This is a genomic window from Sporosarcina jiandibaonis (assembly GCF_013184495.1).
Classification (GTDB): Bacteria; Bacillota; Bacilli; order Bacillales_A; family Planococcaceae; genus Sporosarcina; species Sporosarcina jiandibaonis.
On sequence record NZ_JAAOIY010000004.1, the window covers coordinates 173,015 to 230,685 of the forward strand.

48 protein-coding genes and 1 pseudogene (2 of these 49 running past the window's edge) are annotated in these 57,671 nt (G+C 38.1%); 40 read left to right on the forward strand and 9 right to left on the reverse strand.

The features are described from left to right. The 10 genes and pseudogenes from G8782_RS12155 to G8782_RS12200 form a co-directional block, all read left to right on the forward strand. On the forward strand, positions 1-961 hold the 3' portion of the coding sequence (locus G8782_RS12155; RefSeq protein WP_343035059.1) for a CDP-glycerol glycerophosphotransferase family protein. It extends 236 nt beyond the left edge of the window; the window shows 961 of its 1,197 coding nt (coding positions 237-1,197); the start codon falls outside the window, past its left edge; the stop codon is at positions 959-961. Between the two features lie 9 nt (positions 962-970). Beyond that, complete coding sequence (locus G8782_RS12160) at positions 971-1,777, forward strand: ABC transporter permease (RefSeq protein ID WP_172371527.1); 807 nt, start codon at positions 971-973, stop codon at positions 1,775-1,777. 18 nt (positions 1,778-1,795) lie between these two features. Beyond that, entirely contained in the window at positions 1,796-2,617 is an 822-nt protein-coding gene (tagH, locus tag G8782_RS12165) for a teichoic acids export ABC transporter ATP-binding subunit TagH (protein WP_172371528.1), read from the forward strand. Positions 2,618-2,958: 341 nt separating this feature from the next. Then, positions 2,959-3,789: pseudogene (locus tag G8782_RS12170) on the forward strand (ComEC/Rec2 family competence protein); the annotation flags it as partial. 331 nt (positions 3,790-4,120) lie between these two features. Then, the gene (locus G8782_RS12175; protein ID WP_172371530.1) at positions 4,121-4,333 is read left to right on the forward strand and encodes a DUF3006 domain-containing protein; all 213 of its coding nucleotides are present in this window, start codon (positions 4,121-4,123) and stop codon (positions 4,331-4,333) included. A gap of 311 nt (positions 4,334-4,644) precedes the next feature. Continuing rightward, entirely contained in the window at positions 4,645-7,563 is a 2,919-nt protein-coding gene (locus tag G8782_RS12180) for a S8 family serine peptidase (protein ID WP_172371531.1), read from the forward strand. 355 nt (positions 7,564-7,918) lie between these two features. Continuing rightward, complete coding sequence (locus G8782_RS12185) at positions 7,919-9,076, forward strand: CDP-glycerol glycerophosphotransferase family protein (RefSeq protein WP_172371532.1); 1,158 nt, start codon at positions 7,919-7,921, stop codon at positions 9,074-9,076. A 46-nt stretch (positions 9,077-9,122) separates the two neighbouring features. Then, positions 9,123-10,829: a CDP-glycerol glycerophosphotransferase family protein gene (locus G8782_RS12190; RefSeq protein ID WP_172371533.1), complete on the forward strand. Its 1,707-nt coding sequence runs from the start codon at positions 9,123-9,125 to the stop codon at positions 10,827-10,829. A 23-nt stretch (positions 10,830-10,852) separates the two neighbouring features. Further along, positions 10,853-11,542, forward strand: coding sequence for a 2-C-methyl-D-erythritol 4-phosphate cytidylyltransferase (ispD, locus tag G8782_RS12195; protein WP_172371534.1), 690 nt, complete (start codon positions 10,853-10,855; stop codon positions 11,540-11,542). Continuing rightward, positions 11,539-12,243, forward strand: a complete 705-nt coding sequence (locus tag G8782_RS12200; RefSeq protein WP_172371535.1) for an SDR family oxidoreductase — start codon at positions 11,539-11,541, stop codon at positions 12,241-12,243. Before ispD ends, G8782_RS12200 begins: the two co-directional genes overlap by 4 nt. A gap of 151 nt (positions 12,244-12,394) precedes the next feature. Here G8782_RS12200 and G8782_RS12205 read toward each other — a convergent pair whose 3' ends face one another. The 5 genes from G8782_RS12205 to G8782_RS12225 form a co-directional block, all read right to left on the reverse strand. Further along, positions 12,395-13,744, reverse strand: coding sequence for an Ig-like domain-containing protein (locus G8782_RS12205; RefSeq protein ID WP_172371537.1), 1,350 nt, complete (start codon positions 13,742-13,744; stop codon positions 12,395-12,397). A 206-nt stretch (positions 13,745-13,950) separates the two neighbouring features. Then, positions 13,951-14,676: a WecB/TagA/CpsF family glycosyltransferase gene (locus G8782_RS12210; RefSeq protein ID WP_172371539.1), complete on the reverse strand. Its 726-nt coding sequence runs from the start codon at positions 14,674-14,676 to the stop codon at positions 13,951-13,953. Positions 14,677-15,065: 389 nt separating this feature from the next. Then, entirely contained in the window at positions 15,066-15,569 is a 504-nt protein-coding gene (locus G8782_RS12215) for a hypothetical protein (protein ID WP_172371541.1), read from the reverse strand. Between the two features lie 67 nt (positions 15,570-15,636). Then, a complete protein-coding gene (locus G8782_RS12220) occupies positions 15,637-16,398 on the reverse strand; it encodes a hypothetical protein (RefSeq protein ID WP_172371543.1) in 762 nt (253 codons plus the stop codon). Positions 16,399-16,461: 63 nt separating this feature from the next. Continuing rightward, positions 16,462-16,866 carry a hypothetical protein gene (locus G8782_RS12225; protein WP_172371544.1) on the reverse strand — a complete coding sequence of 135 codons (405 nt, stop codon included), beginning with the start codon at positions 16,864-16,866 and terminating at the stop codon, positions 16,462-16,464. Between the two features lie 341 nt (positions 16,867-17,207). On the opposite strand from G8782_RS12225, the gene G8782_RS12230 reads away from it, so the two are divergent. Beyond that, positions 17,208-18,452, forward strand: coding sequence for a S1C family serine protease (locus G8782_RS12230; protein WP_172371546.1), 1,245 nt, complete (start codon positions 17,208-17,210; stop codon positions 18,450-18,452). A gap of 39 nt (positions 18,453-18,491) precedes the next feature. On the opposite strand, the gene G8782_RS12235 is transcribed toward G8782_RS12230, so the two are convergent. After that, positions 18,492-19,559 (reverse strand): C40 family peptidase, encoded by a 1,068-nt coding sequence (locus G8782_RS12235; protein WP_172371548.1) that lies wholly within the window; start codon positions 19,557-19,559, stop codon positions 18,492-18,494. A 746-nt stretch (positions 19,560-20,305) separates the two neighbouring features. Between G8782_RS12235 and G8782_RS12240 the strand changes: the two genes are divergently transcribed. The 5 genes from G8782_RS12240 (at position 20,306) to G8782_RS12260 (ending at position 28,249) form a co-directional block, all read left to right on the forward strand. Then, entirely contained in the window at positions 20,306-23,368 is a 3,063-nt protein-coding gene (locus G8782_RS12240; protein ID WP_172371550.1) for an InlB B-repeat-containing protein, read from the forward strand. A gap of 496 nt (positions 23,369-23,864) precedes the next feature. Next, on the forward strand, positions 23,865-24,716 hold the full coding sequence (locus G8782_RS12245; protein WP_172371552.1) for a MurR/RpiR family transcriptional regulator: 852 nt from the start codon (positions 23,865-23,867) through the stop codon (positions 24,714-24,716). A 124-nt stretch (positions 24,717-24,840) separates the two neighbouring features. Next, on the forward strand, positions 24,841-25,728 hold the full coding sequence (murQ, locus tag G8782_RS12250; protein ID WP_172371554.1) for an N-acetylmuramic acid 6-phosphate etherase: 888 nt from the start codon (positions 24,841-24,843) through the stop codon (positions 25,726-25,728). Positions 25,729-25,749: 21 nt separating this feature from the next. Then, positions 25,750-27,129: a PTS transporter subunit EIIC gene (locus G8782_RS12255; RefSeq protein WP_172371556.1), complete on the forward strand. Its 1,380-nt coding sequence runs from the start codon at positions 25,750-25,752 to the stop codon at positions 27,127-27,129. 52 nt (positions 27,130-27,181) lie between these two features. Next, positions 27,182-28,249 (forward strand): DUF871 domain-containing protein, encoded by a 1,068-nt coding sequence (locus G8782_RS12260; RefSeq protein ID WP_172371558.1) that lies wholly within the window; start codon positions 27,182-27,184, stop codon positions 28,247-28,249. A gap of 102 nt (positions 28,250-28,351) precedes the next feature. On the opposite strand, the gene G8782_RS12265 is transcribed toward G8782_RS12260, so the two are convergent. Further along, the gene (locus tag G8782_RS12265; RefSeq protein WP_172371560.1) at positions 28,352-29,230 is read right to left on the reverse strand and encodes a LysR family transcriptional regulator; all 879 of its coding nucleotides are present in this window, start codon (positions 29,228-29,230) and stop codon (positions 28,352-28,354) included. Between the two features lie 151 nt (positions 29,231-29,381). Between G8782_RS12265 and gltS the strand changes: the two genes are divergently transcribed. Then, positions 29,382-30,575: a sodium/glutamate symporter gene (gene gltS, locus G8782_RS12270; RefSeq protein WP_172371562.1), complete on the forward strand. Its 1,194-nt coding sequence runs from the start codon at positions 29,382-29,384 to the stop codon at positions 30,573-30,575. Between the two features lie 54 nt (positions 30,576-30,629). After that, the gene (locus G8782_RS12275; RefSeq protein WP_172371564.1) at positions 30,630-31,391 is read left to right on the forward strand and encodes a hypothetical protein; all 762 of its coding nucleotides are present in this window, start codon (positions 30,630-30,632) and stop codon (positions 31,389-31,391) included. A 206-nt stretch (positions 31,392-31,597) separates the two neighbouring features. Here the strand turns inward: G8782_RS12275 and tagU are convergent, their stop codons facing one another. Together tagU and G8782_RS12285 are read right to left on the reverse strand one after the other, a co-directional pair. Then, the gene (tagU, locus tag G8782_RS12280; protein WP_172371566.1) at positions 31,598-32,527 is read right to left on the reverse strand and encodes a polyisoprenyl-teichoic acid--peptidoglycan teichoic acid transferase TagU; all 930 of its coding nucleotides are present in this window, start codon (positions 32,525-32,527) and stop codon (positions 31,598-31,600) included. Positions 32,528-32,542: 15 nt separating this feature from the next. After that, complete coding sequence (locus G8782_RS12285) at positions 32,543-33,358, reverse strand: SGNH/GDSL hydrolase family protein (RefSeq protein WP_172371568.1); 816 nt, start codon at positions 33,356-33,358, stop codon at positions 32,543-32,545. Between the two features lie 161 nt (positions 33,359-33,519). On the opposite strand from G8782_RS12285, the gene G8782_RS12290 reads away from it, so the two are divergent. The 22 genes from G8782_RS12290 to ltrA all read left to right on the forward strand — a co-directional run. Next, on the forward strand, positions 33,520-34,248 hold the full coding sequence (locus G8782_RS12290) for a YveK family protein (protein ID WP_172371570.1): 729 nt from the start codon (positions 33,520-33,522) through the stop codon (positions 34,246-34,248). Position 34,249: 1 nt separating this feature from the next. Beyond that, positions 34,250-34,957 (forward strand): CpsD/CapB family tyrosine-protein kinase, encoded by a 708-nt coding sequence (locus G8782_RS12295; RefSeq protein WP_172371572.1) that lies wholly within the window; start codon positions 34,250-34,252, stop codon positions 34,955-34,957. A gap of 61 nt (positions 34,958-35,018) precedes the next feature. Next, positions 35,019-35,786, forward strand: a complete 768-nt coding sequence (locus tag G8782_RS12300) for a tyrosine-protein phosphatase (RefSeq protein ID WP_172371574.1) — start codon at positions 35,019-35,021, stop codon at positions 35,784-35,786. 114 nt (positions 35,787-35,900) lie between these two features. Continuing rightward, positions 35,901-37,727 (forward strand): polysaccharide biosynthesis protein, encoded by a 1,827-nt coding sequence (locus G8782_RS12305; protein WP_172371576.1) that lies wholly within the window; start codon positions 35,901-35,903, stop codon positions 37,725-37,727. Between the two features lie 31 nt (positions 37,728-37,758). Beyond that, the gene (locus G8782_RS12310; RefSeq protein ID WP_172371578.1) at positions 37,759-38,769 is read left to right on the forward strand and encodes a Gfo/Idh/MocA family protein; all 1,011 of its coding nucleotides are present in this window, start codon (positions 37,759-37,761) and stop codon (positions 38,767-38,769) included. A gap of 17 nt (positions 38,770-38,786) precedes the next feature. After that, on the forward strand, positions 38,787-40,127 hold the full coding sequence (locus tag G8782_RS12315; RefSeq protein WP_172371589.1) for a nucleotide sugar dehydrogenase: 1,341 nt from the start codon (positions 38,787-38,789) through the stop codon (positions 40,125-40,127). A gap of 18 nt (positions 40,128-40,145) precedes the next feature. Then, positions 40,146-41,408 carry a lipopolysaccharide biosynthesis protein gene (locus tag G8782_RS12320; protein WP_172371591.1) on the forward strand — a complete coding sequence of 421 codons (1,263 nt, stop codon included), beginning with the start codon at positions 40,146-40,148 and terminating at the stop codon, positions 41,406-41,408. Between the two features lie 76 nt (positions 41,409-41,484). Then, complete coding sequence (locus G8782_RS12325; protein ID WP_172371593.1) at positions 41,485-42,021, forward strand: hypothetical protein; 537 nt, start codon at positions 41,485-41,487, stop codon at positions 42,019-42,021. Between the two features lie 18 nt (positions 42,022-42,039). Beyond that, a complete protein-coding gene (locus tag G8782_RS12330; RefSeq protein WP_172371595.1) occupies positions 42,040-43,086 on the forward strand; it encodes an ATP-grasp domain-containing protein in 1,047 nt (348 codons plus the stop codon). A 9-nt stretch (positions 43,087-43,095) separates the two neighbouring features. Continuing rightward, entirely contained in the window at positions 43,096-44,442 is a 1,347-nt protein-coding gene (locus G8782_RS12335) for a polysaccharide deacetylase family protein (protein WP_172371597.1), read from the forward strand. A gap of 16 nt (positions 44,443-44,458) precedes the next feature. Then, positions 44,459-45,736 carry an O-antigen ligase family protein gene (locus G8782_RS12340; RefSeq protein ID WP_172371599.1) on the forward strand — a complete coding sequence of 426 codons (1,278 nt, stop codon included), beginning with the start codon at positions 44,459-44,461 and terminating at the stop codon, positions 45,734-45,736. Further along, a complete protein-coding gene (locus G8782_RS12345) occupies positions 45,705-46,832 on the forward strand; it encodes a glycosyltransferase (RefSeq protein ID WP_172371601.1) in 1,128 nt (375 codons plus the stop codon). The genes G8782_RS12340 and G8782_RS12345 overlap by 32 nt, the downstream gene beginning before the upstream one ends. Then, positions 46,829-47,935 (forward strand): glycosyltransferase family 4 protein, encoded by a 1,107-nt coding sequence (locus tag G8782_RS12350; RefSeq protein ID WP_172371603.1) that lies wholly within the window; start codon positions 46,829-46,831, stop codon positions 47,933-47,935. The genes G8782_RS12345 and G8782_RS12350 overlap by 4 nt, the downstream gene beginning before the upstream one ends. 12 nt (positions 47,936-47,947) lie before the next feature. Continuing rightward, positions 47,948-49,057 (forward strand): DegT/DnrJ/EryC1/StrS family aminotransferase, encoded by a 1,110-nt coding sequence (locus G8782_RS12355; protein WP_172371605.1) that lies wholly within the window; start codon positions 47,948-47,950, stop codon positions 49,055-49,057. A 72-nt stretch (positions 49,058-49,129) separates the two neighbouring features. Beyond that, positions 49,130-49,831 (forward strand): DapH/DapD/GlmU-related protein, encoded by a 702-nt coding sequence (locus tag G8782_RS12360; protein WP_172371787.1) that lies wholly within the window; start codon positions 49,130-49,132, stop codon positions 49,829-49,831. Between the two features lie 13 nt (positions 49,832-49,844). Then, on the forward strand, positions 49,845-51,098 hold the full coding sequence (locus tag G8782_RS12365) for a glycosyltransferase family 4 protein (RefSeq protein ID WP_172371607.1): 1,254 nt from the start codon (positions 49,845-49,847) through the stop codon (positions 51,096-51,098). A 50-nt stretch (positions 51,099-51,148) separates the two neighbouring features. Next, entirely contained in the window at positions 51,149-51,745 is a 597-nt protein-coding gene (locus G8782_RS12370) for a sugar transferase (RefSeq protein ID WP_172371609.1), read from the forward strand. A gap of 3 nt (positions 51,746-51,748) precedes the next feature. Continuing rightward, the gene (locus tag G8782_RS12375) at positions 51,749-52,399 is read left to right on the forward strand and encodes an acetyltransferase (protein WP_172371611.1); all 651 of its coding nucleotides are present in this window, start codon (positions 51,749-51,751) and stop codon (positions 52,397-52,399) included. Positions 52,400-52,483: 84 nt separating this feature from the next. Then, positions 52,484-53,701: a phenylacetate--CoA ligase family protein gene (locus G8782_RS12380; protein ID WP_172371613.1), complete on the forward strand. Its 1,218-nt coding sequence runs from the start codon at positions 52,484-52,486 to the stop codon at positions 53,699-53,701. A 35-nt stretch (positions 53,702-53,736) separates the two neighbouring features. Further along, a complete protein-coding gene (locus G8782_RS12385) occupies positions 53,737-55,173 on the forward strand; it encodes an APC family permease (protein ID WP_172371615.1) in 1,437 nt (478 codons plus the stop codon). A gap of 49 nt (positions 55,174-55,222) precedes the next feature. Beyond that, positions 55,223-56,335, forward strand: a complete 1,113-nt coding sequence (locus G8782_RS12390; RefSeq protein WP_172371789.1) for a DegT/DnrJ/EryC1/StrS family aminotransferase — start codon at positions 55,223-55,225, stop codon at positions 56,333-56,335. Positions 56,336-57,064: 729 nt separating this feature from the next. Then, a protein-coding gene (gene ltrA, locus G8782_RS12395) for a group II intron reverse transcriptase/maturase (protein WP_246231658.1) crosses the window boundary here: on the forward strand, positions 57,065-57,671 show its 5' portion. The gene runs 275 nt beyond the window's last position; only the first 607 of its 882 coding nucleotides appear in the window; the start codon lies at positions 57,065-57,067; the stop codon falls past the right edge of the window.

Genomic DNA, 57,671 nt, shown 5'->3' on the forward strand with positions numbered 1-57,671 from the left:
TCCATACGTCAAACGCTTTACGCTGAAATGGTTTTTAACAAAACCGAGGGCGAAGTACTGGGTTAACAATGTGCGGTTGCCCATTTGGATGCCGAGACCTAAAGGGACAATATATTTACAAACATGGCATGGAACTCCTTTAAAAAAGTTGGGGCTTGATATTGATGAAGTTCATATTCCAGGCTCAAATAAAAAAACATATAAAGAAGATATACTTAAAGAATCAAAAAATTGGTCATACCTCATTTCTCCTAACAACTATTCTAGTGAAATATTCAGGAGTGCATTTGGCTTTAATGGGGAAGTTATAGAGAGCGGCTATCCACGGAACGATAAACTGTATACTGCTGGTGAAAACGAAATTGCTGACATTAAAGAGAATCTTAACGTTCCAAAGGATAAAAAGATTATTCTCTACGCACCTACTTGGCGGGACGATGATTATTTCAAGGTAGGACAATATAAATTTACATTTCAATTTGAATTGGATAAGATGAAGGAACGTTTTGGAGACGAGTTCGTCCTATTTACTAGAATGCATTATCTCGTGGCCGAAAACTTTGATTTCACGGCATACGGTGATTTTGTGAAAGATGTTTCCTCCTATCCGGATATTGCAGATTTGTATTTAGTTAGTGATATACTAATTACGGATTATTCTTCGGTCTTTTTCGATTATGCAGGTTTGAATCGACCGATTATTTTTTATATGTACGACATCGAAGACTATCGAGATCGTCTAAGAGGTTTTTATTTCGAAATTGAAAAAGATGCACCGGGACCAATTGTTGAAAATGAGAAAGACTTATTTGAAGCGATTGAATATGCGTTGAAAAACGGACATGCTTCACCAGAAGCGTATAAAGCTTTCCGTGACCGTTTCTGTTACCTGGAAGATGGTAAGGCTACAGAGCGAGTCGTTAAACGTTTGTTGCGAGATAAAATGATAAAAGGCAAGTGAGGAAGATATATGAAATCTTCAATCATCGTATTGAAAGAACAAATAAAGAATTTCCATCTACTGAGAAGGCTCTCTTGGTATGAAATAAAAAGCCAAACGAGCGGAAATTATCTAGGCGCGGCGTGGGAGATCATAAACCCAGCCATTCAAATAATGATTTATTGGTTTGTATTTGGTTTTGGGATAAGACAACGAGAACCAATTGGGGATGTTGAATATTTTCAATGGTTATTTGCAGGGATTTTAGTTTGGTTCTTTCTGAACCAAGGGCTAATGAAGGCAACTAGGTCGATTTATCAAAAAATAAGAATGTTATCGAAGATGAATTTTCCAATGAGTGTGATTCCAAACTACATTGTAGTCTCGCAATTTTACCCGCATCTGTTTTTATTGGGGATTGGCATCATTATCTTGCAATTTATGGGGTATCCGATATCTATTTATTATTTGCAATTACCGATTTACACTGCTGCAGCTGTAGCTTTACTATTTAGCTTGTCGCTGATCACATCAACACTTGCAACAATTGTTCGTGACGTTGCGATGATGTTGCAAGCTACGATGAGAATGCTGTTGTATTTATCGCCAATCCTTTGGCCGCCAACCTTGCTTCCTGAAAGTTGGCAACCGTGGTTAAAACTCAATCCCTTCTACTTTATTATTGAAGGGTATAGAAATACGTTATTAGGACAAAGTTGGTATTTCTTAGAGAATCCAATGTACACACTGTACTTTTGTGGATTAGTGCTTGTCTTATTCATAATTGGATCTTATTTGCACGTAAAGTTCAGAAGTCAGTTTATCGACTTTCTGTAAGTATGGAAGTGAATTTAAATGTCAAAATCAGTTGTTGTTAAAGATTTATCGAAAGAATATAAGTTGTTCGCGAACAAGTCAGAGCGTATTCTTGACTTGCTTCTCCCCCATAAAGAATACGGGGAATCTTTCTTCGCATTGAAAGATGTGTCATTTGAAGTTGAAAAAGGCGATATCATCGGTTTTGTCGGAGTTAACGGCTCTGGGAAATCAACCCTTGCAAACCTGATTGCAGGAATCGTTCCTAAAACATCTGGCTCAATAGAAATTGATGGTGATGTTGCATTAATCGCCGTGAATGCGGGGCTAGATAATAAACTTACTGGACGAGAAAATATTGAGTTGAAATTATTGATGCTCGGTTTTTCCAAGAAAGAAATATTGGAAATGGAAGATGAAATTATCGAGTTCGCTGAACTGGAAAAGTTTATTGATCAACCAGTGAAATCCTACTCCAGCGGGATGAAGTCACGACTCGGATTTTCAATATCAGTAAGAGTCAATCCCGATATATTAATTATTGATGAAGCATTATCTGTTGGCGATAAAGCTTTCGCTGAAAAAAGTTTGGCAAAGATGCATGAATTTAAAGAACAAGGAAAAACAATGTTCTTCGTCAGTCATTCAATTGGGCAGATGAAACAGTTTTGTGAAAAGGTCTTATGGCTTGAATACGGCGTATTGAAAGAGTACGGAGATGCAGCAGAAGTCCTTAAAAATTACGATAATTTCCTTAAGGAATACGGAAAGATGAGTAAAAAAGAGAAAAAGAAACACCGTGATGAAGGAATGGCCCGAAGACTCAATAGCAAAGCTGATATTAAATTAGAAACAAAATGAAAAGTGTAAGAGGACTTCCTCTTATGCTTTTTTTGTTTGCTTAATAAAACATGAGTACTTGAACAAACCATTATTCAAGTGCTTGTTTTTTGGTCTAAAATATTTTTCATTTTGATATAAATAAGTATATGGAAACTTTTGGACACGTGCTACAATATACTTGTATCATAGTGAAAATTTGGAGGCCTCTTGTATATTCCATATACTTGTGCCGAGGGAGGCGGTGGAATAAAGTTAGTCGAAATAATCAAGAATCTAGTTGGAGTAGTTTGCTAGTTTTTACCTTTAAAATAAATTAAGAATACAAGCACGGATTATTTTTATCCTAAAGGAGATAAAAAATGAAACATAAGATTGGGATTTTAGGGATTGTTGCCGCGTTATTCATTTCACTGTTATTTGGAACACAAACGACGAGTGCAGCAACAAAGGATTTAGTCGTCCACTATATCGATATTGGACAAGGTGATGCAATTTATATTAAAACGCCTAACGGAAAAAACATCCTAATCGATGCTGGGAACAAAGCCAAAGGTCATGACGTAGTTGCCTATCTGAAAAAGCAAAAGGTGAAAACGATTGATGTCATGATTGCTACACACCCAGATGCTGATCATATCGGAGGTCTCGATGAAGTTCTCGATGCATTCGTGGTGAAAAATGTATATGCTCCAAAAGTTTCGCACACAACAAAAGCATATAAAGATTTCTTATTGGCTGTTAAAAGAGAAAAAGTGAAAATCAAAACGGCTAAAATGGGCGTTAATTTGCCAGTAGGTGACAAATTAATTGCTATGAAATTTCTCGCTCCCGTAAAAAGCTACGCGACTAGTGATTTAAACAATTGGAGCGCCGTTCTGCACTTGAAATACAACAAAAACACTTTCTTATTCACTGGCGATGCTGAAACACGTTCCGAAAATGACATGATTGCTAATAAAGTCTTGTCAAAAGTTGATGTGTTAAAAGTGAGCCACCACGGAGCAAAAAGCTCCACATCTGAAAAGTTTTTAAACGCAGTGAAACCGAAATATGCTGTGATCAGCGTAGGAAAAGGTAATCGATATAAACACCCGACGCCAGAAACTCTGAAACGTCTCAAAAATGCTAAAGCACAGGTGTATCGCACGGATACACAAGGAACGGTTAAAGCTACTTCCAATGGGAAGACAATAAAGTTTCAAACTGCCGCCAAACCGAAAAGTTCAACGGCCTCAGCTGTTTCATATAAGTTGACACCAAGTTTAGATAATAAAACTCCAAAACAAAATGGAACAGTCAATTTAACGGTTAAGGGTCTTCCGACTGGAACTAAGTACACAGCGGTCTTTAATTACAAAAGCACAAAAACGACATACAACGGAACCGTCGGAAAAACGCTACCCGTGAAAATAGGAAGAGCAGCAAAAGGTTATACTGTGAAAGTTGACGTCACCTCAACATATAAAGGAAAAATCTATAAAAGCCAGGTTTCGTTTACACCGAAATAAGGAAGGTGTTTTCATGAAGGGAATCATTGATCGATTCGAAGATAATTGGGCAGTTGTTGAAATTGATGGTGAAACAAAAGATTTTGAGAGAGCCATATTTCCAATAGATGCAGTTGCCGGAGATGTTGTTAGAATTGAAGGTAATGAGGTTACAATTTTAAAAGATGAGACTGAACAATTAAGAAAAGAAATTGAAGAACTAATGGACGATGTATGGGAAGATTAAGATAGAAAATACAGAGACCAACCAGTTAGTTATAATAGCTGGTTGGTCTTTTCCATTTTTATAACCCATCGCATACCCTAGATACGGACCATTACTTGGTCAGAAAGGATACAATCGGTGCGGCGGACGGGGACCCGCACAATTTGTCGAACGATTTATATTCCCATAATTAGGAATAGTTCTTTACTTCAATAGCTTTCGTGAGATAATATTCTAAAGCGTATAGACAAGAGAGGAGAAGGATACGTTACGGAATTGTATTAAGAGTAAAAAAAGATGGCATGTTTTTACAATAATAGGGGGTTGGTTGCGTGATCAAGAAAAAGATTAATAGACTTGTTGTAATGCTTCTTGTATGTACATTATCTTTCAGTTTATTTTTACCCGAAACTGGTTTTACCCGTACTGAAGTAGTTAAAGAATCGTTAGATAACCCTACTTTACTAAATAAAGGAGAAACACTTAATCAAACTTTTGATCAAACGGAAGATGTCCACTGGTATGAAGTCACACCGTCAAATGATGAAATAACTGCAAACACGCATATGAGACTTACAGTGTCCGGTGAAGCAGACCTTGAGGTCAAGATTTACTCGAGCGAGGAAAAGGCGAGCAAGGATGACACATTTGCAAGGTATTATGCATTTAACTCTGGGGAACAACATGCTCAACTGGATTTTCCTTATGCATGGGAGGGCCCTTACTACATCAAGGTAGCGTATATGGGTGAAATGGATCCAGAAGAAAGCCAAGAAGCAACGGATTATCAAATTGGTTATGAGACTCTCAATCTCCCCCCTTCCGGTTACCAGGAGGAGGAGACTTGTCCTGTGATATTAAGTACCTCCCAGAAAAAGTCAGCAGCTGAAATCATAACTGCGCTGCATCAAGTGAGGGACGGATTACTAAAAAAATCGGATAAAGGTAAAGAATTAACCACGCTGTATTACAATGCCGCTCCATATCTAGTTGCCGATATGATTTTTGATAAAAAGACAAAGGATGATGTCTATCAAAATTTGGTTCAATTGAAACCGTTGTTTCAGGACCTTGCAAAAAACGGGGAAAACACATCCTATCGATTAACGAATGAGGATCAGCAAGCGATAAAGAACTTATACGACATTACTATACAAAGTGTCCCTGACACTTTGGAAAATAAGATAAACCAGATTGTTTCAGAAAAAGATCTATCACAGCTAGCAGGAAAAACTTTAAAAAGTATATTGAATGATCGCGGTCTGCTCGATACAGATACAAACAAATTGATTATTAAAATGGAAAAAGGAATAGACATCAAAACGTTATCCAAAAAAGTATCTGCTCAAGGCTTTGGAAAAAAGAGTGTATCAGCTTTAACATCAAGCCCAGAGTTATTTAATGATATATATGTTGCCAATTTAGATAACGAGTCTCACAAGGCTTTGATAGACAAGCTGAAGAAGCTGCCCGAAGTTGAATTTATCGAGCCTGTCAGAAAATATCATGCTTTATCTAATGATGTACAATATCTGCACCAATGGTCATTAAGCAATACAGGACAATATGGCGGCAAGCATGGTGCAGATATTAAACATTCCCCGCTGCAAAAGTTGTTGAAACAACGGGATTTGAAAGAAACTTTGATTGCGGTGGTTGATACAGGTGTAGACAGTTCCCTATCGGACTTAAAAGGAAAAGTCCGGACAGACCTCGGGAAAAACTTCGTCGCACGCAATAATGATGCAAATGACGATGAGGGGCATGGCACGCACGTCACTGGCATTATCGCAGCGAATATGGACAACGGCTACTCGATGGCAGGAATCCATCCCAACGCAAAAATACTGCCAGTTAAAGTGCTCAATGAATTCGGCGAGGGAGAAACAGATCAAGTGGCCTTGGGTATTATTTATGCGGCAGATCAAGGCGCGCAAGTAATCAATCTTAGCCTTGGCGGATACTATAGCCGAACGATTGAGTATGCGTTGCAATATGCAGCAGCTAAAAACGTCACTATCGTAGCAGCCAGCGGGAACAATGGGATGGGGGAAGTGTCTTATCCAGCCTCCTCTAAGTACGCGATAGCAGTAGGTTCAACAAACCGACTCGACCTAGTAGCGGATTACTCTGATTATGGGGAAGAATTGGCATTAGTCGCTCCCGGTTCGGACATTCCAAGCTTACTCCCGGACGGCAATGTCACTTACTTGTCGGGAACATCCATGGCAACACCACATGTAACAGCAGTTGCGGGATTGCTATTGTCGCAAAATCCGAAACTGAAGCCGAAAGAAATCAAGAAAATTTTATTGGACACAGCAAATAATGTGGCTTTTGAAGAAACCGACAATAGATATATGGAATGCTACAACAGTAATTATGAAATCATTCCTTGCAACCAGCAACCTGGGCATGATTTTGTTTCAGGCGGGGGAAGGCTTAATGCCTTCAGCGCAGTCAGTGCCGTTGATTTGCAATTAAAGGTCAATACGTTAAAGGATAATAAAATTACTGTAACTGGTACTGCCAAAAAAGGATCACACATCGAAGTGAAAAAAGGAAATGATGTATTGGGCGAGGCCAAAGCTGATTCCAATGGTAAATTCACTGCAAATATCAAAAAAGTGCAACCCGCCGGCAGCCTACTTCACGTAACTGGATCAGATGTGAAAGAAACAGGTTCAGATGAGGAAGGAACGGCGAAGACGTCGTTAAAAATCATTGTGGAAAAAGGGACACCCCCATCTGCGCCAAAGGTAAATGCTGTAAGCAATAAGTCAACTGTTGTCACAGGGAAAACAGCAGCAGGATTAAAAGTGAAAATAAAAAACAAATCCAAGAAAGTCATCGCTTCTGGGACCGCGAACAGCAAAGGCGACTTCAAAATCAAAATCAAGAAACAAAAAGCCGGCACTACACTATATGTCACAACAACCGACCTGGCGAAGAGAGAAAGCAAAGCCACCAAGATCGTTGTAAAAGACAAAATTCCGCCAAAGGCCCCAAAGGTTAATGCCGTAACAACAAATGATACGGTGATAAAAGGGAAAACTGAAGCGTATGCGACGGTGACTGTCACACGTAAAGGCAAAAAAATCGGTTCAAAAAAGGCGAACAGCAAAGGTGAATTCAAAGTGAAGATTAAGAAACAAAAAGCCAACTCTGTCCTCACGATATCAGCCAAAGACAAAGCCGGAAACAAAAGCAAGATGACAAAAGTGACTGTGAAAAAATATAAAAGAAAATAAGCGTTCCCAAATACAGAGACCAACCAGCTGGTGTAACAACAGCTGGTTGGTCTTTTTCAGGTTCTCCCCGCAATCTCCGATTATGTCCGCTCAATAAAGCATTATGTCCGCTCAATCTCTAATAATGTCCGCCCAAACGGCTAAAACCGCCGCCTATGTCCACTTAATCACGAATGATCTCCGCATTATTAACGGACTCCTCCCAATTCTCTACCCAATGCATGAAAGAAATTTTTTAAAATTGGTTAAACTAACCATAAATTAAAGGAATACCTTATTCACACGTCGAAAGTAATAACTGAAAAAGGGAATTAGATAAAATCTTCAAAAAACAATCACGCGACAGGAGATAAAAGTGAAAAGTAAACTTAAACTACTCATAACGATTATGCTGAAAGTCACATCAATTGTGATTTATCGATTAATGTGTATTTTATTTGCGTTTAAGAAAAATCGGGTGGTCTTTATGACACCGCGCCATTCCGAGTTAAAAGACAATCTCTATTATTTGTATAAGGAAATTGTAGCTGAGAAACCGGACCTTGAATATGTAATTTTAACAACCGAAAACCGCAAATTGGTTAAGCCCATTCGGCAATTAATGAAAGAATACTACTATTTAGCAACATCTAAAATATTTATTCTAGATGATTATTATTTGCCATTATATTTCATTCGTGTGCGAAAAGAGACAAAAGTGGTTCAACTTTGGCATGCATCGGGTCCTTTAAAGCGTGTTGGCTATAGTTTGAGAGGGCATCCCGATGGTCCGAACGAAAGTTATATTAAAGTAGTTCCGATTCACAGCAATTATGACGTAGTTGTCGTTAATTCAGATTCAGAAATCGATTACTATGAAGAAGCTTTTGGGATGGATAGGAAGAAAATTCACGCAATCGGTTCACCAAGAACGGACATCCTTTTTGCAAATGTACACGACATTACAAAAAAACATCAATTTCTGACAAAACATCCGCAGTTCGAAAATAAAGAACTCATTCTTTACGCGCCAACATTTAGAGGGAAAAGTACCGATCCTGCTCCATACATTCCGCAACTAGATATACAAAAACTAGTTCCACATCTTCGAGCAAAAAACAAGGTTTTACTATTAAACCTGCACCCTTATATGAATGAAAACGAAGAATACATGAAAAACATAGACGCAAATACAGTGTTCTGGAACCGCAACGAATACACAATCGAAGAACTTCTCATGATATCTGACGCGCTAATATCGGATTACTCATCCGTCATTTATGATTTTGCAATTCTAGAAAAACCAATCGCGTTGTTTTGCTATGATTACGAGAAATACAACAAACAAAGAGGTTTTTATGTCGACATTAAGCAATTGCTGCCTGCCACTTATTTTGAAAAAGAGAGCGAATTAGTCGATTGGATTATTTCGGATGACAAAGACACAGCCGAAGTAAGGCGATTAAAAGAGAAAAACTTCAAATACCAGGATGGACAATCATCAAAGAGAATCATCCAGTCGATTTTTCAGTAAAATTGACTCAATAATTCTCTGGGTAAATGAAATGGGGGAAAGATTTTTGTTTAATCCAGATTATTATCTTGACACGTCTCAATATCCTTTAAAACTAGTAAGCATTAAATGGGAACGCGTTCAGCTTTACCTGACATTATCACTGGGACAAGCGCCTTCAGACACCTTAGATTTTTACTTATTTCACCCGCAAACGGAAAGAACTGTTTATTTTCGACAAGTTAAGCAGAACGGCGAGTTTGTTCACTTACGCATTAATCTTTCAGTCGCTTGGGAAAATCAAAAACCCGTACCTTCTGGACGATGGGTGATTGTTGTAAAAGATCGATCCACCGAAGACGTATCAATCGCGACAACCGCGACTTCACTCATAGACTTCGTCACGACAGACCGTGATCATAATATGAACCATTACCGAAAAGTCTTCAATCCACATTCCGAAAACTATTATAGTGTTCGTCCGATGGCCAACGATGGGAATAAATTATTCTATCTCGCAATCTATAACAAAGGCGAACATTTAAGAACACCACGTGAAATTTCTCGGGAAATATATCGAAAAAAACGGAATGAACGGAGCTTGAGGTTCCGACAAAAAATATTCGATTTAATCTACAAAATGTCTGGCCGACTTGTGGGAATAAAAAACAGGCAAATCCTTTTCACATCGGATTCAAGAGCAGTAATCGGAGGGAATTTGAAGTTCGTTTACGATAAAATAATCGAACGAAAATTAGATGAAAAGTTCGAAATGAAAATGATGTTTAAAGAAAACATTACGAGGCGACGAAATTTCCTTGATAAGTTCAAGCTACCTTATTATCTTGCTACATCGAAAACTATCCTGTTAGATGATTTTCACCCGATGCTTTATAACGTTGAATTTGATAAGTCGCAAAACATCATCCAGCTATGGCATGCATCGGGACCTTTTAAAACTGTCGGGTATTCACGAGTGGGCAAACCGGGGGGGCCGACTATCAATGCCAACTCTCATAAAATTTACACAAGTGCGATCGTCGCTTCGGAACATTCGATTCCATTTTATGCAGAAGCCTTTGGCATGGCAGAAGCTGATGTCTACCCGACCGGAATACCAAGAATTGATCCTTTCTTCGACGAGGCATATAAAGAGAAGATTAGAAATAAAATGTACAAGGCATTTCCGAAAGCAAAGAACGCTAACGTCATTTTATTCGCACCAACCTTTCGGGGAAGTGGACCAAAAACAGCCTATTATCCGCTGTACCAACTCCATCTTGAAAGTCTTGCGAACTATGCTCGAGAAAATAACTCAGTCATTATCTTCAAACTGCACCCGTTCGTCCGGGAGAAAATTGAAATTCCCGAACAATATGAAGATGTATTCATTGATGCTTTTAATTACCGGGAAATAAATGATATTTTACTAATTTCAGATGTTCTCATTACGGATTATTCATCGGTCGTTTTCGAATACTCATTATTGAATAAACCAATGATTTTCTACGCATTTGATTTCCACCAATATATTTCAAGTCGTGATTTTTATGAAGGGTTTCAAGACTTTGTCCCGGGAAAAATCGTCATGAATTTCAATGAGCTCATGAAAGCATTAGTAGAACAAGATTACGAGATGGATAAAGTACAACAATTTCGGGATAAGTATTTTAAATACCAAGATTCAAATTCGACTGACCGTGTCATTGATTGGTTGATTTTAGACAAGTTTCCGGAAGAAATACCGCGGGGACCTAGACAAAAGCTTCTATAGGGAAAATAAAAAGGGGTGGACATATGATTTCATTAGTTCTGTTATCCAGTGGATCAGGTTCGAGAATGGAAAATAGTGTTCCGAAGCAATATTTAAGCTTGGGCGGCAAACCGATTATTATTCACACATTGGAACGATTAGCCAAGGTGAAAGAAATTAGTGAAGTGGTGATCTGTTGCACGGAAGAGTATATGGAACATATCGCGCGACTAATCAAAAACCATTGCCCGCAGTTGAATTACAAGCTAGTCAAAGGGGGTAAAACACGACAAGAATCGACTTGGAATGGCATACAAGTTTGTGAGAATGGTAGTGTCATGATTCACGAAGCAGCACGACCTTTTGTGAAAATTAATGAATTCGAACGACTAGCACTTGAAGAAAGTGAAAACGCGATTTACGGCGTTGAAATTCCATTTACTGTATTAAAAGGCAATGGCCAAATTGACGAAACATTAGATCGCGAGGAACTCGTGAATGTGCAACTGCCTCAAAAGTTTAATAGAGATAAATTACTAGACGCGTTTGAACAAGCTCATGCTAATAACAAGAAATTTACCGAAGACGCAAGTCTCTTTTTCGAATACTATCCAAATGATGCCGTAAAGATACTAGAAGGCACAGTTCACAATATGAAAATAACGTATCCAATCGACTTAGTGATAGGGGAAACCATTTACCGCGAATACGTATTGGGGAGTGAGACGAATTGACAACAGCTATCGTGACGGGGGCAAGCCGTGGAATTGGTCGAGCTGCGGCAATTGAAATGAGTAACAATCCAGAGGTAGATAATATTGTATTAATCGCTCGAGATGAAGTGAAACTTTCAGAAACGATAGGTTTATTAAATCCACGGGTACGCGCGCGTGCGATTGTCTATGATTTTTCATCACAGGAAGGAATTCCGAGTATGGTGAAAGAAATATACGATGAATTCGGATCAATCGATTGGCTATTAAACATAGCAGGTTATACAGATCCCAAATCACTCCTAGATACAACACTAGATAGCATGGAAATAACCTATAAAATCAACGTCTTTTCATTAGTCGAAATGACGAAAGAATGCGTAAAGTATATGAAGCAAAACGAGCAATCGAAAATATTGAATGTTGCTTCAACAGCAGGCATGACGCCGCGACCCGGTTGGCTTTCTTACGCATCATCCAAATCGGCAGTCATCAGCATATCAGAAACGCTCGCTCAGGAACTATCGGAATATAATATCCTCGTATATTGTATCTCTCCGGGGCGCGCCGCAACCGATTTACGAAAAAAGTTAGCACCCGAAGAAGATCCAACAACCATCATGCAACCGGCGCACGTCGCCAAAGTAATCGGCAACCTCATGCGAATGTCCGAACACTGTCTGGACGGACAGAATATGGTTGTAAGGAAACAAGTGAAATAAACGCAACACGCCCAATGTAAAATTACACATAGGGCGTGTTTTATTTTGCCAAGGAGTTAGTTAAGCGATTCATAAGCTCAGGGAAGACGGTTGAAATCGCCAAAAAGGCCATTTCACCTAGTATAGGGAAACAGCCTTACTGTCTATAAGATTATTTTACTTTCGTAGTAACCTTTTTCGTATTCTTGGCTTTGTCAGAAACAGTTACAGTGATTGTTGTGTTTTTCTTTTGACGCTTGATGGCGATTTTAAAATCACCTTTAGCGTTTGCTGTACCGGAACCAATGGTTGTTTTGCCAACCTTGAAAGTAAGTTTCGCTCCCGCTTCTGTTTTACCTGTAGCAGTTTTGGTAGTGGAGTAGATGTTTTTCAAGGTGAGGCTCGGTGCAGTCTTATCGGCAACAGTGACGGTTGTGGCTTTACTGACATTGCCTGAAGCATCTTTGGCAGTGAATGTCAATTTCGTTCCAGCTTTAACAGATTTGATGGTTAGCTTAAATTTACCTGATTTATCAACTTTAGGCGAACCCAGTGTTTTTTTGCCGTTCTTTACTGTAACGGTGGAATTCGCTTCGGCCTTGCCGGATACTGATTTATCATTGTCATCAACAGCGTTCACTTTCGGTGCGCCTGGTGCAGTCTTATCCTTTACAGTAACGGTTGTGGCTTTACTTACATTACCAGCTTCATCCGTTGCAGTTGCAGTGATCTTGGAACCGGCTTTAATCTTTTTAATAGTCAACTTGAAATTGCCGCTGCTATTTGCTTTTGGCTTGCCTAATACAGTGCTACCGTTTTTGATGGTAACAGTTGAATTTTTCTCCGCTATACCAGAGATAGAAGTATCATTATCATCAATTGCATTAACGGTAGGGGCAGAAGGGGCTTTAGTATCTAGCATCTGTGCCATAAGCAGATAAAGCTCATTGCTTCCAAGCTCATAATAATCCATTGCAAGGATATAGTAATCACCAGGCTTTACAGGCACAATTTGAAAATAGATACCGTTCTCGTCCTCGTATTCATATACTTCCGGCTCAACATAATCCAAGTTGGAATCAAATACGCCATAAGCAAGCCCCATATATGGATACTCGTCAAGTGTTGCGCCAAAAACAACCATGTAATCAGTGGATGTAGCCTTTACCTTATAAAGGTCAATATCTTCTTCCCATTGGAAAGCACCCACCATGCCTTTGTTCATTGGAAGGCTATTCGCTTCCTCTATATAATCATTCGGTTCTGTTTCATAAAGGATATCACTCTCTGCAGTCTTGTTGTAAGAAAAGCCGCTTACTCCGTTTTTATTGAGGGTTTGAGGTATTTGAGGTAGTTTAAAATGATCAGGGTTAAAGTTACGAAAATCCTTACTCGACTCTTCTGTGCCTGGTAATTCAATTTTATTCTTCAATGGATCAAGAGAATTGGCAAAAACACTTCCAGAGAAAGCAGTGGTCATCAATAGGGCAGATGCTACAACACTAATAATTTTCTTTTTCAATTCAAATCTTCCTCTCACTCTTTATTAGGGCATTAAGTAGAATTATATGTTCCAATATATAATGAACATGTCTATCAATAAAAATATTTATAATTCTTCTTTTCCGATTTGCAAACGTTGATGCATAAGCATTTTAAAAACCGCTAATTCATTTGCGAATTAGCGGTCTACTTTTTACTTTAATTTGTATTTTATATCACTAACAATTATTTCGAAAACCTCTCCCTAACCACATTCACTAAAAACAACGGAATTTGCATCATCCGCTTAGCCCTCGTAGGTTGCGTAACCAGGCGATAGAGCCACTCCAAGTTATTGCTTGTCCAGAACTTAGGGGCACGCTTCACATTCCCCGAAAGGACGTCAAAGCTTCCACCGACACCGACCAATACCGATGTTGGGAATAAATCCTTGTACTTCGCAATCCAACGTTCTTGAAGCGGGGCACCCATCGCAACGAAAACAAAATCGGGTTTAGTTTCGGCAATTTCATTTGCAACTAACGGCCCTTTATTCGTATAGCCGTCCATGAAGCCCGCCACTTTCAACCCGCGATATTCAGCCTTCGCATTTTTCGCAGCTTGTTCGGCAACACCCGGTTTGGCTCCGAAAAAGTAGACTGTTTTACCATGCCAATTCGCATACGCTAAGAAATCATGCATCAACTCATATCCGGGCAACTTCTCGCGGAGGGGGACCCCCAGTATCTTCGATGCAATCAAGACGCCAATTCCGTCAGCCAGAACATAATCCGCGGACTTGATCACTTCTTTATAAGAAGTAGAACTTTTGGTCAGCATAATGATTTCGGGATTTGCCGTAACGAAAAACAAGTTCCCTTCAGGTGATTGGAAATGCTCATCTATCCCTTTGAGTAATTCCAATTTATTTATATTTGTAATCGGGATATCCAATATCTTTATTTCATCCATCGTGAAGATCTCCTTTTAAGGAAAGTAATAAGCTCCTTATAGTTATAACATACATATGCCTATTGAATCTAGATAATATAGGAAAGAGAAAAAGTGATAGTAACTATTTTCTAGGATACTTAATACATATCTTATTATCGTGATCTTAACTACATTAGATAGAAGCCTTGATAAAAAGCATCATAATAATAAGGTTAGGCCAATTACTATATAGATTAATAGTTAGGGAATGTTCAACCAGGAGTGGGTTACCGCGAGGGGAATCATGATTTTTTAGAAAGAAACAATAGAAATTATGCAATGCTTTACTTTTTTAGTAAGACGATAAAAAAAGACGTACCCAAAATCGCTATGTGGATACATCTTTCGTATTTTTGAATTAAATCAATCTAATTTTCATTTTCATCTTCAACCCCAGTCGTATCATTCGGTTCTTTATCGGCAGTTGTTGCAAGTTCATTCATTTGTTTGAGCGCTTGTTCATAAATCGCATTCAAAGTGGCAGAAATCTCGGCTTGTTCATCGCTATTATCAAAGCTCATATTCATGAGTAGCTCATCCGCATAACTACGTAACCCCTCAACCCGAAGCTCAATTTCATCCTGCGTAAATTGAGCTAGCTCGTCTTCAGCATGCTGAATTTCCGCTTGCAACCCTTTCTTCAATTCCACCATCAGTAACTCTTTTTCATTTGTAATAGCCTTATCAATTTGGTTAATCGATTCCGTCTTTTTACTATTGAACCAATTAGTCAATAAACTATTGATATCTTGACCGGCAAAAGCAGATTTCACACCACTGCCAATACTAATACTTAAAAATAAGGCCCCAACAACAATCAATATTCTTTTGAACGCAAGCCTTATTTGAAAAATTTTGAGTTTATCTCTCATAGGTATTCCTCCATTTAAAAGAATAAGGACCCCGGAATAGGAGGTCCTTATTTCGCATGAGTGATTGTTAAATTCCATTAACTAAATCTTGCATCGCCTTTTTGGCCTCGCTTTCCAGTTTTTCAGCTAGTTCTTTAATGGCAACACGATGCACACTCACTATTTGCTGCTGGGCTTCACTGAAAGTTATACGAAGTGCATCGATTTTGCTATCAATTTTTAACATAATCTCTTCAGTAGTAGTGGCTGATTTCTGTTGCAATGAAGTTAGTATTTCAGATTTTGCGCCCTCAATTGCATTCTCTAGATCATTAAGTGCACTACTTTTTGAAGCATTAAGTTCATCAGTTAAAGTTTTACGAGCGGTGCTTGCTTCAGCGTTTAATTGCCTTCTCATATATCCATCATTTTTAAATTCAGCAGTGGCCTCGTTTAATCGAGTCTCTGCATCTGATTTAAGCTTCCCGAATTCAGAGTCCATATACCTTTCGATCTCTTTTTTCGTATTACTAATTGAGTCAATATGTTCAGTAGCTGCTGTCTCGATACCGTCTTTAGCTTTTCCAGTTTCACTTATTCCAGTATCCTGAATGGTTGTTACGCCTTCAGATATTAGCCCATTAAATTCATTGTGGAAACTGTCCATTTCATCAGATAAGTACGCTTTAACATCTTTTTCAACAACTACCTTTGTTGGATTAAACTGTGCATCAAACCACGTTCTTAATTTTGCTCCAGCATCTGAAGCACCAAATGCAACCGAAGCCCCCGATACTAATACAAATGCTGCCGCGATTGCGGTTACCTTACTTTTCATTGATTTTAACATTGTAATTTCCCCTTTATGTGCTATATTTTTGAAATTTGCCCGTAAACCTCAAGTCAGTGATATTTAATCGCCTAGAATTTCTACCAACATAGTTGTAACATCCTGCTCGATTTCATCTCCAATATTCCTGCTTTTAACAAACGCATCGAAACCTTCTTTTTCTAAGTCAGTTACGGTTTGATTGACTTGTTCCTTCATTCCTGATACTACTACTTCGATATAGGCTTTTGATTCTTCTAACTGTTTGTTGCGAGACTCTTCAATTGCAGTAGTAGCATCTTGTCTAGTTTCTACAATGAAAACATCTAGCAGCTTAAAGGTTGTCCAAACATCAGTCTCTACAGTTGAACTTATTACTTCATCCTCCTTTTGAGAAGTGTCGTAATACCAATTTGAAAGAGTGGAAGTTGCTTGGACGTTTGCGTAAACAAATCCCAAACATAATATGACAGGGATTAGTAGTGACATACCGAGCCTGTTTTTTATAAAAACCACTCCCTCCGAGGTTCTGTTAGGCTTTTCTACTACTTAAAGTATAAAAGATTTTTAGTTTCATTTCGTCACTCCGAAGTGGCATAGGAAAGTATCTAACGTCTACTTTCCTATGCCACTTTCGTTTACTATTTCCATTTTATTGATGGAAATTAAAGCTCTACATATGAAGATTGTAGAATGCATAACTGTTCTAGTACTTTGTTAAAACATTTCCAAATAGAAATCTGCTATACTATTCATATATATTTACGAAACAAAAAAAGTACCCAAACGTCTGTAAGAATAGGGAATACACGTAGAATCGAGTTGAGAAAATGAACAATAAAAGAACCCTTTTAAAAGGCATCATATTACTATTATTAATCGCGGTTTTAGTCGGCCTTTTGGGTCAAATCGGACAAATTAAAACTGCTTCTGAGCCTGGCTTAAAGCCGGATTCCTTCAGTAAAATAGCTTTAGAAGGCATGGAAATCGATAAAGAATCGATTCCGGAAGAGGAACCGGTTGGAGAAGTAGAGGATGAGGCAGAAGAGGTAGAAGAGGCAGAGAAGATAGAAAAAATAGAAGTCCCGGTTGCCCCTGAACCAGATTTGTCGTCAACCATCGCGAATGCCAAATCTTATGTCTACACGATCGATTCCGATTTACAGCAAGGTTCCGGCTTTCTGTTCAACACAAAAGGCGACATCGTAACAAACGCCCATGTTGCGAAAGATGCAGCATACATAACAGTCACAAATAGCAATGGGCAACAATTTAACGGACAAATCATCGGGATTTCAGACACAATTGACATTGCACTTATCCGAGTTCATGATTTAGCAGGGAAGCAACCGATGGAAATGGAGCTGTCGAGAGTTCCCGTCGGCACGAAAGTCTTTGCGTTGGGCAGTCCCGAAAACATCGCCAACACGTCAACGGAAGGAAAGATTACTAGCTTCGGAAAAAGTTTCTTCGATGACTACGATTACAAAAATCTTTACGAAATGGACGCGACGATTAAACAAGGCTCCAGCGGAGGACCATTAATCGATGCGGGCACAGACCGGATTATCGGCATCAATTCGCTAATCCTTGAAAATAATCCTAGCATTGGCTACGCGATTCCCATATACACGGTCATCGACCAACTAAACAAATGGGCATCCAGCGCGAAGGATGTCGTCGAGGAACAAGAAGACATTACAATCGAAGGCGCCTATTTGGATGATGAATTGCTCAGAAGCTTCATCAACAGTTATTATGAATTAATCCCTTACTCACTCAACGATAAAAAGCTAGAATACTATTGGACATATTTATTGCCAGGAAGTCAGGCTGCAAAAGAAGGCGTTCGACAAGTACAAGAATTATTTAGCGAACATAGAGTCTTTGAAGCAGTAAAATCGACAATCACAAGCGTTGAAATCGGCGAGACTGAAGCAATTGTAAAAGCGAATGCAACATTTACTTTCCACGACAAGGAAATTGATGAAGTCAAAACAATCGACTACGCGGCAACATTTACAGTCGTCATAGACGAGTACGGCGATTACGCAATTAAAAATATTGAACAATAAAAAATGCACAGTCGAGAAAAATCGACTGTGCATTTCTATTTAGAAGCTTCTAAAACTATGGAAGTACTTGCTCCAATAAGGATCGCTCAAACTACGAACGTGTACATTTTTTCCGCCAGAATGAATGAACTGGTTATTTCCGATGTAAATCCCAACATGCGAAATACCTGCGCGGTACGTCCCTGCGAAGAATACTAAATCGCCTGGTTGTGGATTCGAAACTTTTGTTGTTGCTGCAAATTGACCAGTTGTAGCACGTGGAACGCTTTTTCCAGCTTGCTTGAATACATATTGAACATATCCACTGCAGTCAAAACCGCTTGTCGTCGATCCACCATAGCGGTAAGGTATACCACGAAGTTTCATTGCATTTGCAATTAGATCAGATGAAAAACTAGTGTTTGACGCTTTTTTCGTTTTTGTAGCAGTTGTTGTCGCTTTCGCTTTGGTTGTCGCCTTTGCTTTTGCAGTAGATGCTTTCGCCAATAAATCACCGGAAACCCAACCAGTCTTGCCATTTGCGTTTACTCTGTACCAAGTTGTTTTACCAACTTTCTTCTGAGCAGTAGCAGTAACTTTTGTTCCTTTTTTAGCTAGAGTAACAATTTTATTATTTGTTCCCGCATTCGAGCGGATATTTGAATTGTATTTTGTTGTGAATGAACCGCTAGCAGCTTTAGCAGTCGCTTTCGGAGCCGCTTTTTTTGCTGGCGCTTTAGCCGGTGCTTTCTTTGCTACAGTTTTCGCTGGTGTAAGCAGTGTACTTAGAACCCAACCTGATTTTCCGCTAACGCTAACTTTATACCAAGTTTCTTTCCCGACTCTTTTCTGATGAGTCGCCTTAGCAGTCGATCCTTTTTTCGCTGTAATAACAATTTTGTTCTTTGTTCCCGCATCGGTGCGGACATTCGTATTATACTTTAATTTGAAACTACCAGATTTAGCAGTTGCTTTAGTAGATGAAACTTTCGTCACTGTCTCGTATGTGTAAGAAGATTCAGTCTTAATGCTTGCTTGTCCAACATTCTCAGAGGCTTGTGCGTCGATAGTAGCGGTCGTTAATAGAATTGATGCCGCGGTTACTAATGAAATGACAACTTTTCTCATTATTTATCCCCTAACTAAGTTTTTTTATATTCTATATAGTCCTAAACTTACGGTTAATTTTTCCTACTTATCACTTTATAGGTAATTAAACCAAATAACAACGTCATTTCAATTACAGATATATTACAGTTATATTACAAAAGACGATTTTTGGAATAAAGTGCGGAGAGAGTAGTTGAATTAGCCCAACCCCTATGAGTTGTCCGCGCAATTACTTATAATATCCTCCCAATCTCTCAAATCCGTCGATTATGTCAGCTGAATGACAAAAGATATCCTCCCAATTTCGTCGGGCCCCCACGATGTCCGCGCAATCGTTAATTATGTCCTCTTAATCTCCTAAATTCGCCGATTATATTCGCTCAATCACAAAAGATATCCTCCCAATTTCCCCCGGCCTGCATGATGTCCGCGCAATTACTAATTATGTCCTCTCAATCTCTCAAATCCACTAATTATGTCCGCTCAATCACAAAAGATGTCCTCCCAATTTCCCCCGGCTCCCATGCTGTCAACGCTATCCAATAAAATGTCCTTGCAACGGTGGTTTCCGTTATTATTTATAACCAGTTAAAAGGAAAATCACGGCATTCTTATTCATTTTTGAAAGTGATATCTATATAGTTAGAAGAGTTTTAGGAAAACATTAAATTCTTGTGTTATTTAATGCAATGCTAACTTATACTAGTAAATAGAGCTATAAGAGGTTTGACCGAACCCCTACTACTCAAAGAGGAGAATGTATAATGAAAAGTTTATTAATAGGGGCGGCTAATTGCATTTGTGCAATGCTGCTAACTCTAGCTTTAATTCCTAACTTTGTTACAGCAGCAGAAAATGCCGATGATTCGTTTACACAACTTACAGAGGTACCAGCGGGATATGTAGGAATTTACAACCCGTCAGATTTAGATAATATCAGGAATAACTATAGTGGGAAATACATCCTAATGAACGATATTAATCTCTCGGATGCCATTACAGTGGGTGGAGAATTCTATCGGGAAGGTGCTGGATGGAACCCGATTGGTACCGAGAGCCTTCCTTTTAGCGGAGTGTTGGATGGCAATGGTTATAAAATAATCGGTTTGAAGATAGACATATTAACAGAAAGCAAAGTCTATGCTGGATTAATCGGGTATGCCAGAAGTGCTGAAGTGAAGAACCTTGGAATGGTTAATGGGGAAATTAAAGTAGAGAACACCTCAATCGATTCATCCACAGCTGAAGCGGTCGTGGGCGGGATTATTGGCTTTGGCTACAATATTGATATCACAAATTCTTACAATGAAAATCCCGTGTATGCATTTTCAAACATTTCAAGTTACGCGGGGGGAATTGTTGGTTCGATTGATTCCCGATCAGCTACTCCTTCCAAAATATCCAGCAGCCATAATCGTGCTGTGATTAAAGGGAAAACCGCGACTGGGGGAATAGTGGGAAAAGCCTACTATACTAGTATCACTAACTCATTTAATGATGCTGAGATTAATAAAGAGAACGAACATGGTCAGATTTCCGGTGGAATTGCCGGTGCGATTAGCAATTCTTCTATCAATGAAAGCTATAATACAGGAGATATAACATACGGTGCCTCTTCAAAATCGGGAGGTGGAATTGTCGGCACTGCATCCGCGTCAACCCTAAACAATATTTCAAACCGTGGGAGTGTGTCTAGTACTGTTCAGTACGGGATAGGTGGGGGGATTGCTGGTGCAATATCGAGCAATACGAAGATTTTAAAAGCTAATAATTCAGGAGACGTAAGTAACTTGTCCTATGCAGGCGGAATTGCAGGTCATGCTTCTAACTCCATGACAGTTGAAGCATATAATTCAGGAGATATTAATGGAAATACCTCAGGAGGTATCTATGGATATTCATCAACTTCCCATGTCAAAGACAGTTTCAACTTAGGAAAAATAGATGGCAGATACTATACCGGAGGAATCGTTGGCCAAGGAACTGATTCGACAATTCAAACTACCTACAATGCAGGTAGAGTAAACGGCTCACTGACATACGGTTCCCATGGCCAGGTTGTTGGTCTATTTACAGGAACTGTCGCCAATAGTTATTATTGGATCAATTCGGGCACTGCTGTAGGCACAAAATTATCTGATCAAGAAGAAATGAAGCAGCAAGCTAGTTTCGAGGGCTTTGATTTTGGTGCAATTTGGACAATGGATGGTAAAAATTCCTACCCGTTCCCCAAGTTACGGGGCCAGGAAGTTTATACTGGAAAAGAACATAATATAGCAATTAAAATGAAGTCTGACCCCGAAAAAACTGTCTATGCCAGGGGCGAACCAATTGATTTAACTGGAGCTGTAATTACAACTTTAACCAACTGGGGAAATGAAGCTGACGTTGACGTGACGCAGAGCATGATCCCTAGAGATGCTACAAATTATATTGGTAATCCCTCAGTATCTGTCCGTTTTGAAGGGTTGCACACATCATTTCGAATTATTGTGAAAGAACCCTATACGGTCACATTTAAAGATGACAATGGAACAATATTAAAAACTGAGCGAGTATTGAAAGGGGATTCGGCAAACCCACCGTATTCTCCTACTAGGGAAGGCCACATTTTTACCGGTTGGGATAAGGATTTCAGTAACATATCAGCAAACTTAACGGTAACAGCCCAATATAAAGCGCATAGTTATTCCGTGACCTTTCAAACTTATGATGGTAAAACGATTGAAACTAAGTCTGTTTATCATGGGGATTCAGTAGAACCCCCGGAAGCGCCAATTAGAATCGGATATACTTTCTCTGGATGGGATCATCTCCTTCACTATATAACATCAGATATTATCGTGAAAGCAAACTACCATGAATCAAGTTATCGGGTTATTTTTAAGGACTATAACGGTAAGGAATTATCTAACTATCATGTAATGCACGGGTCATCAGCTTTTGCACCTAATCCGCCACCGGTAAGAACAGGTTATACATTTATCGGCTGGGATAAAAATTTCTCATCAGTAACGACCGACCTGATAATTACGGCACAGTATAAAATAAAAACTTACACCGTCACCTATAAAAACGGTTCAACTACTTTGAAATCAGTAAAGGCCAATTACAACACGAAGGTAGCTTCGTACAAACCGAAAAAATCGGGCTACACTTTTATCGGTTGGTATCATGACACTAAACTTACTAAAAAGTTTAGTTCTGATGAAAAAATCAAAGCAAATAAGACCCTGTACGCGAAATTTGTGAAGAACACTGCAACTCCGAAAAGTACCAGCGCTTCTTCGGCTGGCTATAACAAGACCAAGGTATCTTGGACAAAAGTATCTGGCGCAGCTGGATATGAGATTTATCGAGCTACTTCCAAAAGTGGAACTTACACTAAAATCGCAACAATCGCAGGTGGTTCTAAAGTCAGCTATACAAACAGTGGCTTGAGCACCGGAAAAACTTATTATTATAAAATTAGAGCTTACCGAACAGTAGACAAAGTCAAAGTATATAGTTCATACACACCTATTAAAAGTGCGAAACCAGTATTAGCAACACCGAGCAGGAGCGCAATTGCCAAAGTGAGCAGATCATCTGTTAAATTTTCATGGAATAAGGTGGGAGAAGCAAGTGGTTATGAGGTGTATCGAGCAACGTCAAAATCGGGGAAATATACGAAAGTCAAAACTATAACAAGCAATTCTACACTAAGCTACACCAATAAAAGTCTCTCAAGAGGCAAAATTTACTACTACAAAGTACGTGCCTACAGAATCGTGAACGGGACAAAAAGGTACAGTTCTTATTCAACAGTCAGAGGTTTGAAGTTATGATGGAAATGCTGGTATAAGGAATAACAGTAAAAAAATCACAATAAGATTTCGAAGGCTGTCTTGAGTAAATCCAACAAGACTACAAAACTTATATATGAGTTAAGAAGGGATGCCTCGGCATCCCTTTTCCTTATTGCCCTTTTGACAGCACCTAATAATTACAGCGAAACACTAATAGATTATTTCACGCTAATCAACAACTCGATCTCAAATCGAGAATGTCGCGAATTTCTACAACTGAAAAACAAAGATGCTGCCCGTTACGCCATAAAATCGCTTCCTTTGAATAAAACCGGAAATTCCGTAGCGACCAGATACATGTGGCCAAAAAATCTCCCTCTGTAAAATCGATAAAAAACCAAAAGCTAAAGACTAGAAGAAAAGGGATGCCGCTGGCATCCCTTTTCAAGTGCCTTTAAAAGCTAATCACAAAAAACTACCCACCCCAACAATTCCATGCGATAATCATCCTACAACCTTTGAAAGGAGCCACACAATGCCATCCATAATAAAATCAATAAAACAACAACTAGAATCCCTATCCGCCGCCGAAAAACAAATCGCCAAATACGTCATTCAAAACCCAGACCTGATCCCGAACATGACAACAAAAGAACTTTCCACCAAAACCGGCGTATCAGAAGCGAGCATCGTCCGTTTCTGCAAATCGATCGGAATGGGGAGTTTCAAATCGTTCAAACTCGCGCTAGTCAGAGACCTGACAATCGCCGAAATGAATATCACGGACGTCACAAACCTAAAAAAGAACGATTCACCATACGATCTGTTCCAAAAAGTCATCCAAGTTAACAAATTCGCGATCGACTCATGCACCGACTCAATGAACAAAAAAGAACTCGACGCCGCAGTCGCCACAATCAAATCAGCAAAAAAAATCGTCTTCTTCGGAGTAGGTGGATCATCCATCGCAGCAGTAGACGCCCATTACAAATTCACAAGACTCGGCTATCATTCCATCACATCAACAGATTTCCATTACTTGTTGACCGTGATTCCATACCTGCAAAAAGGGGACGTCTTCATCGCCATCAGCACATCAGGTATGACGAAAGATGTCATAGAACTCGCGCAGTTCGCGCAAAAAACAGGCGCAACAGTAATCGCGATAACCAATCTCGATGATAAATCGACTCTACACAGATTAGCGGACATCAACCTCTGTACGCCGAACGTCGAACAAGATTTCAGAATCGGAAGCATCCCATCACGCATGACGCAGCTGACAATAATCGACACCCTATACATGAGTGTTTTCCATCAAATCGGAGCCAAAGTCATCAAACACTACCATGACGCAAGAAAGGAAATGGAACAGTTAAGACGATAATTCGACTAAGTCTTTCTTTCCGCCAAAATGAAATTTAATTTCACGGATAACCAAAACACCATTGACATATAATTTCACAAAGCTACAATAAAACTATAAAGTAGTTTACTAGAGAGGTGATTGAATGCTAGAAAAATTAGCAACCGAAACAAGAAATCCAAACACGATGCAATTAGATGAAATGTCGCCAAAAGAAATTTTGATCGCGATGAACGAAGAAGACAAAACAGTTCCCCAAGCAGTCGAAAATGAAATCGACAGCATCGAAAAAGTAGTGAAAGCAGTCATTAATTCTTTCAACAACGGCGGGCGTTTGATTTATGTAGGCGCAGGAACAAGCGGCCGATTAGGAATCCTCGATGCAGTCGAATGCGTACCAACTTTCGGAGTATCTAAAGACCTCGTCCAAGGTTTTATTGCCGGTGGAATGAAAGCGTTTACAGTCGCCGTGGAAGGCGCCGAAGATAGCGCACCACTAGGCGAGAAAGACATGAAATCAATCAACCTTACAGAAAACGACACGGTCATCGGAATCGCAGCAAGCGGCCGGACGCCTTACGTAATCGGCGCACTAAATTACGCTAAAGAACTAAACGCAACAACAGCAGCCATCTCCTGCAATAAAAACGCAGAAATGAGCAAGCACGCTGACATAGCAATCGAAATCGAAACTGGCTCAGAAGTCTTAACAGGCTCCACAAGACTAAAAGCGGGCACTGCACAAAAACTCGTCCTGAACATGATTTCGACAGCATCCATGATCGGCATCGGAAAAGCGTACGAGAATCTGATGGTGGACGTCCAAGCGACCAATGAAAAATTAATAGAACGCTCCAAACGCATTATCATGGAAGCGACCGGGGTCGACTATGAAACGGCCGCAAGCTATTACGAAAAAGCGCAGCATCATGTAAAAACCGCCATTGTTATGATTCTATTAAAATGTTCATATAATGAAGCAGTCGAAAAACTAACAGAATCAAATGGCTTTGTCCGACAATCAATAAAATAAAATGAAAAGTGGGGGATTGAAGTGAAGAAAGAGGAACGCATGGCCGCCGATATATTCGAACATGTCGGCGGCAAAGAAAACATTCAACGACTATCGCATTGTATGACTCGTCTGCGCTTACTTTTGAAAGACCGTAGTAAAGCGAACATCGACGCACTCAAAAAAGTCGACGGCGTCATGGGCGTCATCGATGACGACACGCTCCAAGTCGTCGTCGGTCCAGGAACAGTCAATAGAGTCGCTGCAGAAATGAGCAAAACGACAGGACTAGCGATTGGCGAAGACGCCGGTCCAGCCGAGGGCGAACTGACATTCAGCGAAAAAGCGGCGCTCGACAACGCGAAACGAAAAGAGAAAAACAAGACGCCATTCAAAATGCTCTTACGCAGAATCGGTAACATCTTCATTCCATTAATCCCAGGTCTTGTCGCATCGGGATTACTGAACGGGGCGGCGAACTTCGCCAAAAACGCGGGCTACGATGCAACAACAACTTGGATGCAAATCCTTCTCGTTCTAGGTAGTGGCGTCTTCATGTACCTGGCCATTTTGGTCGGTTGGAACACGGCGAAAGAATTCGGAGGCACACCGGTACTCGGCGCCATCGCAGGAGCGACATTATTCCATCCGGCGCTCGCAGATATCGTGATTTACGGCGAACCATTAGTCTCCGGTCGCGGCGGATTATTCGGCGTCATTTTCGCAGCATTCCTCATGACCGTAGTCGAAAAACGAGTTCGTAAAGTCATGCCAGCTGCAGTTGACATCATCTTTACACCATTATTAACGCTATTAATCGTCGGATTCTTTTCACTTTATGCAATCATGCCGGTCGCAGGCGTATTATCGGATGCCATCACATCAGGCATCAACTCGATTCTTGACGTAGGCGGAGTCGTCGCGGGTGCAATTCTCGCAGGTTTCTTCTTGCCGCTCGTCATGGCAGGACTTCACCACGGACTAACGCCGATCCATTTGGAATTAATCGAAACGCTAAGTTACACAGCGCTATTACCAATACTAGCAATGGCGGGCGCAGGTCAAGTCGGCGCGGCAATCGCGATCTTCGTGAAAACGAAAAACAAACGCTTACGCAACATCATCAAAGGAGCACTTCCAGTCGGATTCCTCGGAATCGGGGAGCCGCTACTTTACGGGGTAACGCTTCCTCTAGGTCGCCCGTTCATCACAGCTTGTATGGGCGGAGCAGTCGGAGGAGCATTCCAAGCGATGATGAAAGTCGCAGCATCGGGAATCGGCGTATCAGGTATTTCACTAATCCCGCTAATCGCGAACAACCAATACCTGTTCTACTTCATCGGCTTGGTCATCGCGTACACATTCGGATTCATATTCACCTATACGTTTGGGTTCAAGGAAGAAATGTCTGAAGGAATATGAGAGGAGGGGGGCAACCCTCTCTTTTTTAAATTAACAAAGGAGTGACATAAAAATGCTAGGAGTATCAGTATACCTAGGAAACGACATCATAAAAGACTTCGATACATACTTAAACAAAATGCGGGGAGCAGGATTCACATCAATCTTCACATCCCTGCACATCCCAGAAGACGATCCAACAAAATACACAGAACGCTTACGCGCACTAGGGTCAGCCGCCAAACGCAACAACATGGAACTCATGGCCGACATCTCGCCAAAATCCCTCGGCCACCTCGGCTTCACCTGGGAAAACGCCGCCGGACTCCTCGAATGGGGCGTCACAGGACTAAGATTAGACTACGGCATTTCCGAAGAAGCAATGATCAAATTATCCAAGGAAATGAAAATCGCCCTGAACGCCAGCACATTAACAAAAGAAATCCTTGAAAGATTAAAATCAGGCGGTTTGCGAATAAACTCCGTAGAAGCATGGCATAACTTCTACCCGCGACCAGAAACAGGACTCGACAAATCAGAATTCCAAAAAGTAAACAACTGGCTAAAACAAGAAGGGCTAAACGTCATGGCCTTCATCCCGGGAGACGCAGACCTACGAGGACCATTACACAAAGGCTTACCCACACTAGAAGACCATCGACACAGCTCACCATTCGAAGCCTACTTAGACCTAATCACAAATTGCTCAGTCGAAAAAGTCCTAGTCGGAGACCTAAACCTAACCGAAGAAACCCTATCACAATTCACAGCTTACCAAGAAGGGATTCTAAAACTACGAGCAAAACCATTCTCCGCGAATCAACAGCTCTGTGACATACTGTCAACCATCCAAACCAACCGATGGGATGCAGCAAGAGATTGCATCAGATCAATGGAGTCTAGAGAATACGGGTTAATAGGAACTCGCCCAGTGACGCCACTAAATACAGTCGAAAGACCAATTGGATCCATAACAGTTGATAACGAGAAATATGGTCGATACCAAGGCGAGATACAAATCACGAAACGCGATCTCAAAGCAGATGAAAAAGTGAATGTCATCGGCCAAATAATAAAAGAAGACCAACCGCTACTACAATACATACACGGTGGCATGAAATTTCAGATTGAATTTGTTTAATAAAAAAAGGGGTGCCCTAGCATCCCTTTCATTACGATGTCCGCGCAAACCCCAATAATCTACGTCCAATTCCGAAAGATGTCCGCCCAATTCCCACACCCATCAAAAATTCCCCTCAATATCTCCAATCAACTCTCGAATCGCAGCCGGAAAATACCGATGCTTCATATAAGTCAAATATACTGTCCGCGTCAAATTAGAAGAATCCACTTCCTTAATCACAACCCGCGAATCAAGAACATCCTTAGCATAATTCTTTGGAATAAATGCAATCCCCAAATTCTCCTCAACAAGTTTCCACGCCGTTTCAAAACGCTCGATTTCAAACATAATCGTCGGTTCAACGCCCTCAGCTTCAAACGCTTCTAATATGTTAACCCTCGTTTGATAACCCTCTTTAGTGATAATCAAAGGCTCGTCTTTCAAATCTTGAAACGACAAATCCTGCTTCGATGAAAGCTTATTATCCTCATGCATAATCAACAAAAACTTCTCAGTATAAATCGGGATGAATTCGATATCCTCTTCCTCAACGAGTTGATTGGTGATACTTAAATGGGTCTTATAACTTCTAAGTGATTGGATGACATGTTTTTTATTCGTAATTTCTGTAAAACGAATTTTCATCGTCGGATACGACTGTTTAAAGTTTTTAATAACTTTAGGAATCCAATTTTGAGTGGACTCGATAATGCTTAAATGGACCTCGCCTTTACCCGTTGCATTCAACTCGACAATTTCTTTTTCGACAATCGATAATTTTAAAAGTAACTTCTTTGCGCGATCATAAAGAAGTTGACCGCCGTCTGTAATTTGCATAGCACGTGTATTTCGCTCGAAAAGTTGGGTATTTAACTGTTGTTCGAGTGATTTTATGGAAAGACTTAACGTCGGTTGGGAAATATGAAGGATTTTAGCGGCTTTTGTAAAACTATTTTCCTCAACAACCGCCACAAAATATTTCAACTGCTTAAGATCCATGGAAGGACACCTTCTTCTATTTATTAATAAAACCAATGGGTATATAGTTTTTCGATATTAGAAATTATAAATCAAGCTGTTTATAATGTAAAACAACAAGTCATCACACATAAAACGCTTTCAAAGCATTAACATAAAAGGAGGAACAACCATGACAATAGAACTTAACCAAGTTACGACAATATTCTTATCCGTTGCACTTTTCGTCCTAGGAACATTGCTCGTCAAAAGAATAGGACTTTTAAAACGTTTTTGTATTCCGGCTCCAGTAGTAGGGGGGCTATTATTCGCCATTGTCGCGGCAATCCTCAAACAACTGAATTGGGTTGAAGTCACACTGGACACCTCATTACAGGGCATGTTCATGCTCGCATTCTTCACCACGGTTGGAATCGGCGCCAGCTTCAAGTTAGTAAAACTCGGTGGAAAGTTATTAATCATATACTGGCTCGCTTGCGGATTTTTAGCCTTAGCACAAAACGCGATAGCCATTTCACTCGCCAAAGTATTCGACATTCACCCATTACTCGGCGTGATGGCTGGGGCAATTTCTATGGAAGGCGGACACGGAGCAGCAACGGCATTCGGTCAAACAATTGAAGACCTGGGCGTTCCTTCAGCTCTTCCAATCGGGATTGCAGCCGCTACTTTCGGGTTAATCGCTGGTGGACTTATTGGTGGACCAATGGCGAAACATTTAATCACGAAATACAACTTAAAGTCTTCAGAAGACGCTGCTGAACCTACACAAACGGATGAATTAACGAAAAATGAACCAATCAATTCAAATCGCTTTTTCACGCAACTTCTATTAATCACATTCTCGATGGCAGTTGGCTCATACTTAGCGGAACTGTTCTCCACGACAACTGGATTTGTACTACCTAGTTATGTAGGTGCGATGTTTGTCGCAGTGATCGTACGAAACGTCGTAGATAAGATTAACCCTGAAATTGTGGAAATGCGCAGCGTAGAATTAATCGGGGATATCACATTGGGTGTTTTCCTTTCAATGGCGCTTATGAGTATCAAACTCTGGGAACTTACAGGATTGGCGCTTCCGATCTTGGTTATCGTTTTCGTCCAAGCAATCTTCATCGTGCTATTCGGGATTTTCGTTCTCTTCCGTTTGCTCGGAAAATCATTCGACGCGGCAGTTATGGTCGGGGGCTTTGCTGGTCACGGTTTAGGCGCAACGCCAAACGCAATGGCGAATATGGCGGCAATTACAGAGAAATTCGGGCACTCCCGAAAAGCCTATTTAGTCGTACCCATCGTAGGTGCATTCTTAGTCGACGTCTTTGCAATGCCAATCATTATTACGACGATCAATATATTTTCTTAAACTATATAGAATCTCTTATTCCCTCATTAGACGGGGGAGTAGGAGATTTCTTTATTGTTGGCGCTTTTTGAAATAATGTCTTCTCTATCACTCGCAATGTCATCTCAATCCCAGAATGTCGGCGCAATCAACTATAATGTTGTCCCAATCAATAAATTTATCGTCTCTACGACTCATATTCTCGTACAAAATCATGCCCCCTCACACAACTCGAAGTCACCCAGGAAAACTTGGCTTGCCAGGAGAGGCTTTCGCGCTGAAGTTTCCAGCCGTATCATCCTTGCCAATAAAAACGGAGGTGTCAAAACAGCACCGCCAAATTCACCGATAATCTATCTAAAACGGTTATCCATTTTCTTGCGTGAAAATGAAAGAAAACCATCGATATTTTCCGCCAATCAATTAAAAAGTCTTAGCCATGTAATTCAACAACACAGATTGCAATACAATCCGTATCCACTCTGCAACTACTACAAACTAGATCCGAAACTATTAACAAAAGGACAACTCTGTTCAACATGCAACGCCACAATGATTTACTTGAATCACAAAAGCCGCTATTGCAAATGGTGCAAAGAAAAAGAGCCCAACAATTACGGCCAATCAATTCAAGACTGGCTTATGCTAATAGACACCAGCATTTCAAATCGAGAATGCAGAGATTTCCTTCAAATTAACGATAGAAGAGAAGCTCACTACGCACTAAAATCACTAAATCTGATTAAAGAAGGAAAGTCCGTACTACCAGATACTCCTGGCCAAATGGAATCCCCTTTACAATTCGGTAGGGAGGGGATGCCTCGGCATCCCTTTTAATCAGGAAGTCGTCGCAATCTACGAAAATGTTGTCTCAATTAAGCATAATGTCGTTTTAATTCGGGAATGTCGTCTCAATCTATTAAAATGTCAGCGCTATAACCGATAATGTTGTCCCAACCACAAATAACGTCCCAATCCTCGCGGATTCAAAATCTACAAAAAAAGTCCCCATCCGGCAAAGCCGGACGGGGACCACTCACTTATTACAGCTCTAAATGCTCTTTCAACTCACCAGTAATTCCTTGTAATTCCGCATCATTTAAAATGTAATACCAAATACTATCGATAATCTTACCTTGTCCTTTTTCAATATAAAGTTGATCTACTTTACCAGTTGCATCCCGGTAATTCTTCTGAACTTCAATCATCTCATCAAATGTCATATTCGTTTTAACATTATCACCGATTGCACCGAAGATACTCTTATAGTTCAATAAACTACTTACCGATGCGCCTTCACGTAAAACAGCTTGGATGACTTGTTTTTGTCGATCTTGACGTCCAAAGTCACCGCGTGGATCTTCTTTACGCATACGAACAAATGCAAGTGCTTCATTACCATTTAGCGAAATTTGGCCTTTAGAGAATGTGTGGCTTCCGGATTTAAAATCTAGCGTATTGTTGACACTAATACCTCCAACTGCATCGACAATATCTTTAAAGCTTTCCATATTCACTTGAACAACATAATCTATTGGAATATCCAATAGATTCTCTACAGTTGCCATTGACATTTCAATACCACCAAACGCATATGCGTGGTTAATCTTGTCGTTAAAGCCGCGTCCGATAATTTCGGTGTATGTATCACGAGGGATACTGACCATTTTTGTCGATTTTGTTTCAGGGTTAACTGTCATTACGATAATTGTATCTGAACGCCCTCTATCGCCGGCCCGGGCATCAACACCTAGTACGAGCATCGAGAAAGGCTCTTGATTCTTGAATACAACAGGTTCATCACGTTTCTCCGAAATTTCACGGTCAATTGGCTCGTGAATCCCTTTAGCTGTATCTGTTAAACTTTTGAAGACTAAAATTCCATAAACAACCACTACTAAAACAAACACCCCAAGAATTCCTACAATCCATGGCCAAATTCTTTTTTTCTTTCTCTTTTCAATTCTACTCATCTTCTTTGCCCCCATCTATTCTGCTATAAAATAATTTATAAGTGCATTTGCCCAAATTTCAGCGCCGGCACGATTCGGCATACTTTCTTCATCTAAAAAATCAGGTAATTCATCTGAATTTATATCAGGCCACTCGGTCCAATGGTCGATATATGGAATCTTATTATCAATTGCAAATGTCTTTATAGAGTTAACTTCGCCCGGATAATAAATTGCTCGATGGAGAGGTTGTGGAGGATGTAAAACGAGAACTGCATCCTCAACTTCATCTTGTAATCGATTCTTAAACGTTTTTATGTGTTGATGTTGATCTTCAGCGATAATAACGCCATTATTATTCAAAGTGAACGGTTCAAATAGAATAATGTCATAGCCTTTACTGAAATCTATTTCATCATTGAGATTTTCGATGAATAAATCAGAAGATTCATCAAAAGTAACGATAGAAATATTCATAAGATCACTATAGGCGTTTTCAAGGGCTGATTTAAGTTGTTCTGCATACCCCGGATCTCCATGATTCATAACTTCCGAACCTATAATTAAAAAGTCGATCTTTTCTTCAGATTCCAAACGACTCTTAACAACCTCCTGTACTTTTTTATCTGCATTAGCAGATAAGGCTAATAAACGTTCGATATCGTCATCAGGTTCCGACGTTTCTTCGGTTGTTTCGACATTATTTGAAACAGGTGGTGTCGGTGTAGAAACTATTTTTTCAGTATTTCCGCCAACAGAGGAAATTTTTCCTTTCCATTGCATATAGCTACCAACTAATAGTAAAATACAGCCAGTAAGCACTATGAAGGCGAACAGGGTCTTTTTATTCATCATTATCTCCTTTTCTCGCAACTATTAAGTATAATATTAAAGTAGTCCTAATCTATTATCCCATAATTCATAAAAAAATCATATGTCTAATTTAAAAAATTTGTGATATAATGGCGAAGATGTAAAATTAGAGGTAGCTGGTAAAGGAGAACGTATATAGAATGGAAGAAACAATTAGTCTACAAGAGTTATTTAGAACATTGAAGAAACGTTTAGGTCTTATTGCACTGATTACGATTATCGCAGTTACAATTAGTGGTGTCGTAAGTTTTTGGTTACTTACACCAATTTATCAATCATCAACTCAAATCTTAGTCAATCAAACAAAGCAGGAGCAAAACCAATTTAACACACAAGATATCCAAGTGAACTTACAATTAATCAATACATATAATCAGATTATTAAAAGTCCAGCAATCCTAGCTATCGTAAAAGAAGAACTTGATCTTGAACGTTCGGTAAGTGCTTTAAACAATCAAGTAACTGTGAATAGTGCACAGAATTCACAAGTCGTCAATATTTCGGTTCAAGACGAAGATCCGAAAATGGCAGTCGAACTAGCCAATAAAATCGCGACAGTTTTTCAAAGTGAAATTAAAAGATTAATGAATGTCGATAACGTCAACATACTTACGCCAGCAGAACTCGGACCGAACCCGTCACCCGTTAAGCCTGATCCCATGCTAAATATGGCAATTGCAGCTGTAATTGGATTGATGATTGGTGTCGGAATTGCATTCTTACTTGAATATTTGGATACGACTATGAAGACGGAACAAGATATTGAAGATTATTTGGAATTGCCGATATTAGGGCTAATTAGTCCTATTCCAGATGAAGATATTAAAATGTCACAAATAAAAATTACACAAAGAAGACGGAGGGGATAACATGGCTAGAAAAAAACGTGGAAAACAAATAATACAAACAATGGCTCGTAAACTTGTAACGAGTGCTAATCCAAAATCTGTTGTTTCTGAACAATTTCGTACCCTTCGGACGAATATAAACTTTTCGATGCCTGATAAGGAACTGCAAACAATTTTATACACTTCAGCATCACCAGGGGAAGGAAAATCGACAGTTGCAGCGAATACAGCAGTTGTCTTTGCACAAGAAGGCAAACGTGTTCTTTTGATTGATGCTGATATGCGTAAACCGACAGTTCACTATACATTTCATATGACGAATACAATTGGTTTATCAAACCTACTTACGCGTCAAGCAACTTTAGAAGAAGTTATGAAGACAAGTGATATGGAAAACCTGAAAGTTATCACCTGCGGACCGATTCCTCCTAACCCAGCTGAATTGATTGGCTCCCGCACGATGGATAAGGTTATGGAAGAGATGAAGAGTCAGTTCGATATTATAATATTCGATGCACCGCCTGTATTATCAGTGACAGATGGACAAGTGCTCTCCAATAAATGTGAAGGTACCGTGCTAGTAATGAGTGCAGGCCAAACAGAAAAAGAGAGTGTTGTCAAAGCGAAAGAGGCACTTGTTTCTTCGCAGGCGAATATAATAGGTGCTGTATTAAACAACTTTAAATTAGAGAAAGACCATTATTATCAATACTATGGAACAGCTGAGTGAGGGATTGAGTTAGTCTCACTCTTTTTTGTATTTACTATATATTAGGCGGGGGAAAGCCAAAATGCTAGATATGCACACTCATATCATACCGAATGTTGACGATGGGCCGGGTACAATGAATGAATCTATTCAACTTATTGAAATGGCAATTGCTGAAGGGATTACCGATATTATTGCAACATCACATGCATACAGTCCACACTTTAATGTTTCAAAAGAAAAAGTTCTGGAAGGTATAAAACTATTAACGGAAGAAGTTAATATTAGAGAGTTGCCTGTTACTATCCATGCAGGTCAAGAAATTCGTATTCAGGAATTCACGGTTGAAAAACTACGAAATGGTGAAGCTTTGACGTTGGCGGGATCGAAGTACATGTTGCTCGAACTCCCTTCTAGCGGAATACCAGCTTACACAATTAAAATTATCCAAGAAATACTAAATTTAAATAAAGTACCGATTATTGCCCACCCTGAAAGAAATCGAGCAATTGCTGATAAGCCCGCACGTCTCGCAAGACTTATCAATCACGGCGCACTTGCGCAAGTTACTGCGGGAAGTGTCGCAGGACATTTCGGCAAAAACGTGCAGAAATTGTCATTGCAATTGATTGAAGCGAACCTTATTCATACTTATGGTTCAGATGTGCATAATTCGACAACAAGACCATTTTTCTTTGATAAGGGCCTCGATGTTCTGGAAAAGAGAAAACATCATGAAATTGTCGATATTTTACTAGAAAACAATGCGAGAATTTTAACAAATGAAGATTTCATTTTACTTGAGCCTAAAGGACTTGAATATAAGAAGTGGTGGCAATTTATTGGATAATATGGTAAATTAAACTCTGAATTTGACCGTATTGCTTATTTTAAGTTTATGTAATAAGGCATTCATGTTGTCAACTGATTAATTATCTCTCTCTCTCAGAAAGGAGTATACCGGTTGTCAGTGAAAAAAAGAACGACCTATTTAGTTTTCGTCGACTCCTTAATAGTCCTATTCTCTTTATACATAGGCTATTACATGTTACATCCGACCATGAATATATTTATGAGTAAAACGCTACTCTTAAGTGTCGCTACAATTCAAATAGCTCATCATTTCTTTGCATGGCATTACGGACTTTACCGTAAAGCATGGGCGTATGCATCTATTGGAGAATTAAAATCAATCTTCAAGGCGGTAACATTAACCATAGCCGTAGTAGCGGTTGTACAACTTGTTGTCGTGCAAAATATATACATACGTGCATTGGTCTTAACTTGGATGCTACATATTCTTCTTATTGGAGGATCTAGATTATCTTGGCGACTCATGCGTGACACAGTGAACCACCATAACGGCAACGCAACAACAAGAACCATGATTGTCGGAGCTGGAGAAGCAGGTACAATGGTAGCCCGACAATTGCTGAACAATCCTGAATCTGGTATGAAACCTGTCCTTTTCGTCGACGATGACCAAACGAAATGCGGTCTCGAAATATTCGGCATTAAAGTATCTAGCGGGGTTAATAACATACCTGCGTTAGTAGGGGCGAATAATGTTGAAAAAATTGTCATTGCTATTCCATCCTTACCGAAACAAGAGATGGCTGATTTATCGAAGTTATGTATTGAAACAGGAGTTAAAACACAAACAATTCCACGTATCGAAGACTTAATGACGGGAAAAATCTCGGTCAACGATATGCAAGACGTTCAAATCGAGGACTTACTAGGTCGAGACGAAGTACAACTTGATTTAAAAGCCATTGCGGATAAGCTTACGAATAAAACCATCCTTGTCACAGGGGCGGGCGGTTCAATCGGTTCTGAAATCTGTCGTCAAGTAAGTGTATTCCGTCCAAAACGTTTAATTTTATTGGGGCACGGTGAAAGTTCAATCTATACCATAGACATGGAATTACGCCAAAAGGTTTCGAAGGAAACAGAAATCATTCCAATTATTGCAGATGTTAAAGATAGGAATCGTATATATGATATTGTAAGTGAATATAAACCGGATGTTATGTATCACGCTGCGGCGCATAAACACGTTCCTTTAATGGAAGCAAACCCAATGGAAGCTGTGAAAAACAATATTTTCGGTACGAAAAACGTTGCGGAAGCGGCGGATGTATTCGGAGTGCCTTACTTTGTTTTAGTTTCTACAGATAAAGCTGTTAACCCGCCGAACGTTATGGGTGCGACAAAACGTTTTGCAGAGATGATTGTTCAAAATCTAGCGAAGAAAAGTGAAACAAAATTCGCTGCGGTAAGATTTGGTAATGTTTTAGGGTCAAGGGGTAGTGTTGTTCCCTTATTTAAAGAGCAGATTGCCAAGGGGGGTCCGATTACGGTCACCGATCCGGAAATGACCAGGTATTTTATGACGATTCCGGAAGCCTCGCGCCTCGTTATTCAGGCGGGGACGCTTGCAGCCGGCGGGGAAGTTTTTGTGCTTGATATGGGAGAACCGGTGAAGATTGTTGATCTTGCGAAGAACCTTATTAAACTATCAGGGTTTAGTGAGGAAGAGATTGGCATTGAGTATTCGGGGATTCGACCCGGGGAAAAGTTGTTTGAAGAGTTGTTGAATGAGAATGAGAGACAGAGCGAGCATGTGTTTCCTAAGATATTTGTTGGGAAGGCGGAGCCGATTACCAATACTGAAATGAACTACGTACTTGAGAAGTTGCCTGAAATGGATAATGTTGAAGTAAAAGATACGCTTGTAGGATTGGCTAATCGGAAGGTTGTTTTAGGAAAGAATGTTACAACTGCGTAAAAAAATAAAGGAATAGATTAGAGGGTAACGAATGAATTTTGCAATAATTGGATGCGGATTTATCGCAAAAAAACATGCACAAGCCATACAGAATATAGAAGGTGCAAACCTTATAGCTGTCTGTGACCGGGTCCCGGAACTAATGGAACCGTATGTGAATGAATACAGTGCTAAACCCTATACGGATTTAGCTGAAATGCTAAAAGATGAAACTATCGACATTGTTTGTATTTGTACACCAAGTGGAACGCACGCAGTAATCGCTGAGCAAGCTGCTAATGCAGGAAAACATATAGTTCTAGAGAAACCAATTGCAATGACACTAGAAGAAACGGACCGGATTATTAAAGCAACGAAAGAAAATGATGTGAAATTAGGAATTGTTCACCCGAACCGGTTCCGTCCAGTGGCGATGAAGTTAAAAGAAATACTAAATCAAAACCAACTTGGGAAAATCAGTCATGCCCTATGTATTATCAACTGGAACCGTGGCCAAGAGTATTACGATCAAGCAGTTTGGCGGGGAACGAAAGAATATGACGGCGGGGTATTGATGAATCAAGCAATACATAATCTTGATTTGCTGCTTTGGTATATGGGAAATCCGGTAGAAGTATTTAGTATGGAAGCTACCAGACTACGAAACATTGAGGCAGAAGATGTTTCGATGGGCGTTATTCGATTTGAGTCAGGTGCACTAGCAACTGTTCAGGCTTCGACAACTGTATACCCAAAGAATTTCGAAGAGTCGATTACAATCTTTGGGGAAAAAGGTACAGTCAAAATTGGTGGGCAAAATGCATTGAATTTTGAACATCTTATAATAGAAGGTATCGATGAAGAGACTTCTGGAAAATGGATTGGTGATATTAAAGCAGATCCTTGGGGTACACCTGGACATGAACAGATTATCAAAGACATGATCTCAGCAATTAATGAAAATCGTCAACCTGCAGTAACAGGAGAAGATGGAAGAAACGCACTATCGCTTGTCTTATCATTCTACGAATCAGCAAAAATAAATAAGCCAGTTAAACGGTAGTAAAGGAAATGAAAAACATGACAAAAACTAAAAGCATAATCTTGAATCATACAGCAGAACAATTAATAAATAAATTAGAAACAAAAAAAGCCACAGTTGGTGTAGTTGGTCTTGGATATGTTGGGCTGCCTCTAGCGGTCGAGAAGGCAAAAGCTGGTTTCACTGTTATTGGTTTTGATGTACAAGAAGAGAAAGTGCGCATGGTAAATGAGGGGAACAACTATATCGGGGATGTTGTTCAGGAAGATCTCGAATCGCTAGTATTTTCTGAGAAACTTAAAGCGACTGCGGATTATACATTCATCAGAGACGTTGATGCGGTTGCAATTTGTGTTCCAACTCCGTTAGATATTTACAAACAACCGAATATGGAATATGTTAAAGGTTCTGTTGAAGCAATTTCTAAATATATGACTGCTGGAACCCTTATTGTTCTGGAGAGTACAACATATCCAGGTACTACAGAAGAATTAATTAAACCAATTCTTGAAAAGAGTGGCCTTATAGTAGGAGAAGATATTTTTATAGCATATTCTCCAGAACGTATTGATCCGGGAAATAAAGATTTTAATACAAAAAACACGCCAAAAGTAGTCGGCGGGGTGACGGGAATTTGTACGAAAGTTGCTGCTGCTATGTATCGCGCGGTTCTTGACGGTGATGTTCACGAAGTTTCTAGCCCGGCAGTTGCTGAAATGGAAAAATTATTGGAAAACACTTTCCGTAACATTAACATCGGTCTTGCCAATGAAATGGCGATTCTTTGTAATAAAATGGGAATTGACGTTTGGGAGGTTATCGATGCTGCGGCAACTAAGCCTTACGGATTCATGGCATTCTATCCAGGACCGGGGCTCGGTGGACATTGTATTCCAATCGACCCATGGTATTTAACGTGGAAAGCCCGGGAATATAACTATCATACGAAGTTAATTGAAACTGCCGGTGAAATTAATGATAGTATGCCAGATTTTGTAATTCAACGTTGTTCAGAAATATTGAACGAACAGAAAAAAGCAATGAATGGCTCCAAAGTTTTGGTGCTAGGCGTAGCTTACAAAAAAGATATTGATGATTATCGAGAGTCACCAGTACTGCCAATATTAGAACGTTTAACTAAGTATGGAGCTGATTGGGAGGTTTCTGATCCGCATGTGGAAGAATTTAAATTAGAAGGGGAAATGGTTGAGACTGTAATGTTGACGGAAGAGAAATTGGAAGAGGCGGATCTTGTGGTGATTGCTACTAATCATAGTGAGTTTGATTATGAGTTAATTAAGTCAACAGCTAAAGCCATTTTGGATACGCGGAATTCTTATGACAATGCTTATGAAAAATCCGTTTACTATAAACTGTAACGTTGAAAGTAGATTATAATGACAAAAAAACTATTTATAAGTGATTTTAACCGAAATGTATTAACGTTACTTACTGGTACAACAATTGCACAAGCTATTCCTATCGCAATATCCCCAATATTGACTAGGCTATACTCACCCCAAGATTTTGGAGTGCTTGCCTTGTTTGTCGCAATAACAACAATTTTAGCGTCAGTCGCAAACGGACGCTATGAATTAGCAATAGTTTTACCTAAGACTGATAAAGAAGCATTGAGTATCATGATACTTTCACTAATCATCAGTACGACATTGAGCTTAGTGCTCTTAATCTCTATTTTTGTTTTTTACAATCCAATTGTTTCACTTATTAATAATGAGGAATTAGCAAAGTGGCTGTATTTTATTCCTATTGTTGTTTTTCTAGCAGGTCTTTATAATTCCCTGAACTACTACAATACTAGAAAGAAAGCTTATTCAAATATTGCTAAGGCAACTGTTATAAGGTCAGTTGGATTATCGGTGGTTCAAATTTCACTTGGGCTATTAAAGAAAGGTGCAGGAGGCTTAATTACTGGGCAGGTCATTTCTCAAGCACTAGCAAATGGACGTTTAGCTATAACGGTAGTAAAAGACAAGAATCTACTCAAAACCGCGAATAAAACATCAGTATTAAGCGTTGCAAAAAGGTATAATAACTTTCCCAAATTCTCTTTGCCAGCAGTGTTAATGAACACATTGGCAAGTAACATTTTGAATTTCTTTTTACCGATTATGTTTTCAGTAGCTACACTAGGCCAATACGCATTAGTAAACCGAATTTTAGGAGCACCATCTTCAATCATAGGAAATTCATTTGGACAAGTGTTTTTGCAACAGGCAACTAGTGAAAGGCTAGCCACTGGTAAAGCAATTAAAACATTTACATCTACTTTGAAGAAATTATTTATTTTAGCGATTATTCCGTTTACAGTTTTATTCTTTTTTGGAGAAGATATTATTGTTTTTGTATTTGGTTCCGAATGGATAATGGCGGGGCAATTAATATCAATCCTAGCTCCTTATTTTTTTGTAAGATTTATTAGTAGTCCACTAAGTACAACAACTAGTGTCTTTGAAAAGAATCAATACGCTTTAGTAATTCAAAGCACTTATTTAATATTAATAATAATAATTTGTTTAATAGGCGGCATATTAAAAATAAAGTTGACTTTATTTTTAACGTTTTTTTCAGGCATTTTCTCTGCTTTTTATTTAATTCTTATTATGATTTTTTATAGAATCAGTAAAAATGATCGATAGAATGGTGATGAGTATGTTTCTTCTTATACGAGAATTTTGTAATAAATATGTACTTAAAAAGAGGTACATATACTCATTGATGAACACGGAGAAAGTAGATTTAAAGTTGAAGGAAATACAATGCATTGTGTTGAAAGGGGATAGTATTGCGGAACAAAAAGAACTGTTTAAAGACACCGCAATCAAAAATTTGATTATCGAAAGAAGTAGAAACGATCGAGTTTTTTGTTTAGTTTGCTTTGACAAAGATAAAACGATGGCGGGTTACTTCTGGGGAATCGTTCCAACTGAAAGAACTTGGCATGATAGTATACCAATAGATAAGGGCCAGGGGTTTCTTTTTAATGGATATGTTAATCCACAATTTAGAGGTAACAATATTTTCCCTTTTTTAATTAATGAAACTTCCCAATATATAAAACGGCATTATCAAGTAAATGAAATAATTGATGTTGTAGAAAAACAAAACATTGCATCTAATAAGGCCCATAATAAAGTCAATGCAAAAATCTATTCAAAGAACATCTTATTTAAATTTTTAGGAAGAAATCTTATTTCATTGTATCGAAAGAATATTATTCTTCTTTTGGGAAATAAACGAAATAGAATTTGATATGGAGCTGTACTTAAATTGAAGAATATAGTATTTACGGATCATATAAATGCATGGTCGATAAAGAAGGGTTTGAAGAAATTCGGATTGGATCTATTCTCGATTCAAAAAAACACAAAACTTATTCCCTTTATTGATAAAGAAAAAATTAAAGAAGTAGATACACTTTTTTTCACTGAAGAAAATTCTTTAAAAGAGTATGTTAACAACCATAATGACTATAAATTTGAACCTCGGTATTTTAATATTGAACTTCTCGATGATAAATTAGAATTCGCAAATTTTCTTTTAGGAATCGAAGAAAACCCTATACCATCAAGATCATTAAATACGCATGAAAGTGATTATCCATTTTATTTGAAGTGTAAGCACTCATGGAAAGATGGGATGAAACTTCCACGTGGATTTATTGTGAATAATCAAAACGAAGTCAATGATGTTATTGACGAAATAAACGACAATCAATGGGATACAGATTGGTTCTTTCATCAAAAATTGTTAAATTCAAGTATAGAAAACAATATTTCTACATCAGGTTACTTTGACTATAAGAATAATAATAGAAATGCAATTATTATTAGTAAGAAGACTCACGGTAGTACTTCTACTATGGCAACTGGAGCCGTAATCGAAACGATAAAAGATCCGAATAATTTAATTGACCGAACCAATTACATATTAAATGAATTAAAATATCAAGGACCTTTTGAGTTAGAGTTTTTTTATGAGGAAGCCGATGAACAGCATTATGTTTTGGAACTCAATCCCAGGTTTTGGATGCAACATGGAATATTTATAGACCTATACGATAATGCATTGATTAAAAGATACTTGTATAAAGATAAAGTAGATGATTGGTATGAAGATGGTATTGCGCCTTATAAACATATTATTTGGGTGGACAGTACTCATATTATATTTTCACTTTTAAAATTCCGGCTAAAACCAATGCTTATTTTGCTTAAATTAAAGGGCAAAAAAATTTTTTATCCGAGTATTCCAACAGCAACAGGGTTTTGTCTAAGAAAAGTAGCGAAAACCATTGCCAATAAACTTAAGAACTGAGTGATGTAATTGATTATCAAAATCCCACAAAACAATATTTTAGAACGAACCTATATCATCGATATTCTTATAGGTGAGTTCTTAGGCTTGTCGTATTCGATTGAAGTAAACGAAATAACTAATTATCATCTGATATTTGAAGAAAAAGAAGTCATCGTTGAGGATCACTTTTTCAATAATTACCCAGAGAATCTAAGTTATTTGAAAAAGGAGGCCATTCCTGATGACGTTTCATTTGTGGAAAATCAATTTACTTCGGAAACAGATGTTCCAATGTTGTTTGGTAACGATAAGATGATTGTTAATAACAATCAAATTCTATGTGGAAATGATATTTTCGCAGCTTCTTTTTTTATGCTCACCCGCTGGGAAGAGTATGTGAATACATCGCGTGACATTCATAATAGATTTTCCGCGAAAGATAGTGTTGCTTACAAGTTTGGTTTTCTTGACAGACCAATTGTGAACGAGTATGTTGAACTACTTTGGAATATGTTTTCATATTTAGGTTATCAAGAAAATCGAAAAGAACATAGTTTTGAATTTATTTTAACTCATGATGTAGATGATTTGCGGTTTTGGAAAGACAATAAAAAGAATGCTAAAGTTTTACTTGGCGACATTATAAAAAGAAAAAACATTAAATTATTTGCGAAAAATTTCAAAGATATAATGGAAATAAGATTTGGTAAAAAGAAGGATCCGTTTGATACATTTGATGAATTAATGAGTATTTCCGAGCAAAAAAATCTACAATCAAGATTTTATTTTATGAGTGGTGGAACTACGAAATATGATAATCGTTATGATATTAAGGACGATTTAACAATTAAATTAATCCGGAATATTGAAAAAAGAGGTCATTTAATCGGATTTCATCCAAGTTATGATTCCTACAATAACGAAAAACAGTGGAGCAATGAAAAAAAGGCATTGAAAGAAGTGGTAGATAAACCTATATTAGAAGGTCGACAACACTATTTAAGATTTGATATTCCATTTACATGGAGAATTTGGGAAGAAAATAATATGACGATGGATTGTAGTGTTGGATATGCAGACCGCGAAGGATTTAGATGTGGGGTTTGTTTTGGGTATTCTGTTTTTGATTTTTTGAACAGAAAAAAATATAAATTAAAAGAATTTCCTTTGCTTGTAATGGAGGCCAGTCTTATAACATATCAAAACCTGACTCCTGAGATGATGGAAAAAAGAATTAAAAAAATATTAGATATAACGTTAAAATACAAAGGAAGTTTTGTGTTTTTATGGCATAATTCCAGTTTCAATACTGCAACTTGGAAACAGTATAGTGCCGTTTATAAAAAAATAATAAAATATCAAAATAAGGTTTAAGGTCATGAGGGATATTATGAGTAAATACACATCCTTGGAATTTTTTTTAGGGGTCTTATTATTAGTTGGTACTGTATCTTTAATATATCCATATGGTTTCCCTTTGTTTACAATAGTTGCTATTCTATATTTCTTTGTTTTTTTTATTAATAAAAAAGTTAAGATAAAATTCAACTTTGGTTTTGGGATTTTGTATATCATGATTACACTTTATTTTTTAGGGATATTGATTTCCGCTAATAAACTTTATCCTTATAATATAGCTGATATTCAAAGTATAGTTGTATTAATCATTCTTTTCATGCTAATGGGTAATGCAAATTATATCACATTAAAGAAAGTCACTACAATTTATTTGAATTTTTGTTCAATCATTATTCCAATCCTCGCGATTTACTCTTTATATAAGTATGCATTGTTATTAAATGGAGTGAAAATTTCCAAGTTTTTAATAGAAGGCAGAAATTACCCTTGGGGAACTTCTTTAATGCCTGATTATAACATGTTTGCACTGGGAATGTTGATTGGTTTACTTGCAACAATTTCAAAATTAAGTGAATCTGAATCTGTTTATAAACAAGTGTTTTACTTATTTGCGACTGTCTTAATTGTCTTAGCAGTTATCTTTTCGGGTTCACGGCGAGGTTGGATTTTACTGGCTATCTCTAGTGTTTATTTAATATATATTTTACTTCGTAAGATTTTTAGATCTTCTTTAAAGTCAAAGATAACTTTTATCTTAACACTGACCCTAAGTGTGGTTATAGGCATTGTGATATTAAGTAAAAGCTCTTTAGAAATTACCAATCAATATGAATTAGAGAAATTACAGTATAGATATTCTACTTTGGAGAATTTAGGGGAAAGTTTATCGTCACGTACAAGTATGTGGGACTACACATTGGAAATAATACGTGATTATTCAGTTCTAAATTATATTATCGGAGATGGTTTTAACTATATTGAACAGTATGGGAAGAAATTTAATAATCCTAATGGTTACACTTATCCCCATAACATTCTAATATCAACTTTCCATTATTCAGGTGGGGTTGGTGTTATTTTATTGCTTGTATTATTAGTGAAACCATATATTTTATATATTAATAATAAAAGTCTTATACCCTCAAATTTAATATTGATGTATACGTTGTGTTTATTATTTTTATTAGTGTCAGGAAATTCCTTTTTTTCAATAAATATCCTATGGCTAACTGTTACAATAATTATAGTTGGTATTCAAAGGAGGGAGATAGACAAAAATGAAGAAAGTTATATCCATTGTTCTAAATGATTTTGTGAATGATTCAAGAGTTTTAAAAGAAGCAACTTCCTTAGCTTCTTCAGGGTATAAGGTTACTGTAGTTGCTTTACATAACGATGAATTACCCGAAAGAGAAGTTTTGCAAGGAATAGATGTTCATCGGATTAAACTGGTGAGTAGAAATTGGTCTAAAATGACTCCAATCAAGTTACTAAAATATCTTGAGCTGTCTATTAAAATGATAAAAAAATACAAAGAGATAGATATTATTCATTGTAATGATATAGGACCGTTACCAATTGCTTATATTATCAAGACGTTGACAAAAAATAAAGTTAAAATCATTTACGATGCTCATGAATATGAAACCGAAATGAATGGGTTAAAAGGTCTTAGAAAAAAAGTTGTTTCAATTATTGAGCGATTTTTAATTAACAAAGTTGATAAGGTAATTACAGTTAGTAATAGTATCGCAAATGAATACGTCAGACTATACAACATAGAGAAACCGGGTTTAGTTTTAAATTGTCCTCATTATAAAGAAATTTCTGCTCATGATAAATTCAGAGAAAAATTTTTGATTGAAAAAAATGTGAAGATATTTCTTTATCAAGGAAGTTTAACTAAAGGAAGAGGATTAGAACTTATTCTAGAAGTATTTACGACAATTCATAAAGAAGCAGTACTGGTAGTTATGGGCTATGGACCATTGGTTCAAACAGTAGTTAGTTATTCAGAGAAATACAGTAATATTTTTTATCATGAAGCTGTTTCGCCAGACGTGCTCTTACAATATACTTCATCTGCCGATATAGGTATATGTTTAATAGAAGATGTTTGTTTAAGTTATAGATACTCTTTACCAAATAAGTTTTTTGAATATGCTATGGCGGGACTACCTATTATTACCAATAACCTAATTGAGGTTAAGCAAATTGCCGAAAAATATCGGTGCGGCTGGGTGATGAAAGAGGATTCACCTAATATTTTAAAAGGGCTTGTTAATGAGATTGTGGATATGGATCTGGAACCGATTAAAGAGAATGTGAAGAGAATGACAAAAGAGTATAATTGGGAAAACCAAGAAAAGGTATTGTTGAATATTTACGCGGGGGTGCATAAATGAGAATATGTCATTTAACATCAGTTCATTCTCATACAGACACTAGAATATTTGTAAAAGAATGTCAGTCACTTTCGGCAGCAGGATTTGAAGTACATTTAGTAGCCCCAGGAGCTCCCGATTGTAGAATTGAAGGTGTGCAAATTCATGGAATTACTAGAGAAGTTGGAAGTAGATTAAAACGCATGACGAAAACCGTAAATCAGGTTTATAATAAAGCGCTTGAAATAGATGCGGAAGTATATCACTTTCATGACCCAGAGCTGATACCAATCGGATTAAAGTTGAAAAAAAGAGGGAAAAAGGTTGTTTATGATGTACATGAAGATGTTCCCAGACAAATATTAACAAAGAAGTGGATACCTAAATATACAAACAATATGATTTCAAAAATCATAGAAGCATATGAGAATTATGCTTCTAAGAAATTTGATGTAATTATTACAGCAACACCATTTATAAGAGACCGATTTTTAAATATAGATTGTAATGCTGTGGATATAAATAATTATCCCTTGTTAGAAGAATTAAAGGTTCTGGATATTCAATGGTCTGAAAAAGAAAATGCTGTCTGCTATGTAGGAGGGATAGCTTTTATCCGTGGTATCAAAGAGATGGTTAAATCTTTAGAAATGAAAAGTAATATAAGCTTATTATTAGCTGGAAAATTCTTTTCACCTAAAGAGAAAGAAGCTGTAATGAAACTTAATGGTTGGAAAAAGGTGAAGGAGCTTGGCTTTTTAGATCGGGAAGGTGTTAAAGATACTTATAGGAAATCAAAAGCAGGTATCGTAACTTTGCAACCTACCATTAATTATATTGATGCGCTACCAGTAAAAATGTTTGAATACATGGCTGCGGGCATTCCAGTAATTGCTTCTAATTTTCCACTCTGGAAAGATATTCTTAATAAGAATAAGTGTGGACTTATCGTTGATCCAATGAACCCCAAAGAAATTGCAGAAGCAATTAGTTGGGTTCTAGAAAATCCAATAGAAGCAGAACAGATGGGACAGAACGGAAGAAAGGCAGTTGAGACAGAATATAACTGGGAAAAAGAGAGTGAAAAATTAATTAAAGTATATAAGAATTTATTAAGAAAATGAGGAGCGTTCAAAATGAAAATCCCAATGCTAGATTTAACAGAACAATATTTAACAATTAAAGATGAAGTCTTATCAAAATTAGACGAAGTAATGTCTTCTTCACAATTCATTCTTGGAAACCATGTGAAACAGGTTGAAGATGACATCGCTGAAATGAGTAAGACAAGTCACGGAATCGGTGTAGGTAATGGCTCTGACGCGATACATATCGCACTTCAGGCAGCAGGAGTTGGTGAGGGCGACGAAGTAATTACGACATCATTCACTTTCTTTGCTACAGCAGGATCAATTATGCGTGCAAATGGAACACCAGTATTTGTTGATATTGATCCAGTTACATACAATATTGACCCTTCGAAAATTGAGGCTGCGATAACAGAGAAGACGAAGGCGATTATCCCTGTACATTTGTATGGGCAAATGGCAGATATGGATCCAATTATGGAGATTGCGAAGAAGCATAATCTACATGTCATTGAAGATGCCGCACAAGCTATCGGTTCAACATACAAAGGCAAGCAAGTTGGTGAAATGAGTAGTGCTGCTACTTATAGTTTCTTCCCTACCAAAAACCTAGGGGCATATGGCGATGGTGGGATGATTGTTTCAAATGAAGATGAACTCGCTGAACAAGCACGTGTTATTCGTGTTCATGGTAGTAAACCAAAGTATCATCATCATGTGTTAGGATATAACAGCCGTTTGGATGAACTTCAAGCTGCGGTTTTAAGTGTGAAGTTGCCACATTTATCAACTTGGAGCGAAAATCGACGAAAGCATGCAATGTATTATACAGAAAAACTTGAGGGTGTTGTTGGCGATTCTGTTATAACACCAATTGAAGTTGAAGGTAATTATCATGTGTTCCATCAGTATACGCTTCGCGTTGATAATAGAGACGAGCTTCAAGCATTCTTGAAAGAGCAAGGAATTGCGACAATGATTTATTATCCAATTCCACTTCATCTACAGCCTGTATTTAAAGATTTAGGCTATAAAGAAGGGGATTTGCCGGAAACGGAAAAAGCGGCAGCACAGGCATTGTCACTGCCAATGTTCCCAGAGTTGAAACAAGAGCAACAAGATTATGTCATAGAGAAGATTGTAGAGTTTTATTCGTAATGTTTTAAGAGAGATAGCCAGTCTGAAAATGACTGGCTATTTTAAAATGAAGGAGAGGGACGTATATTGACTATCCAAAAAGGGCAAAACGTTATTATCGCTTCAGATGTCTTATTAGGCGATAATGTAACAATAGGAAACAATGTCGTTATCTATGAGGGGACTATTATTGGGAATAATGTCATTATCCAAGACAACGCAGTAATTGGGAAACAACCGACGCGAGCAAAGGCGTCAATTCTTCCTGATGTGAAGAAGCTTCCTCCTGCGAAAATTGGATCAGGTGTAACAGTTGGTACGTCTGCTATTATCTATGCTAATGCGGAAATAGGTGACGATGTCTTCATCGCAGACTTGGCAACAGTAAGAGAGCGGGTGACAGTTGGTGAAAAAACAATTGTCGGACGCGGTGTTGCAATTGAGAATGATTGTACGGTCGGTAATAGATGTAAACTCGAAACGAATTGTTACATAACCGCGTATTCTAAACTGGGCAATAATGTATTTGTTGCTCCGTGTGTCGTCACAACGAATGATAACTTCATGGGACGTACTAAAGAACGTCTTGATAAATTTAAAGGTGTGACAGTTAAAGATGGTGGCCGGATTGGGGCAAATGTTACGGTTCTTCCAGGAAAAGTAATTCATGAAGACGGAACTGTTGCAGCAGGTAGTATCGTATCTAGAGACGTAAAATCAGAAAGTTTGGTAGTAGGATCACCAGCTAAGGAAATAAGAAAGGTTCCTGACGAGCAGTTATTGAGGAATCAGTAAGCGAGGTATTGGTTTGAATATTTGGATTTTCAATCATTATGCTAAGACGCCATTACAAAGTACTGGAACAAGACATTATGAGATGGCTAAGTATTTAGTTAGTAGAGGATGTAAGGTTACTATTTTTACATCATCTTATAGTGCAGCACAAAATTGCTATGTCGTAGATCACGATAATGAAAAGTTTAGAGTTGAAAATATAGAGGGAATCCGTTTTGTATGGTTGAAAACTACTCCATACCAGAGAGGTATTACTAGAATCTTAAGCTTTGCTAGTTACTATTATTATTCAATAAAGTTTGCAAAAAAAATATTTGGAAATGAAAGAGCAGATTTAATACTCGGATCTACCGTGCACCCCTTAGCAGCATTAGCTGCATATAAGATATCAAAAAAGAAAAAGGCGAAATTTTATTTTGAAGAACGTGATTTATGGCCTCAAACATTTATCGATTTTGGTAAAATTAAGCAGAAACATCCTATTAGTAAACTATTATTCAAAATAGAAAAGTTTTTATATAATAAATCCGATATGAATATTGTTCTTTTTGATAAAGCGGTAGATTACGTGCAATCCAAAGGAATTAGAAAAGAGAAAATAATTCATATTCCAAATGGTGTAAATATAAATGTTTTTAAAGAAATTGTCCCTTCAGAAAGTATTGATGAACTATATAAGCAGTTTGAAGGGAAATTTACAATTATTTACACGGGTTCACATGGTTTAGCTAATGATTTAGACAAGCTAATAAATCTAGCGGAGTCGGTTAGTTTATCAGGTTATGGTGAGAATATTCATTTTGTATCAGTAGGGTCAGGCGCTTTGAAAGAAAAGCTTAAAAGTAAAGCTTTAGATAAAGGTATTAATAATATTACTTTTTTAGATCCAGTTAGAAAAGTTGAGGTTCCATACTTGTTAAGCAAAGCAGATATGAGCTACATCTCTATCTTAGATAGTCCATTGTATAAATGGGGTTTCAGTATGAATAAACTATATGACTACATGGCTGCAGGGCTACCAATGATAATGCATGCAAATCCAAAAATTGTGGGTGAATATAATCATATTGAAGGGGTCTTTGTTTCAATGGAAACAGATGTACTCACAAAGCACATATTGACGTTATATAACAATCAGGAAAAAATATTGAATTATTCAAGGGGAATAAAGGAGCATGTTGAAAGTAACTACTCGTGGGATGTTTTGGGTGAAAGACTTTACAATAACATGTTGCATGATATTAAATCAGATACAAAGGTAAAGTGACTTTTTACGAAAAAGGATTTAAAATACAGATTAGAAATGTGAGTTTTGTTATGAAAAGAACTTTTGACTTTATTGTCAGCTTACTAGGGCTAATTGTCTTATCGCCTGTATTGGTCATGGTTGCACTTCTCATACGTTGGAAAATTGGCTCGCCCGTTTTGTTCAAACAAAAAAGACCAGGATTTAAAGGTAAGATTTTTGAAATATACAAGTTTAGAACGATGACGAATGATGTTGATGAAAATGGACATTTATTACCTAACGAAATGCGTATTACTAAATTTGGAAACTTAATTAGAAAGACTAGTTTAGATGAACTGCCACAACTATTTAATGTATTAAAAGGCGACATTAGTCTAGTCGGCCCAAGACCCTTGTTAGTCGATTATTTGGATATATACACACCCGAACAGGCTAGAAGACATGAGGTACGTCCTGGAATTACAGGTTGGGCCCAGGTGAATGGACGTAATGCAATTAGTTGGAAAGAAAAGTTTGAACATGATGTATGGTATGTCGATAATCAAAGTTTCTTGCTCGATATAAAGATACTATTACTTACAGTTAAAAAGGTTTTTATTTCAGAAGGTATTAATACGACTTCTGACAAAATGGTTAAACGTTTCACGGGAAAAGAGGATGAGTGAACTATGAGAATTCCTACTTATATTGTTGGAGCGGGTGGATTAGGCAGAGGTGTTTTAGAAACGGTTAATATGATTGCCAGTCAGAGTCGAAATTGGGAAGTTGAAGGGTTTATAGATGATAATGTTGATCTATATGAAACAACAATTAACGGTATAAACGTAGTTGGCGGCATCGATTATCTAATGAAAATCAACTCATTTACTAATATTATTTTGGCAATAGCTAATCCCAATATAAAAGAAATGGTATACGAAAGACTAAAGGAAAATAGCTATCTATTTTTCCCGAATATTATTCATCCTAATGTAGCACTTACCCCAAGTACTAAGATTGGTTGGGGGAATATCATTTCTGAAAATGTTTCTTTTTCGGCAGATGTAGAAATTGGTAACTTTAGTCTTATCCATTTTAATTCGACAATAGGACATGATGTGAAATTAGAGGATTATGTAACCGTTTATCCGGGTGCAAATATTTCAGGATTTGTTAAATTGAAATGTAAGTCTGAGATCGGTAGCAATGCTTGCATTATGCCGAGCAAAACAATCTTTGAGAGCGCAATGGTTGGGGCTGGAGCATTGGTAAGATCTGATGTTTTTTCAAAAACGGTTGTTGCCGGAGTGCCTGCACATGAAATAAAAAGAGAGAGGTGATTTCCAATTAAAGTTTTTAATATTAAACTAATGAGCTTAGGAGAACTAATTAGAAATCGTCTTTTTTTTCTCATTGATAAAATTATGAAAAAAGGTATTTACAACAATGTTCTTGACGTCGAAAAAAAGCTGGATAAAGGTTTCGCATCCTCGGATCTTAAAAGCATATTAATACATGCTAAAAGTACTGTACCTTTTTATGAAGGAAATCCAGATTTAAATGAACTAACTGACTTTCCAATAATCAACAAATCAATTGTTAGGGAGAATGTTGATCGATTTATTCCAAAGAATAAAAAGAAATCTGATTTAATAAAAGTGTCTACTTCAGGTTCTTCTGGAACTCCCATGGCATTTTATAGAACAAGTGATAAAAGAATTAGACAAATTGCTGAGGTAATTTATCTTAGTCAATCCGCAAATTATTATTTTGGCATGAAACATGGATTTATTAGGGCAACACACCCTAAAGGAAAATTGAGTTTACTAATTCAAAATGAAATTCATATTGATCCAACAATGCTTTCAGATAATAACTTGGAAAAAATTCGAAATGATATTAAAAAGATGAAAATCATTATTGGTTTTCCATCCACTCTTTACGAAATAGCATTGTATTGCCTGAAAATGGGAGATACTCCACAAGATTTCAAATTAAAAGGCATTATATCTACTGCTGAGCCACTGTTAGAAAAACAAAAAGCTGTTATCCAAAGTTTATTTGATTGTCCAATACAAGTACGATATGCAACAGAAGAATTGGGCTTAGTTGCTGTACAAAATCCAGAAGAAGACTATTTTACAATCAATGAAGCGTCATTTTTTGTTGAGATACTAAAGATTGATTCCGATGAACATTGTGAAGAAAATGAAGAAGGAAGAATTGTAGTTACTGACTTTTTCTCATACGGAATGCCTTTAATTAGATATGAAACTGGAGATATTGGTCGGTTCGTGAAAAAAATGATAAACGGGAAAGAAAGAAAGGTAATAACATCAATTTCAGGTAGAGAAATTGAAATGATTTACACTCCAAAGGGAGAAAAGATATCCCCATTCTCGATAAACGTAATGATGAAAGACGTTACCGGAGTTATTAAGTTTCAATTTATTCAAAAAGACAAAGATAATTATGTTATGAATGTGGTTCCAGATTTCAAATCATATAATGAAATTGAGATAAAAGAGATTATACATAGTATTTTGGGATCAGATGCAAAAGTTAAAATTCAGCAAGTGGAATCTATACCAACTCTCCCTTCTGGAAAAACAGCTTATATAGTAAATGAATATAAAATTTGAAAACACTATAATAACTCAACATTAAAGGAGCTTAAATGGGAAAAAGAGAAACGCTTAATAAAAATTTAAAACCAGGCTGGGTATGGGCAATTGCATTTGGCTCATCAATTGGATGGGGAGCGTTTATCCTTCCGGCTGACTGGATCGGACAATCGGGACCAATGGGCGCTATCATCGGCATGTTGCTTGGAGCGCTAGTTATGATTATCATAGCTGTAAGTTATGGAGTTTTAATAAAAAAACATCCGGTCTCAGGCGGGGAATATGCATATGCTTTCATTAGTGCAGGTAAGTATTGGGCGTTTATTACTGGTTGGTTTTTATCCCTAGGGTATATATGTATCGTAGCATTGAATGCTTCCGCATTTTCTTTATTACTGAAGTATTTATTTCCGGGATTTATGAAATATATTTATTTGTATGAAATTGCTGGATGGGAAGTATTTTTACCGGAAGTTGTAATATCGTCAATTGCAATTTTGTTCTTTGCTTTTTTAAATATTAAAGGCAGTGGGATTTCCGGACGACTACAATATATATTTTCAATCTTGTTAATCGTAGGTGTGGCTATCATGGGGACGTATACATTTATTTATGCCGATATGCCGATTAGTAATATGAAACCAATGTTTGTTGAGAACCAATCTATTCTTACATCCATTATTGTAATTTTAGCGATTGCTCCATGGGCCTATGTTGGATTTGATAACGTTCCACAGGCTGCTGAGGAATTTAAGTTTTCTCCTCAAAAGGCATTCGGATTAATTGTAATGTCACTTATTGCTTCGGGTTTAGTATATGCGACTATGATTGGTGTGACTTCTTGGACATATGCATCTGACAAAGTTTTAGATAGCTCCAATCTTTGGTTAACTGGAGATATTATTAACTCGTCGTTCGGTTTAATCGGTGTAATTATTCTTGCGTTAGCGATAAGTATGGGGATTTTTACAGGATTGAATGGTTTCTTTCATTCTTCGAGTCGCTTATTATTCGCGATGTCGAGAGCAAAGGCAATACCATCTATGTTTAGTGATTTGCATCCAGTACATAAAACACCATACAAATCAATTTGGTTTATAGCAGTTCTCACACTGCCAAGTGTATGGTTTGGCCGTGAAGCTTTACTGTGGATTGTTGATATGTCTTCTACAGGTGTATCAGTTGCCTATTTCTTTACATGTTTTACTTCATATAAATTGTTGGCATGGAGCAAAAACAATCATGGACTAGATGTAGAACCAGTGAAAAAAGGAATTGCCTTTGTCGGATCTATTTTTAGCATTGGTTTTCTAATGTTACTATTAGTTCCAGGCTCTCCTGCACAGTTACAACTGCCATCTATAATTGCTTTATTTGTGTGGATTGTTCTAGGATTTGTCTTCTTGATGATTATGTTTAAAAATTATAAAGAGTATTCTGAAGACGATCTTAAATATTTCATTTTAGGGCAAGAGAAAGAAAATGTATAAGTGAAAGAGGGTGTAATTATTGGGACGAATATTCTTATCATCCCCTCACATGAGCGGAAACGAACAGAAATACATAAATGAAGCATTCGAAACGAATTGGATTGCGCCGCTTGGGTCGAATGTTAATGCGTTTGAAGAGGAAATGACTGCATATGCTGGGACTGCTGGTTCAGCGGTTTTGTCTTCTGGAACGGCTGCTATCCATTTGGCGTTAGAATTGGTCGGAGTTGGACAAGGCGATGTAGTATTTTGTTCTAGTTTGACGTTTGTTGCAAGTGCAAACCCGATATTGTATTTGGGTGCGAAGCCGGTGTTCATTGATTCAGAAGAAGAAACTTGGAATATGTCTCCTGAAGCTTTGGAACGAGCAATGAAAGTAGCGAAGGTTTATAAAAATCTTCCGAAAGCCGTTATTGTTGTGAATTTGTATGGCCAAAGTGCGAAAATGGATGAACTTATGGCAATTTGCGATTCATATGGCGTTCCTATGATTGAAGATGCAGCAGAGTCACTTGGCTCATCTTATAAAGGGAAGAAGAGCGGAACTTTTGGGAAGTTTGGCATCTATTCATTTAACGGCAATAAAATCATAACGACTTCGGGCGGCGGCATGCTTATATCCGACGATGTCGATGAATTGAAGCGAGCTCGCTTTTTAGCTACTCAAGCTCGTGATCAAGCGAAACATTATCAGCATAGTAAAGTCGGTTATAATTACCGGATGAGTAATATCCTTGCTGGTGTTGGACGTGCGCAGCTTGAAGTGCTAGATGACCGTGTAAATGCTAGACGTGCTGTGTTTGATCGATATGTTGAAGCGTTAGGTGATATTGATGGTGTTCATTTTATGCCAGAACTTGAGGGTACTTATTCGAATCGTTGGTTGACGGCGTTGACGTTGGATCCGAAGAAAGTGAAGATAACACCTTATGAGTTAATTGATGTACTTGAAGCTGAGAATATAGAGGCTCGCCCTGTATGGAAACCGCTTCATATGCAACCGTTGTTTAAAGGATGTAAATTCTATCCGCATGCTGAAGATGATGTTGTGAGTGAACGGTTGTTTGCAGAAGGACTATGTCTTCCGTCTGGTTCGAATATGACGTTGGAACAGCAGGAAAAAGTTATTGATATAATAAAGCGAACATTAGATAGTAAATAAGACAAATACCCCAACTGCATTTGCGGTTGGGGTATTTATGTGCGCCCAGCATGGGCGTAGTCTATAGGGTGCAAGTCCCGAACTGTGAAGGCAGAAGTAACAGTTAGCTTAACGCAAGGGTGTCCATGATGACATGGAATCTGAAGGAAGCGAGCGGCAAACCTCCGGTCTGAGGAACACGAACTTCATATAAGGCTATGTATGATTGGGTGAGTTTGCATTACAAAACAAAGCCCTTTCTGCCGAAAGTTGTATGTAGTAAATGAAGCAGATAGGTGGAGGAAAAGACTACGTTCTTACCTGGGGAGGTCTGATTGATATGCCAAGTACACTTGGTAACCTACTCAGTGATGGGTAGCTGAACAATCAGAAGTCAGCAGAAGCCATAGTACCATTCGAACTCGAGAAGAATGGGAAGGGCTGAACAATTAAGAGAGAACAACATCTTGGCATTCAGTAACCTGCAAAGAACACAGATAACCGATAAGGCATACTTGGAGGAGGAAGTGGTGAATCCCACGGGGACTTCGAGATGGTGGAGCAGAGCTGGCATAAGAAGTGTTGTTCAAGGAAAGAGGCGTAACTAATGTTGATGGAACGAATACTGTCGCGTGAAAATCTGCTTTCTGCCTTGAAACGGGTGGAACGCAATAAAGGGAGCCATGGTGTAGATGAAATGCCCGCCAAAACCTACGAAAGCACATCTTGGAACACTGGGAATCCATGAAAATGGAACTTCTTGAGGGTACCTATGAACCGCAACCAGTCCGCAGGGTCGAAATCCCGAAGCCTGACGGTGGTGTGCGGTTATTAGGTATTCCTACCGTGACGGATCGTCTCATTCAGCAAGCCGTTGCCCAAGTATTAACTACTTTGTATGAACCAACGTTTTCAGAACATAGCTATGGTTTTCGACCAAAGCGAAGCGCCCACGGCGCAATAAAGAAAGCGAAAGGATATATACAGGAAGGTAATCGTTGGGTAATCGATATAGACTTGGAGAAATTCTTCGACAAAGTGAATCACGACAGGTTGATGGGAACACTTTCAAAACGAATCGAAGACAAACGTCTGCTTAAGCTAATCCGTAACTATTTGAAATCGGGAATCATGATAAATGGTATCGTGACAACCAGTGAGGAAGGTACGCCGCAAGGTGGCCCACTCAGTCCATTACTTTCCAATATTGTCCTTGATGAACTAGACAAAGAATTGGAGGAAAGAGGACATAAATTTGTCCGATACGCTGACGACTGCAACATCTATGTGAAAACAAAGAAAGCAGGAAATCGAGTCATGGGTTCTATCACTTCATTTATCGAAGAAAGGCTTAAGT

Excerpts from the sequence above, each read along its gene's own strand:
- G8782_RS12175 (WP_172371530.1), top strand. The coding sequence starts at position 4,121 with ATGAAGGGAATCATTGATCGATTCGAAGATAATTGGGCAGTTGTTGAA.
- G8782_RS12230 (WP_172371546.1), top strand. The coding sequence starts at position 17,208 with ATGAACAATAAAAGAACCCTTTTAAAAGGCATCATATTACTATTATTA.
- G8782_RS12235 (WP_172371548.1), bottom strand. The coding sequence starts at position 19,559 with ATGAGAAAAGTTGTCATTTCATTAGTAACCGCGGCATCAATTCTATTA.
- G8782_RS12160 (WP_172371527.1), top strand. The coding sequence starts at position 971 with ATGAAATCTTCAATCATCGTATTGAAAGAACAAATAAAGAATTTCCAT.
- G8782_RS12245 (WP_172371552.1), top strand. The coding sequence starts at position 23,865 with ATGCCATCCATAATAAAATCAATAAAACAACAACTAGAATCCCTATCC.
- murQ (WP_172371554.1), top strand. The coding sequence starts at position 24,841 with ATGCTAGAAAAATTAGCAACCGAAACAAGAAATCCAAACACGATGCAA.
- G8782_RS12345 (WP_172371601.1), top strand. The coding sequence starts at position 45,705 with ATGAAGAAAGTTATATCCATTGTTCTAAATGATTTTGTGAATGATTCA.
- G8782_RS12260 (WP_172371558.1), top strand. The coding sequence starts at position 27,182 with ATGCTAGGAGTATCAGTATACCTAGGAAACGACATCATAAAAGACTTC.
- gltS (WP_172371562.1), top strand. The coding sequence starts at position 29,382 with ATGACAATAGAACTTAACCAAGTTACGACAATATTCTTATCCGTTGCA.
- G8782_RS12390 (WP_172371789.1), top strand. The coding sequence starts at position 55,223 with ATGAGCGGAAACGAACAGAAATACATAAATGAAGCATTCGAAACGAAT.
- G8782_RS12240 (WP_172371550.1), top strand. The coding sequence starts at position 20,306 with ATGAAAAGTTTATTAATAGGGGCGGCTAATTGCATTTGTGCAATGCTG.
- G8782_RS12350 (WP_172371603.1), top strand. The coding sequence starts at position 46,829 with ATGAGAATATGTCATTTAACATCAGTTCATTCTCATACAGACACTAGA.
- tagH (WP_172371528.1), top strand. The coding sequence starts at position 1,796 with ATGTCAAAATCAGTTGTTGTTAAAGATTTATCGAAAGAATATAAGTTG.
- G8782_RS12380 (WP_172371613.1), top strand. The coding sequence starts at position 52,484 with ATGAAAAAAGGTATTTACAACAATGTTCTTGACGTCGAAAAAAAGCTG.
- G8782_RS12300 (WP_172371574.1), top strand. The coding sequence starts at position 35,019 with ATGCTAGATATGCACACTCATATCATACCGAATGTTGACGATGGGCCG.
- G8782_RS12310 (WP_172371578.1), top strand. The coding sequence starts at position 37,759 with ATGAATTTTGCAATAATTGGATGCGGATTTATCGCAAAAAAACATGCA.
- ispD (WP_172371534.1), top strand. The coding sequence starts at position 10,853 with ATGATTTCATTAGTTCTGTTATCCAGTGGATCAGGTTCGAGAATGGAA.
- G8782_RS12340 (WP_172371599.1), top strand. The coding sequence starts at position 44,459 with ATGAGTAAATACACATCCTTGGAATTTTTTTTAGGGGTCTTATTATTA.
- G8782_RS12265 (WP_172371560.1), bottom strand. The coding sequence starts at position 29,230 with ATGGATCTTAAGCAGTTGAAATATTTTGTGGCGGTTGTTGAGGAAAAT.
- G8782_RS12370 (WP_172371609.1), top strand. The coding sequence starts at position 51,149 with ATGAAAAGAACTTTTGACTTTATTGTCAGCTTACTAGGGCTAATTGTC.
- G8782_RS12210 (WP_172371539.1), bottom strand. The coding sequence starts at position 14,676 with ATGGATGAAATAAAGATATTGGATATCCCGATTACAAATATAAATAAA.
- G8782_RS12320 (WP_172371591.1), top strand. The coding sequence starts at position 40,146 with ATGACAAAAAAACTATTTATAAGTGATTTTAACCGAAATGTATTAACG.
- G8782_RS12285 (WP_172371568.1), bottom strand. The coding sequence starts at position 33,358 with ATGAATAAAAAGACCCTGTTCGCCTTCATAGTGCTTACTGGCTGTATT.
- G8782_RS12225 (WP_172371544.1), bottom strand. The coding sequence starts at position 16,866 with ATGTCACTACTAATCCCTGTCATATTATGTTTGGGATTTGTTTACGCA.
- G8782_RS12295 (WP_172371572.1), top strand. The coding sequence starts at position 34,250 with ATGGCTAGAAAAAAACGTGGAAAACAAATAATACAAACAATGGCTCGT.
- G8782_RS12215 (WP_172371541.1), bottom strand. The coding sequence starts at position 15,569 with ATGAGAGATAAACTCAAAATTTTTCAAATAAGGCTTGCGTTCAAAAGA.
- G8782_RS12290 (WP_172371570.1), top strand. The coding sequence starts at position 33,520 with ATGGAAGAAACAATTAGTCTACAAGAGTTATTTAGAACATTGAAGAAA.
- G8782_RS12315 (WP_172371589.1), top strand. The coding sequence starts at position 38,787 with ATGACAAAAACTAAAAGCATAATCTTGAATCATACAGCAGAACAATTA.
- G8782_RS12355 (WP_172371605.1), top strand. The coding sequence starts at position 47,948 with ATGAAAATCCCAATGCTAGATTTAACAGAACAATATTTAACAATTAAA.
- G8782_RS12385 (WP_172371615.1), top strand. The coding sequence starts at position 53,737 with ATGGGAAAAAGAGAAACGCTTAATAAAAATTTAAAACCAGGCTGGGTA.
- G8782_RS12220 (WP_172371543.1), bottom strand. The coding sequence starts at position 16,398 with ATGTTAAAATCAATGAAAAGTAAGGTAACCGCAATCGCGGCAGCATTT.
- G8782_RS12375 (WP_172371611.1), top strand. The coding sequence starts at position 51,749 with ATGAGAATTCCTACTTATATTGTTGGAGCGGGTGGATTAGGCAGAGGT.
- tagU (WP_172371566.1), bottom strand. The coding sequence starts at position 32,527 with ATGAGTAGAATTGAAAAGAGAAAGAAAAAAAGAATTTGGCCATGGATT.